Source organism: Comamonas sp. GW821-FHT11H03 (genome assembly GCF_058807955.1).
In genome coordinates, this window is sequence record NZ_JBXARF010000015.1 from 1 (window position 1) to 54,380 (window position 54,380).

The 54,380-nt window shown below is 59.4% G+C and carries 49 protein-coding genes, 3 tRNA genes, 1 other RNA gene and 3 pseudogenes; 20 read left to right on the forward strand and 36 right to left on the reverse strand.

Going from position 1 to position 54,380, the window contains the following annotated elements; genetic code table 11:
* Together AC1RTQ_RS23280 and AC1RTQ_RS23285 are read right to left on the reverse strand one after the other, a co-directional pair.
* Positions 1 to 1,885 (reverse strand): beta strand repeat-containing protein (locus AC1RTQ_RS23280; protein ID WP_492879308.1); only part of this gene is annotated, 1,885 nt, incomplete at its 3' end.
* A 42-nt stretch (positions 1,886 to 1,927) separates the two neighbouring features.
* Positions 1,928 to 2,047: pseudogene (locus tag AC1RTQ_RS23285) on the reverse strand (ESPR domain-containing protein); the annotation flags it as partial.
* Positions 2,048 to 2,692: 645 nt separating this feature from the next.
* Here AC1RTQ_RS23285 and AC1RTQ_RS23290 point away from each other — a divergent pair.
* Entirely contained in the window at positions 2,693 to 3,598 is a 906-nt protein-coding gene (locus AC1RTQ_RS23290) for a peptidylprolyl isomerase (protein WP_492879242.1), read from the forward strand.
* Positions 3,599 to 3,708: 110 nt separating this feature from the next.
* On the opposite strand, the gene AC1RTQ_RS23295 is transcribed toward AC1RTQ_RS23290, so the two are convergent.
* The 5 genes from AC1RTQ_RS23295 to AC1RTQ_RS23315 all read right to left on the reverse strand — a co-directional run bounded on the left by AC1RTQ_RS23295 (position 3,709) and on the right by AC1RTQ_RS23315 (position 8,315).
* Positions 3,709 to 3,900 (reverse strand): hypothetical protein, encoded by a 192-nt coding sequence (locus tag AC1RTQ_RS23295; RefSeq protein WP_492879244.1) that lies wholly within the window; start codon positions 3,898 to 3,900, stop codon positions 3,709 to 3,711.
* A gap of 290 nt (positions 3,901 to 4,190) precedes the next feature.
* Entirely contained in the window at positions 4,191 to 4,490 is a 300-nt protein-coding gene (locus tag AC1RTQ_RS23300) for a hypothetical protein (RefSeq protein ID WP_492879316.1), read from the reverse strand.
* 211 nt (positions 4,491 to 4,701) lie between these two features.
* Positions 4,702 to 4,917, reverse strand: a complete 216-nt coding sequence (locus tag AC1RTQ_RS23305; protein ID WP_492879246.1) for a DUF927 domain-containing protein — start codon at positions 4,915 to 4,917, stop codon at positions 4,702 to 4,704.
* 29 nt (positions 4,918 to 4,946) lie between these two features.
* Positions 4,947 to 5,321 carry an Arm DNA-binding domain-containing protein gene (locus AC1RTQ_RS23310; protein ID WP_492879248.1) on the reverse strand — a complete coding sequence of 125 codons (375 nt, stop codon included), beginning with the start codon at positions 5,319 to 5,321 and terminating at the stop codon, positions 4,947 to 4,949.
* A gap of 2,094 nt (positions 5,322 to 7,415) precedes the next feature.
* Complete coding sequence (locus AC1RTQ_RS23315) at positions 7,416 to 8,315, reverse strand: LysR family transcriptional regulator (protein ID WP_492879250.1); 900 nt, start codon at positions 8,313 to 8,315, stop codon at positions 7,416 to 7,418.
* Positions 8,316 to 8,412: 97 nt separating this feature from the next.
* On the opposite strand from AC1RTQ_RS23315, the gene AC1RTQ_RS23320 reads away from it, so the two are divergent.
* A complete protein-coding gene (locus tag AC1RTQ_RS23320; protein WP_492879253.1) occupies positions 8,413 to 9,381 on the forward strand; it encodes a Bug family tripartite tricarboxylate transporter substrate binding protein in 969 nt (322 codons plus the stop codon).
* A 1,012-nt stretch (positions 9,382 to 10,393) separates the two neighbouring features.
* On the opposite strand, the gene AC1RTQ_RS23325 is transcribed toward AC1RTQ_RS23320, so the two are convergent.
* The 4 genes from AC1RTQ_RS23325 to tnpA form a co-directional block, all read right to left on the reverse strand.
* Positions 10,394 to 10,975 carry a plasmid pRiA4b ORF-3 family protein gene (locus tag AC1RTQ_RS23325; RefSeq protein ID WP_492879255.1) on the reverse strand — a complete coding sequence of 194 codons (582 nt, stop codon included), beginning with the start codon at positions 10,973 to 10,975 and terminating at the stop codon, positions 10,394 to 10,396.
* Positions 10,972 to 12,492, reverse strand: a complete 1,521-nt coding sequence (tnpC, locus tag AC1RTQ_RS23330; RefSeq protein WP_492879310.1) for an IS66 family transposase — start codon at positions 12,490 to 12,492, stop codon at positions 10,972 to 10,974. The genes AC1RTQ_RS23325 and tnpC overlap by 4 nt, the downstream gene beginning before the upstream one ends.
* A 68-nt stretch (positions 12,493 to 12,560) precedes the next feature.
* Positions 12,561 to 12,893, reverse strand: a complete 333-nt coding sequence (gene tnpB / locus AC1RTQ_RS23335) for an IS66 family insertion sequence element accessory protein TnpB (RefSeq protein ID WP_492879257.1) — start codon at positions 12,891 to 12,893, stop codon at positions 12,561 to 12,563.
* On the reverse strand, positions 12,890 to 13,270 hold the full coding sequence (gene tnpA / locus AC1RTQ_RS23340) for an IS66-like element accessory protein TnpA (protein ID WP_492879259.1): 381 nt from the start codon (positions 13,268 to 13,270) through the stop codon (positions 12,890 to 12,892). Before tnpA ends, tnpB begins: the two co-directional genes overlap by 4 nt.
* A gap of 375 nt (positions 13,271 to 13,645) precedes the next feature.
* Here tnpA and AC1RTQ_RS23345 point away from each other — a divergent pair, with 375 nt between their 5' ends.
* From AC1RTQ_RS23345 to AC1RTQ_RS23365, 5 genes are all read left to right on the forward strand, one after another.
* Positions 13,646 to 14,221, forward strand: a complete 576-nt coding sequence (locus AC1RTQ_RS23345; RefSeq protein WP_492879261.1) for a DUF3455 domain-containing protein — start codon at positions 13,646 to 13,648, stop codon at positions 14,219 to 14,221.
* Positions 14,222 to 14,287: 66 nt separating this feature from the next.
* Positions 14,288 to 14,866, forward strand: a complete 579-nt coding sequence (locus AC1RTQ_RS23350) for a sigma-70 family RNA polymerase sigma factor (RefSeq protein ID WP_492879263.1) — start codon at positions 14,288 to 14,290, stop codon at positions 14,864 to 14,866.
* Entirely contained in the window at positions 14,863 to 15,603 is a 741-nt protein-coding gene (locus AC1RTQ_RS23355) for an anti-sigma factor (protein WP_492879265.1), read from the forward strand. The genes AC1RTQ_RS23350 and AC1RTQ_RS23355 overlap by 4 nt, the downstream gene beginning before the upstream one ends.
* A gap of 206 nt (positions 15,604 to 15,809) precedes the next feature.
* Complete coding sequence (locus AC1RTQ_RS23360; protein ID WP_492879267.1) at positions 15,810 to 16,373, forward strand: fasciclin domain-containing protein; 564 nt, start codon at positions 15,810 to 15,812, stop codon at positions 16,371 to 16,373.
* 326 nt (positions 16,374 to 16,699) lie between these two features.
* Positions 16,700 to 17,935 (forward strand): MgtC/SapB family protein, encoded by a 1,236-nt coding sequence (locus AC1RTQ_RS23365; protein ID WP_492879269.1) that lies wholly within the window; start codon positions 16,700 to 16,702, stop codon positions 17,933 to 17,935.
* Positions 17,936 to 18,053: 118 nt separating this feature from the next.
* On the opposite strand, the gene AC1RTQ_RS23370 is transcribed toward AC1RTQ_RS23365, so the two are convergent.
* The 4 genes from AC1RTQ_RS23370 to AC1RTQ_RS23385 form a co-directional block, all read right to left on the reverse strand.
* Positions 18,054 to 18,194, reverse strand: coding sequence for a crAss001_48 related protein (locus AC1RTQ_RS23370; RefSeq protein ID WP_492879312.1), 141 nt, complete (start codon positions 18,192 to 18,194; stop codon positions 18,054 to 18,056).
* Between the two features lie 650 nt (positions 18,195 to 18,844).
* Positions 18,845 to 19,096, reverse strand: coding sequence for an RNA recognition motif domain-containing protein (locus tag AC1RTQ_RS23375; protein ID WP_304351881.1), 252 nt, complete (start codon positions 19,094 to 19,096; stop codon positions 18,845 to 18,847).
* A 61-nt stretch (positions 19,097 to 19,157) separates the two neighbouring features.
* The gene (infA, locus tag AC1RTQ_RS23380) at positions 19,158 to 19,427 is read right to left on the reverse strand and encodes a translation initiation factor IF-1 (protein WP_302091579.1); all 270 of its coding nucleotides are present in this window, start codon (positions 19,425 to 19,427) and stop codon (positions 19,158 to 19,160) included.
* Positions 19,428 to 19,458: 31 nt separating this feature from the next.
* Positions 19,459 to 19,677: a hypothetical protein gene (locus AC1RTQ_RS23385; protein WP_302091580.1), complete on the reverse strand. Its 219-nt coding sequence runs from the start codon at positions 19,675 to 19,677 to the stop codon at positions 19,459 to 19,461.
* 401 nt (positions 19,678 to 20,078) lie between these two features.
* On the opposite strand from AC1RTQ_RS23385, the gene AC1RTQ_RS23390 reads away from it, so the two are divergent.
* Entirely contained in the window at positions 20,079 to 20,261 is a 183-nt protein-coding gene (locus tag AC1RTQ_RS23390) for a hypothetical protein (protein ID WP_302091581.1), read from the forward strand.
* 219 nt (positions 20,262 to 20,480) lie between these two features.
* Here the strand turns inward: AC1RTQ_RS23390 and AC1RTQ_RS23395 are convergent.
* Together AC1RTQ_RS23395 and AC1RTQ_RS23400 are read right to left on the reverse strand one after the other, a co-directional pair.
* Positions 20,481 to 20,732, reverse strand: a pseudogene (locus AC1RTQ_RS23395) (lipocalin family protein); the annotation flags it as partial.
* Between the two features lie 262 nt (positions 20,733 to 20,994).
* Positions 20,995 to 21,087 (reverse strand): annotated as a pseudogene (locus AC1RTQ_RS23400) (IS5/IS1182 family transposase); the annotation flags it as partial.
* Between the two features lie 33 nt (positions 21,088 to 21,120).
* Between AC1RTQ_RS23400 and AC1RTQ_RS23405 the strand changes: the two are divergent.
* Positions 21,121 to 21,633, forward strand: a complete 513-nt coding sequence (locus tag AC1RTQ_RS23405; protein ID WP_492879272.1) for a site-specific integrase — start codon at positions 21,121 to 21,123, stop codon at positions 21,631 to 21,633.
* A gap of 156 nt (positions 21,634 to 21,789) precedes the next feature.
* Here AC1RTQ_RS23405 and ssrA read toward each other — a convergent pair.
* The 4 genes from ssrA to ompA form a co-directional block, all read right to left on the reverse strand.
* Positions 21,790 to 22,166, reverse strand: a transfer-messenger RNA (tmRNA) gene (gene ssrA, locus AC1RTQ_RS23410).
* Between the two features lie 19 nt (positions 22,167 to 22,185).
* Positions 22,186 to 22,845 (reverse strand): HAD-IA family hydrolase, encoded by a 660-nt coding sequence (locus AC1RTQ_RS23415; protein WP_492879274.1) that lies wholly within the window; start codon positions 22,843 to 22,845, stop codon positions 22,186 to 22,188.
* Between the two features lie 5 nt (positions 22,846 to 22,850).
* Positions 22,851 to 23,564 (reverse strand): bifunctional 2-polyprenyl-6-hydroxyphenol methylase/3-demethylubiquinol 3-O-methyltransferase UbiG, encoded by a 714-nt coding sequence (ubiG, locus tag AC1RTQ_RS23420; protein WP_302091595.1) that lies wholly within the window; start codon positions 23,562 to 23,564, stop codon positions 22,851 to 22,853.
* 83 nt (positions 23,565 to 23,647) lie between these two features.
* Positions 23,648 to 24,292, reverse strand: coding sequence for an outer membrane protein OmpA (gene ompA, locus AC1RTQ_RS23425; RefSeq protein WP_492879276.1), 645 nt, complete (start codon positions 24,290 to 24,292; stop codon positions 23,648 to 23,650).
* A 229-nt stretch (positions 24,293 to 24,521) separates the two neighbouring features.
* Between ompA and gyrA the strand changes: the two genes are divergently transcribed.
* From gyrA to lapB, 9 genes are all read left to right on the forward strand, one after another.
* Positions 24,522 to 27,218, forward strand: coding sequence for a DNA gyrase subunit A (gyrA, locus tag AC1RTQ_RS23430; RefSeq protein ID WP_492879278.1), 2,697 nt, complete (start codon positions 24,522 to 24,524; stop codon positions 27,216 to 27,218).
* Positions 27,219 to 27,347: 129 nt separating this feature from the next.
* Entirely contained in the window at positions 27,348 to 28,457 is a 1,110-nt protein-coding gene (serC, locus tag AC1RTQ_RS23435; RefSeq protein WP_492879280.1) for a 3-phosphoserine/phosphohydroxythreonine transaminase, read from the forward strand.
* 122 nt (positions 28,458 to 28,579) lie between these two features.
* Entirely contained in the window at positions 28,580 to 29,680 is a 1,101-nt protein-coding gene (gene pheA / locus AC1RTQ_RS23440) for a prephenate dehydratase (protein WP_302091598.1), read from the forward strand.
* On the forward strand, positions 29,680 to 30,576 hold the full coding sequence (locus AC1RTQ_RS23445; RefSeq protein WP_492879282.1) for a prephenate dehydrogenase: 897 nt from the start codon (positions 29,680 to 29,682) through the stop codon (positions 30,574 to 30,576). Before pheA ends, AC1RTQ_RS23445 begins: the two co-directional genes overlap by 1 nt.
* A 107-nt stretch (positions 30,577 to 30,683) precedes the next feature.
* Positions 30,684 to 32,756 carry a bifunctional 3-phosphoshikimate 1-carboxyvinyltransferase/cytidylate kinase gene (locus AC1RTQ_RS23450; protein ID WP_492879284.1) on the forward strand — a complete coding sequence of 691 codons (2,073 nt, stop codon included), beginning with the start codon at positions 30,684 to 30,686 and terminating at the stop codon, positions 32,754 to 32,756.
* Positions 32,757 to 32,953: 197 nt separating this feature from the next.
* The gene (gene rpsA, locus AC1RTQ_RS23455) at positions 32,954 to 34,636 is read left to right on the forward strand and encodes a 30S ribosomal protein S1 (RefSeq protein WP_034371361.1); all 1,683 of its coding nucleotides are present in this window, start codon (positions 32,954 to 32,956) and stop codon (positions 34,634 to 34,636) included.
* Positions 34,637 to 34,745: 109 nt separating this feature from the next.
* Complete coding sequence (locus tag AC1RTQ_RS23460; RefSeq protein WP_003077008.1) at positions 34,746 to 35,066, forward strand: integration host factor subunit beta; 321 nt, start codon at positions 34,746 to 34,748, stop codon at positions 35,064 to 35,066.
* Positions 35,067 to 35,176: 110 nt separating this feature from the next.
* Positions 35,177 to 35,512, forward strand: a complete 336-nt coding sequence (locus tag AC1RTQ_RS23465; RefSeq protein WP_492879287.1) for a LapA family protein — start codon at positions 35,177 to 35,179, stop codon at positions 35,510 to 35,512.
* Entirely contained in the window at positions 35,502 to 36,659 is a 1,158-nt protein-coding gene (gene lapB, locus AC1RTQ_RS23470) for a lipopolysaccharide assembly protein LapB (protein ID WP_304352117.1), read from the forward strand. The genes AC1RTQ_RS23465 and lapB overlap by 11 nt, the downstream gene beginning before the upstream one ends.
* A gap of 50 nt (positions 36,660 to 36,709) precedes the next feature.
* On the opposite strand, the gene AC1RTQ_RS23475 is transcribed toward lapB, so the two are convergent.
* The 7 genes from AC1RTQ_RS23475 to AC1RTQ_RS23505 form a co-directional block, all read right to left on the reverse strand.
* On the reverse strand, positions 36,710 to 37,903 hold the full coding sequence (locus tag AC1RTQ_RS23475) for an MFS transporter (RefSeq protein WP_492879289.1): 1,194 nt from the start codon (positions 37,901 to 37,903) through the stop codon (positions 36,710 to 36,712).
* Positions 37,900 to 39,510 carry a DNA recombination protein RmuC gene (locus AC1RTQ_RS23480; protein WP_492879314.1) on the reverse strand — a complete coding sequence of 537 codons (1,611 nt, stop codon included), beginning with the start codon at positions 39,508 to 39,510 and terminating at the stop codon, positions 37,900 to 37,902. Before AC1RTQ_RS23480 ends, AC1RTQ_RS23475 begins: the two co-directional genes overlap by 4 nt.
* Positions 39,511 to 39,788: 278 nt before the next feature.
* Positions 39,789 to 40,196: a tautomerase family protein gene (locus AC1RTQ_RS23485; RefSeq protein WP_492879291.1), complete on the reverse strand. Its 408-nt coding sequence runs from the start codon at positions 40,194 to 40,196 to the stop codon at positions 39,789 to 39,791.
* A 139-nt stretch (positions 40,197 to 40,335) separates the two neighbouring features.
* Positions 40,336 to 41,313 (reverse strand): 2-hydroxyacid dehydrogenase, encoded by a 978-nt coding sequence (locus AC1RTQ_RS23490; protein WP_492879293.1) that lies wholly within the window; start codon positions 41,311 to 41,313, stop codon positions 40,336 to 40,338.
* Positions 41,314 to 41,377: 64 nt separating this feature from the next.
* Complete coding sequence (locus tag AC1RTQ_RS23495; RefSeq protein WP_492879295.1) at positions 41,378 to 42,796, reverse strand: sodium:proton antiporter; 1,419 nt, start codon at positions 42,794 to 42,796, stop codon at positions 41,378 to 41,380.
* 82 nt (positions 42,797 to 42,878) lie between these two features.
* Positions 42,879 to 44,114, reverse strand: coding sequence for a nicotinate phosphoribosyltransferase (pncB, locus tag AC1RTQ_RS23500; protein WP_302091607.1), 1,236 nt, complete (start codon positions 44,112 to 44,114; stop codon positions 42,879 to 42,881).
* Positions 44,115 to 44,342: 228 nt separating this feature from the next.
* The gene (locus tag AC1RTQ_RS23505) at positions 44,343 to 44,822 is read right to left on the reverse strand and encodes an acyl-CoA thioesterase (protein WP_304352112.1); all 480 of its coding nucleotides are present in this window, start codon (positions 44,820 to 44,822) and stop codon (positions 44,343 to 44,345) included.
* A 351-nt stretch (positions 44,823 to 45,173) separates the two neighbouring features.
* On the opposite strand from AC1RTQ_RS23505, the gene AC1RTQ_RS23510 reads away from it, so the two are divergent.
* Both AC1RTQ_RS23510 and AC1RTQ_RS23515 read left to right on the forward strand, forming a co-directional pair.
* Positions 45,174 to 45,722 (forward strand): phasin family protein, encoded by a 549-nt coding sequence (locus AC1RTQ_RS23510; RefSeq protein ID WP_492879298.1) that lies wholly within the window; start codon positions 45,174 to 45,176, stop codon positions 45,720 to 45,722.
* A 272-nt stretch (positions 45,723 to 45,994) separates the two neighbouring features.
* The gene (locus AC1RTQ_RS23515; protein WP_492879300.1) at positions 45,995 to 46,753 is read left to right on the forward strand and encodes a 3-hydroxyacyl-CoA dehydrogenase; all 759 of its coding nucleotides are present in this window, start codon (positions 45,995 to 45,997) and stop codon (positions 46,751 to 46,753) included.
* A gap of 81 nt (positions 46,754 to 46,834) precedes the next feature.
* On the opposite strand, the gene AC1RTQ_RS23520 is transcribed toward AC1RTQ_RS23515, so the two are convergent.
* The 8 genes from AC1RTQ_RS23520 to AC1RTQ_RS23555 form a co-directional block, all read right to left on the reverse strand.
* A tRNA-Asp gene (locus AC1RTQ_RS23520) sits at positions 46,835 to 46,911 on the reverse strand.
* A 48-nt stretch (positions 46,912 to 46,959) separates the two neighbouring features.
* Positions 46,960 to 47,035 (reverse strand) — tRNA-Glu (locus tag AC1RTQ_RS23525).
* 44 nt (positions 47,036 to 47,079) lie between these two features.
* Positions 47,080 to 47,155 (reverse strand) — tRNA-Ala (locus AC1RTQ_RS23530).
* A 149-nt stretch (positions 47,156 to 47,304) separates the two neighbouring features.
* Entirely contained in the window at positions 47,305 to 47,640 is a 336-nt protein-coding gene (locus tag AC1RTQ_RS23535; RefSeq protein ID WP_302091610.1) for a P-II family nitrogen regulator, read from the reverse strand.
* Between the two features lie 20 nt (positions 47,641 to 47,660).
* Positions 47,661 to 50,750 (reverse strand): efflux RND transporter permease subunit, encoded by a 3,090-nt coding sequence (locus AC1RTQ_RS23540; protein WP_492879302.1) that lies wholly within the window; start codon positions 50,748 to 50,750, stop codon positions 47,661 to 47,663.
* A 4-nt stretch (positions 50,751 to 50,754) separates the two neighbouring features.
* Positions 50,755 to 51,960, reverse strand: a complete 1,206-nt coding sequence (locus AC1RTQ_RS23545) for an efflux RND transporter periplasmic adaptor subunit (RefSeq protein WP_492879304.1) — start codon at positions 51,958 to 51,960, stop codon at positions 50,755 to 50,757.
* A gap of 46 nt (positions 51,961 to 52,006) precedes the next feature.
* Positions 52,007 to 53,296 carry a TolC family protein gene (locus tag AC1RTQ_RS23550; protein ID WP_492879306.1) on the reverse strand — a complete coding sequence of 430 codons (1,290 nt, stop codon included), beginning with the start codon at positions 53,294 to 53,296 and terminating at the stop codon, positions 52,007 to 52,009.
* Between the two features lie 333 nt (positions 53,297 to 53,629).
* Positions 53,630 to 54,028 carry a hypothetical protein gene (locus AC1RTQ_RS23555; protein ID WP_304349531.1) on the reverse strand — a complete coding sequence of 133 codons (399 nt, stop codon included), beginning with the start codon at positions 54,026 to 54,028 and terminating at the stop codon, positions 53,630 to 53,632.
* Between the last annotated feature and the right edge of the window lie 352 nt (positions 54,029 to 54,380).

Genomic DNA, 54,380 nt, shown 5'->3' on the forward strand with positions numbered 1-54,380 from the left:
CGATGGTCAGCCCGCCCGCCAGCGCAACCGCGTTGGCCAGGGTCACTGCCGTGGTTGCATCCAACGTGGTGCCGGCCGCTGCGTTCAATGCGCCCGTGCCGAGGGCGGTGTTGCTGCCGGCGAACAAGGTCCCGCCGTTGAGCGCGGTGGTGCCGCTGTTGGTGTTGTTGCCGGTCAGGGTCAGGCTGGCGCTGCCGCTCTTGGTGATCGCGCCGGTGCCGGAGACGATGCCGGCCAGGGTCAGGGCATTGCTGCCAAGCACGTTCAACGCACCGGTGATGCCGACGTTGTTGGCCAGGGTCACGTTGCCGGTGCTGTCGAGGCTAGTGCCGTTGCTGGTGTTGAGGACACCGGTGCCCAGTGCGTTGTTGTTGCCGACGCGCAAGGTCCCGGCGCTGAGGCTGGTGATCCCGGTGTAGGTGTTGATGCCGTTGAGGGTCAGGCTGCCGCTGCCGGTTTTGGTCAGGTTGGCGGCGCCGCTGATCACCCCGCCAAGGGTCAGCGCACCGGTGCCGGTTGCGGTCAGGGTGCTGTTGAGCATGATCGCGTTAGCCAGCGAAATCGGCGCCGTCGCCGAGATGCTCGAAGAGCCGCCAACGGTGATGCCGCCGGTGCTGAACGCCTGATTGTTGCCAACCAGCACCACACCGCCGTTGAGCACGGTACTGCCGGAGTAAGTGTTGATACCGCTGAGGTTGATCTGGCCGCTGCCGATCTTGGTCAGGCCGCCAGTGCCGGAAATCACTCCGTTCAGGGTCATGCCGTTGATGCCCTGCAGGGTCAGACCGCCGGCACCGAGGTTGATCTGGTTGGCTAGCGTCAAACCGGCATTGCTGGCCTGAAGTATCCCGCCATTGGATGTCAGCACACCGCTGCCGAACGCGGCGTTGTCGTTGAACTGCGCGACACCGCCATTGAGGGTGGTCGCACCGCTGACCAACGGCCCTTGCAAGGTCCAGGTGCCGCTGTTGAGGGTCAGGTTGTTGAAATTGACGTAGGTCGCGCTGGACGCCGTGCCGGTTCCGGTGGTGCCGCCACCGAGGCCTATCGGGTTTTGCAGGATCAGCATGTTGGTACCGGCCGCACCGCCATCGATCGTCCCGGTCGGTGCAAAGGTCAGGTTGACACCGATCAAGCCCCCGAGGCCGACGCTGGTTTGCGCGCCGTCACCGACGTTAACGCTGGAACCGGTGATCGCGTAGAAGGTGTTGGTGCTGCCGGCCCCCATCGACACGCCGCCAGTGATGTTACCGGCGTTGGTGAAGGTGTTGCCCGCCACCGACGTCTCGAACGCGACCCGGCCGTTGATCGTGCCGCTGGCGCTGTTGGTCATGTTGACTTGTGAACCGCCATACACCCCGACCACCGGGGTATCGGCCAAGGTGATCCCGCCGACCGACAGCCCGGTCGAGGTAATCGTGCCGTCGTTGGTGATGGTCGTGGTGCCCGACACCGAGTTGTTCACGGCAATCCCCAGCCCGTCGATGCTGGTCAGGTTGAGGCCGAGCAGCATGCCGGTGCCGCGAATGAGCCCGGTGGTGTTGTTGGCGATGCTCACCGTGCTGGTCGCGCCGGTGCCGATGAACGCGCCGCCACTGAGGATCGAGACCAGGCCCAGCAAGGCCGGGTCGAGGGTGCCGGAGTTGTTCAGGTTGATGTTGGCCCCGGTCAGGTTGATCACCTTGCCGCCCAGCGTCGCGTTCATCTGCGCGCCGTTGGTGACGTTGAGCGTCAGGCCGCTGGTGGCACTGCTGTAGTCATTGAGAAATAGCGGCAGGGTCGGGACTCCGCTGCAAGTGATCGTGCTTCCCGCAGCCGAGCAAGTTGCCCAGGCAGCGGGGCTCAGAGCGGCCCCGCCGCACAACATGGCTGCAGCCAGCGCCACTCTCCGAATCGGGCCCGCACGCCCACCAAAGCATGATGAACCTGTTACCAAAGAGGCCGCCCTCGAACTATTGACCGAGGCCGTGCCAGAGTGAGCTGTTTCAGGCGCTGCAACCCAGGCCCCCAAAGACTGATTCCAGATAGATCGATAGGATTTATTCATGATTGCCCTTTAATAGGATTTAGGGCAATACAGCTGTCCTTAGGTGCCCCTCCTTACCCCTTCCAGATAAATAATCTAATTGATGTAACAAAAACAAACAATCACTGAAATAAATTATTTAAATTTTCAACAAGCGCTTTTTATGCATAGACATAATAGATTAATGAAAGAAAGAACTTGTAAGAGGTGCTCTTTAGCTAAGACTCTCAGTTGATTGGCGTCAATTGACTGCGGGCTCGATGTGTAAATCGATGAACCCTAATGCTTTCATTTTTTCCGCTAGCAACAAGGCAGGTGGTTACATGCAGGACTTTTCGGATATCCCCTACCAAGGACTGCCACGATGCCAAATGGCACCGCTTTTTTGCGTAGCCCCAAGCGAGTCTCGCTGATCATCAAAGTGAGAAATCTGTGTAGTATCGGATCCGCAAAAATCCGATTCATTGCACTTTTGTGGCCTGCTGTATTTTTTTCGGATACAGCGTCATTGATTCTGTCTTTTTAAAGCCAAAGGCTTTTCTGCCTTGACATAAATGCTCATACTTTTTCATGTATGTGTTGGTGTTTCATACATGACCTATTCAACGTATACCTAGAAAGAGGTAGTTTGTGACATCTACAACGCGCCACCGTATGCATAGCGCAATGAGCTTGGCTTTGACAGTGTTCATGAGTTGCAGCACGCTAGCCCAGGCCGCGCAATCACCTGACAAGGACTCTGAGTCACCCGTTGCGAACCTGGGTTCTATCAATATCTCCGCTGCCGAGGTACAGCAACTATTACGGGCCATGCCCGAGGGCGAGCGTGCCAAAGTTAAGAGCAACCGTGAAGGCTTGGAAAACTGGCTACGCCAACGCCTTGCCAGCGAAGCACTGCTGAGTGATGCACAGCGAAAGAAGTGGGCCGAGCGCCCGGAGGTCAAGTCACGCATTGATGCAGCCGTCAAAGAGACCACAGCTCGCATCGTCACCGGCAGCTACCTGGAGTCATTGGTCAAGCTGCCTGCAGGCTTTCCTAGTGATGCCGAAGTCCGTGCTGCATATGAACGCAACCACTCACAACTCAATGTTGCTCCAACCTATCGGGTCGCTCAGATTTTCTTGCCCGTTGCGCCCGATGCGGATGGAGCGACGATCGCAGCGGTGCGCAGCAAAGCTGCAGAGTTGGCCAAGCAAGCACGCACAGGTGACTTTGCAGCACTTGCCAAGGAGCACTCCCAGGATGCTCGGAGTGCTAGCAAAGACGGAGAGGTTGGCAATTTGCCCTTGGCCCAGCTTCTGCCTGAGACTCGCGAGATCGTTTCCAGCATGCAGCCCAACCAAGTCAGCGAGCCGGTGCGCTCCGCTTCCGGCTTCCATGTGCTCAAGCTCCTCGCCAGCCAACCTACACGTCTGGCGACCTTGGAGGAGGTCAAGCCCACCTTGCAGGCAGCCTTGCGCGAGCAACGTCAGCAGGAGCTTGCAAATGAATATCTGAGCAAACTCGCACCTTCTTCTGAGGTGAAAATTGACAACGCTGCTCTGGAGACAGCGCTGCAAAGGGTCAACTGACAGCAGTTTTACGCCCCATTTTGCTGCCCATGGTCAGATCAGCATCCTGGCCACTTCATCGCCCGATGATGGCCAAGAAAGTCCGCTCCCGCACCAGCCTCAGCACCTGCCTAAATCTCCAGTTCCATGATGGCGGGCGTGAACTGGTAGCACCAGGCATGGCCCATGCCGGACAGCCGGTGCGTGGCGTCGTATTCATGGCCCTTGGTGGGTTTGAGGCAGCCGTGCTGCAGCAGCACCTTGCACACGGCCTTGTAGTCGAAGCCGCGGCAGATCTCGGTGCGGAACACTTCGGCCAGCACAAAAGTACTCCACCCGCGTTTCCTCGCCGTCAATGGCCGTCATGGCTTCGTAGATGTCCTTGGATGTGCCTGGCGTGTAACTGGTCTTCAGGATCTTCAGCGGCTTGCCGTCTTCAGCGATCAGGCACCTGAAGCCCGCGCGCTGCAGTGTCTTGGCGTTGTGGTCGTCGATCGCCGGGTGCCACCACGTCAAACGCCCTTCTCCATGCGCCTCCAAAAATCCGAGCACCTGCTGCAGCATGGCCGTGACCTAACCATTACCTGCACCGCCACAAGCCAGCAGCCACGCCTCATAGCATGCCTTGGTCGCCAGATCGCCGGCCACGCCCACCAGCGCAAAACATGCCGCCCTGCCCGCTGGCCTTGCCGGGCGTCCAGCTGGCCGCCAGGGCGCCCGATTGCTGGCGTACACGTTTGGCCAGCGTGTCGGCATGCCCGGTTGCCCACTGCAAAAACGCATATCCCACTGCACCATGGCAGAGCTGCGCCTCGCGTGCGAGATGTGAAGAGAATGCGGCCCCGTCGGCCAAGCCGTGCAGCTGCTCGAAAGCGCCCATGCCCTTGCCTGCATCTGCCGGAATATCGGCCATCGAACCTCTTGCCCGGCACGCGTGCGCTTGCCGTCTTCGGCCATGTGGCCGGCCAAGCCCAGCTCGCAGGCACTCAAGAACAGCAGCCGCCACGTCAGGCGCGTGCGGGCTGCACCATTGCATGTAGCACGTGCCTTGCTCTGCTCGTTGGCCAGCATGTAAGCGCATTCGCCTGCAACCTTGCCCTCCACCTGGACCAGTTCGTCCAAAATCAGCGGCTGTCGCAGTGCTGGGCTGCAATGGCTTCCAGTGCGTTGTCGGTAGTACGCCAGCGCTGCATGTAGTTCTGGCCGCCGTACACACTGGCCGCCAGCCGCAGCGCCGTGGTCTTGCTGCAAGAGCTATCGCCCCGCAGATGGAAGCCGCCGCTCTCCATGCCCGCAGGGCGTAGCAGCGGCCCGGCAAATGCACAGGTTACGGCGAACACCAGACGGCTGCTGCCTGCGCACAAGCGGCCTATGCGATCCGCCCAGTCCTAGGCCTCACGCCGAATGCGAAAGGTGTTCTCCATCTGGTTGTCGGACTGGAACACGATATCCCGCGATCAAGCCCGCCTTTGAGCTTTTCCAGCTTACGGGCCTCGATAGGGTCACTACCCTGCGCACGTTGCATCTTGGCAACATCACGCGCTTTACGGGCTGCCGTCAGCCCTACGGCGGGGTAACTGCCCAAAGCAAGCTGCTTTTCTTTTCCGTCGGTACAGTACTTGTAGAACCAGCGCTTGGAGCCGCTGGGACTGACTTGCAGGTACAGCCCGCCAACATCGGTGAAGCCCGCCTGCTTGCGATCAGGAGGGCAGATGGCGTTGCGATAGTGGGCATCGGTCAGCATGGGGTACATACTTTCCTAGCTGCGGGTACAGCGCATGGGCGCTGGGTTTGGGCTAAAAAAGTGGGGAATAACTTAGCCAAAGCATAGGCTTTTGGCAAGTTGCCCCCACTTGCACCCCACTTTGCCTCGGATGCCCATGAACCTCGGCGGATGACCAAGGAAGTCAAATTGTTGATTTACCAAATAAAAATGGCGTTCACTGGACTTCAGTGAACGCCATTGGACGCTGGCTGTCGGGAATTGAACCCGCGTCCGCACTTTGCTCCATCCGGCACTCAGGGCATCGGTGCGAAATCGGTGCGATTTTCCCCTTCACACGACACGGCAGGACACCGACAGCGCTTTGTGCAGCTCCAGCGCCGTGGCTTTATTGCCGGAAATTGAGCCTTCCGAGCATGTGATTGCGGGTTATTTGCATCATTTCGAAACACAGCAAACACCGTTCGAGCACCGCTAAATAGCTCATGCCGCACGAGACTCAAGATCCCCCGCGCAAGGCTTGCCAGTTCGATTCCGGCCCCGGACACCAGAGATGTAATGCTATAACCTTTGAAGACGTTCCGGGAACTGTTCCGGCATGTGTTCCGGTTTTTAGCAAAAAATTGCCTGCACGATGACGCATCTTGCAGGCAATTTTTTCAGCTTACAAAGTTCAAGGCTGTGGATATCCAGACACCATTGATCACACTTTGGTAAGCCACTGAGCTAAGTGCCGGAGCGGCTCTTTTGAGACACTCAAAAGTCACGCCGATACAAAGCCTGCCCCCTTACCTACTTGTTTTCAACCAGTGCCTCAGACGCCAAGACTGGCGCAGCTGTTTCGGACCCTGTAGCTTTGCGCTGAGCCTTCTCAGCCTTTTTTTTCTTTTTCTCGAGCTCCCGCTGCCTTTTTTCGAATTGGTAGTTGGGTTTTGGCATCAGGCGATTCCTTAGTGGTTTAAGTTACCCACCATAACCGATGTACCGTCCTGGGGAGTCTTAATTCGCCCGGAAGTGTTTTTTGTTTTGCGTCCAGCTCAACTCAACGGCCTAAAAGCCGTAGCTATGACCCCGCTCACTGGAACAAAAGCGCCCTCGAACTGAGGGCGCTTTTCTTGGGTCTGTCGCTAGATCAGTAGTCACTGCCATAGCCATCTTTGCCATATCAACACTTGGCCCTCTAATGGATTCCAGATCAGCTCCTCCTTCAAATATACTGTATAAATAAACAGTTTTTTGTATAGAAGGGCCTTGAGATGTCATCGAGCAATCGATGCCTCGGGCATGTGACCGGACCAAAGCTTGGGGCGGCGCTTAAGACTCTGCCCACCGCTGGCCACGAGTCGCCTTCATCGATCACCACCGACATTGACACCATGATGCTGGGGCCCGAGCGCCTGACCTACGCACTACACAAATCCAATATGCACCGGTGGGCCACCCAGTACCTCCGGGGCTATCCACGCCGAAGTGCTCTCAACGCTCAGCCCTGTCGAAGTGAAAGATGAAATGCTGGCGCGCTGATTGCGCTGGTCTGAAGATCGATTAAACGAGGGGGATGTTTCGACACTCGGCACCTCGGTTCGCGCGTTTTACGAATCGCTGCTCCACCTCTGCCCTCTGAAGGTTCGCGCGCTCTCCCCTCACCCCGTAGCACTCCTGAAGAAGTGGATCACCGAAGATGCGCAGCCCTGACCGGCCACTCATAGAGCAGACATATCCCACACTGCTGCGTACCCCGGACAGATATGGCTTTCCCAATGAACACATCCTGCCTGGCAGCGCAAGCGACTACATCACAGAAGTAGTTCATCCCGGATAGATGCTTGGGGTCACCACTGGCGACGAGATTGTGTATTTCGGGCCAAGCCTGGCAGGTGTTTTGCGCTCGCCTGCCCCCTTTTGAGTTCCGAGCGCAGGCCCGCTAACGCCCCTAACCCGTCGTTACTCTTCAGTGAGATCGATGACTGCTTACGAGCTGTTTTGTAGCTTTCATCTTTGCAGTCACGCTCAGGATTCATCGAACAGGTTGGATGGCGTGAAGTTCTACAGACCGCCCCTTTTCAATGGGGTGGCGTTCATCGGAGAAGCTGTTGTCGAGCGCTCTGTGCGTGATCAGCAGTTCACATGAAGGGCGAGCAAGCGGTTCTTCAGAGATTCGGCGGCAGGACTAAGCACACGCTCTCGCTTCTGTATCAAGCCTAAAGTCCGCCACAACTGAGGCTCGATGAGTGGTACACCGCAGACCTTAGGATTGCACTCAGGCAGGGCAAGCTGCGGGATGGCAGCCATTCCCAAACCTGCTTCGACAAGAGCCAGAGCCCCAGTTACGTGATTGCACTCGTACCAAGCCATTGGCTGCTCGAGCAGGCCTGCCATGACTTGGTCCAAAAGCAGTCGATTGCTACTCTGGTGTGATACGGATACGAGACGCACTCCGGCAAGCTCTGACCACGCCACCTCTGAGCGGCATGCCCAAACATGACTGCGCAGCATCGCCAACACATACCGCTCGCGTGCCAACGTCTCGAACTGAATTCCGGGTTCCTGACTTCCCGTGAAGCTGAGCCCAAAATCGGCTCGTCCCCGTACCACGGCATCCAGGACATGGCTAGCATTCTCGTCAATGACGTGAACTTGCACATCCGGGTACTCATCGGCGAAGGCGCGCAATGCGTTCGGCAAAAGATGGTTTGCCACTGACGGAATGCAAGCCACTGTCACCGATCCCCGGCGAGTCAGGGCCTGATCGCTGATGCGCTGCGCTGCGGTCTCGAGGCTCTCCAATGCGGCGCGCGCCTCAGTCAGAAATTCCTGGCCAATGGCGGTCAACTGGACATGCCTGGTGGTCCGCTCAAGCAGCTTGGCTCCAAGTGCTTCCTCCAGACGCTCCACCCTGCGACTCAACGCCGGCGCAGACAAAAAAAGACGCTCCGCAGCTACACGAAAGCTTGAATTCTCTGCCGTGGCGACAAACGCCTGCAGCTCGGCAATATCGAATTTAATGCACCTCATGCAATAGTTTAATCATATATTGCAATTTACAGAATAGTCCTGGAAATTTACCATCGCCGCTTGCATAGAGTTGATAACGACTCGATCAGGAGACAACATGCAACGACACCCTCTCGTACTGGCTGCCGCATTGGCCGCCTGCCTGCCGCTCGCCGGTGCCCATGCCCAGGACTTCCCCCCCAAAAGACCGGTCACCATGGTTGTCGGCTTTGCCGCAGGCGGTTCGGCCGATATCGCGGCACGCATCATTGCCAAGAAGCTCGGCGAAAACATAGGCCAGAGCGTGGTCGTGGATAACAAGCCTGGCGCCGGCGGCAATCTGGCGCATGCCCAGGTTGCCCATGGACCTACCGATGGCTCTGTCTTGCTGTTCGGCTCCATCGGCCCCTTGAGCATCTCGCCTCACTTCATGAAGGTGAGCTACGACCCGCTCAAGGATCTCGCACCCATCACTATGGGAGTGACCTTTCCCAACGTTCTGGTGGTGCCTGCAAGCAAAGGCATCAAAACCCTAAGCGAGTTTGTGGCTGCCGCCAAGCGTGAACCGGGCAAACTGGACTTTGCCTCTACGGGCCCTGGATCAGCTGCCCACTTGGCCGGCGAACTGCTTAACGACATTGCAAAGATCGACACGGTTCACATTCCCTATAAGGGCGGAGCCCCCGCTTTACAGGATGTCCTGGGCGGACGCGTCAGCTCTTTCTATGCAGCACCACCCACAGCGCTGCCGCATATCGAGTCGGGCAAGCTCATTCCGCTGGCAACCACCGGACTGACACGGCCAGCCTACCTGCCCAATGTGCCCACCGTCGCAGAGACCTATCCCGGCTTTAACGCCACTAACTGGTATGCGTTCGTTGCGCCAGGGAAAACACCCAAGCCGCTACTGGACAGATGGAATGTCGAGCTCGTGAAGGTGTTGAACGCACCTGACGTGCGAGCAAGCCTGCTTAAACACGGCCAAACTGCAGCTCCAACATCACGAGAAGAATTGGCCAAATTCATTTCCACAGAGAACGAAAAATGGAGTCGCATCATCCGTGAACGAAAAATCACGGCAGATTAACTGAGCGGCAAGTCGACACGGATTGCAAAAGATCGATGGAAACGATGGAGGCCTCAAGCCTGGCACCGCGCACAGAAGCGGTATTTTGGTCCCGTGGAACGTGGATCCATGCAGTTCGGCGCCTGGGCGCTCATTCAGCTCAATGACGGGTGTTGGCGCTTGCTGCAGTTTTGACACGGGGACGCGAAGGAATCCGATCATTCTGGAGCGTTCACAGTTGCCAGTGCAGCCCTTCACGTACTGTCGCCCTAGGTCCGGTTTGCAGAAGTTGCTGACAGTGCAGACGCGCAAGCCCTCTCGGTACCAGACAAGACGGATGGTTTTGGTAAATGCTTAAAAGAGCGGAAACTGGAAGCAAACTACAGCTTCCAGTTTCAAGATGCTTGATAGATCAGTTTGAAGAGTTGCTGGGCTGCTGAAGTCCAAGTTTCTTGGCTGCACTGGCTTCGAGGTTTGCGCGCTCTTAATCCAGTAACCGATTCCGCTCGGGCGGAACGCACGTCAACTATCAGCAAACCGATCGTTCTGATCTTCGCGTTCAGGTGCTGGGTGACACTGTCGTGATAACTGGTCGACAGATGCTGGTCGCAGTCAGAAAAGATGGAAGCGACACTGTTCGGATTGACTCGCAGGTTCTTCAAGCCTGGACCGAAAACGAGGGCCAGTGACATCAAACTGCCTTTGAGGCAACTCCCACGAAAATGAGCATTTCGTCGCAACTGTAGGGTTGCATGTTAACTGGACGCCGTCAGAAGCCGTTGTTCATTTCGTGACCCTATATGACCGCTTCTGGCGGCAGATTCAACCGTTCCCAGTCGTACGCCTAGGAGCTGCGTCCAGCTCTGAGAGAATCGCGCCATGACCGATGAATTCCGATCCACACCGTCCACAAGCGCGTTTGCCAAACCTTCCTGAGGCACTGGAAGGCCCACAAGAACGCCTATCTAAAGCTGATCAAGATGACGCAGGAAGGTAAGCGCCCGGCCATCCCATCTTGACGCGAGGGCGAGGGTCAGCGCAGCTTGTGGATGGCGAGGTTGGCTACGTTAATGCTGAAGGCCTTGGCATCGAAGGGCCCACCCCACCAGCGCCAATAGTCAGCGTGCTGCTCATGTGTGGGGTTGTGCATGGCTTCCAGGAAGTCCATGTAGCCGGGCGCACCACCCACATCTTCCGGCGGGCAAGCATTTTCGCCAGCCAGGCACATCGGCCAGTCGTTACGGTCTTCCTGCACTGGCAAGCACTCTTCGACGGTGATGATGTGTTCCCACCCATCGCCGAAGTCGTAGTTGTAGCCGAAGGTCTTGACCTGTTCTCCCAGGACGGCACCAACGGTGAACTTTCTCTCATCGAGCATGTCGTCGCTGTCGCCCCATTCCTTGTCCAGGACACCGTAGCGTCGCTGCTCTATGTTCCAGTCATGGAGGTGGCTGTTGGTCCAGCCCATGGCTGCCTGCACGATGCGGTCAAGCTTCGACAGCTTGACGCAGTCAGGTATGAGGATGCGCCGCCACACAGGAGGGGCGATGTGCTGAAGCTCAACGCGTAGCTGGTAAACGCGCTTGGGTTGGGTACGTTGGTACTTGGTGCTCATCCACCAAGTATCGCAGCGCCGCTGTGCCAACGATGCGGCAGCAATTCCTCGACCCGACTGGCCCGGTGCGTGGGCAGTCGCGTGAGCACATCCTTCAAATACGCATATGGGTCATGCCCGTTCATGCGCGCCGACTGGACCAGACTCATTACCGCTGCCGCGCGCAGACTGCCGGCGAACAGCCAATTGTTGCGTCCAATCGCAATCGGCCGGATCTGGTTCTCGATCCAGTTGTTGTCCACGGGCAATTGCCCATCAGCTGCGAAGCGCGTCAGCGCGGTCCAGCGTCGCAGGCTGTAGTCAAGGGCCTTGGCAGTTGCCGAGCTGTCCGGCAGTTGTTGCCGCTGCAACAGCATCCAAGCGTGCAGTGCATCGAGCACCGGCTTGGCGTGCTGCTGCCGGATGGCCTGGCGTTGATCGGCGCTCAGGTCTTTTACCTCGCGCTCGATGTCGTAGACCTTGGCGAACTGCTCCAACGCGAAGCCCGCAATCTGGCTTTTGCTCGTCGCATGCAGGTCAAAGAATTTTCGCCGGGCGTGCGCCAGGCAGCCCACCTCGGTCACGCCACTGGCGATCAAGGCTTTGTAGCCGGCGAAGTCGTCGCAGGTCAGCGCCCCTCTCCAGTCACCGAGGAAGTTGCGCGCATGCTCACCCGCCCTGGACTCGCAGAAGTCGTACACCACGGCCTTCATGTCTTCGAAGGCGCCTGGCGCGTAGGCCCACAGGTAGGCGCGGTGCGTAGCCCCCTTGCCGGGCTTGAGCATCGCTACCGGCGTTTCGTCGGCGTGCAGCACACGGCGGCGGAGTATCTCGGCCTTGAGCGCATCGACCAGCGGCTGCAGCCGCACGCCGCAGTTGCCGACCCACTGCGCCAGTGTCGAGCGGGGAATGGCCAGACCGGCGCGTGCAAAGATGCTTTCCTGGCGGTACAGCGGCAGGTGGTCGGCGTATTTGGCCACCAGCACCTGGGCCAGCAGGCCCGTGGTGAGGATGCCCTTGTCGATCACATGCGCTTCAACCGGCGCCTGGGTGATGGTCTCGCACTGCGCGCAGGCCCATTTGCCGCGTATGTGGCGCTCCACCGTGGACACGCTGGGAACATAGTCGAGCTTCTCGGCCACGTCTTCGCCGATGCGTTTCATCTGGCAACCACAGGCGCAGGTACTCGACTCTGGCTCGTGGCGGATCTCGCGCCGGGGCAGGTTGGCCGGCAGCGACTGGCGTTTGGGTTGCTGCTTGGTTTCGGGGGCCGCCGCAGGCGGCTGTAATTGCTCGATCTCGTCTTCAAGCAGGCTGCGCTGCTCGGGGTTGAAGCGCTCGGACTGTGTGGCGAACTTCATGCGCTTCAGGAGCGCGTTCTCGTGGGTGAGCTTGGCGTTCAGGGCCTGGCTATGCTTGAGCTCGGTTTGGTGGCAGGCGATTTGCGCGTCCTTGTCGGTCACGCGGCCCATGAGGCTGGCGACCATCTCGCGCAGTTGCTCGGCGCTGAGATCGTTCAAGGATTGTTGCTGCTCCACCATGGCCACCAGTGTGCCAAGGAAGGCACTGCGCTGTCATGCGCAGATCCACGGATTGTGCGCCGGCTTCAGACCACAGTGATGATGCCGGCGTCTCCCATGCGTTGCCACGGCAGGCCCAGCACCAAGGCATCGAGCTGGGAACGCCCCAACTGCCAGTGTGCATCGGTCGGCGCAGGCCAGACGAACTTGCCCTGGTGCAGGCGGCGAGCGGCCAGCCAGATGCCGATGCCGTCGTGCACCAGCACCTTCATGCGGTTGGCGCGCTTGTTGGCGAACAGGTAGGCATGGTGAGGGTAGGCGGCACCGAACACGGCAATCACACGGGCCAGCGCCGTGTCGGTGCCGGCGCGCATGTCCAGCGGGGCCGTGGCCAGCCAGGCGGCATCGATGCGGATCATCGCAAGAGCTCGCGTAGGAGTGCTCCGCACTGCGAAAGCGGGCATTGCAAGCGCACCAGCAATTCGCCGCGCTGGATCTGTAGATGAACTTCAGGCAAGAGCGGCTCCTCAGCAGGCGCAGCCAACCTGGCCGGCAGCGCGGCTGGAATGCATGGGGCAGTTGGCATCGGCAAAGGCACGAATGCGGGCACTACCGCTGCTTGCCGCTCTCGCTGTTCACGGATCCAGCGATGCACCATATTCGAGTCCAGGCCATGCGCCAGGGCCACGCCGCCTACGCTGGCGCCAGGCTGGGCGCAGCGGTCCAGCACCTGGGCCTTGAATTGCTTGCTGTACTCACGCCGCCGTGGGCGGTCTTGATTCAAAGAGTTTTCCATCGTCTCCACGATCCTCCATCGTGAGGACGATGCCCGCTTCAAGCGGTGCTTTCAAGATGGGATCGCCGTGCGCATACGCAGGAAGAGTTGCGCCAGTTCAACATCGTCAACTCCTTTGGTAGGCCCAATGAGATGCGGGGCGTGCCAATTGAAATCGACCCCAGCACCACATGAGTGATGATTGCGGTCGATGGGACAGAAATGCCTTGGGATGAGGGCTACTAAAGCGGCCACGAGTTATAGCGTCACGGAACATTTTCAAAAAAATTTGCACCGGGTGCATCCAAACATCGATCTCGTGGGTAGTACCTGCAGCAACACAAGCAACGTGCTGCTTCAGTGAATCCTTCCAACCGATCTAATTGGAGAATCTCGATGTCGACCACTCGCTTCACATACCGCCTCGCCGCCTTTGCTGCCATCACTTCCGCAGCAGCCCTGCTCGCTGCATGCGGCTCGATGAAGTCACCAGCCAGCAGCTTCTCTCAGGCTTCGCTGCCTGCCCCCATACAGGTTCCCGCAGGTCACAAGGTAGCCTGGGAAATGGTTGGCAGTGGTGACATCACCTATGAGTGCCGGGACAAGGCCAATGCACCTGGCCAAACCGAATGGGTCTTCGTCGGTCCCGATGCGGTGTTGAAAGATCGCTCCGGCAAGACCGTGGGCCGCTACTACGGACCTCCCGCAACCTGGGAAGCCAATGACGGCTCCAAGCTCACAGCTACGCAATTTGCAGTCGCACCATCTAGCCCTGGCAGCTTGCCCTATCAGTTGGTAAAGGCCAATCCCGCCATGGGTGCCGGCGCGCTGGTAGACGTTAGCTACATCCAGCGCGTCGCGCTCCAAGGGGGTGTTGCTCCTGCAGACAAACCCTGTACCACAGCCACCAAAGGCCAGAAGACCATGGTCAAGTACCAGGCCGATTACATTTTTTGGAAACCCACGATGTAAGGTTTTGCAACGGCATGACTAGAATGGCTGAAGGATTTATCTCTATTTCCCTCTCATCTTCTATTTGTGCCGCCTGCTGCCGCCCTCCAAGACGACGCTTTCGACCACGACGCTGCGCTGCAAGCCTGTGCGCGAGGTGATCTCCAAGCTCTGCGCAGCATCTATGAGCGCGAAACCCGCTATCTGCTAGGTGTTGCTCTCAGAATAGTTCGTGACCGCGCTACGGCAGAGGATGTGCTTCACGACGCTTTTGTGTCCATCTGGGAACGTGCATCAAGCTTCGACGCCAGCCGTGGTGCTGGCCGAGGCTGGATTTACAGCATTGTCAGACATGCTGCCCTGAATCGAGTGCGCAATAGCGCGCGAGAGACCGTGCTGGATGAACCGGCTACAGCGCACATGGATGCACAGGCGGCTTTTGCGGCCTGGCAGGGAAGTGGCGATGAGCTTGCGCGACAGGCAGCGCTTGGCCGTCTCGGGCATTGCCTGGACGGTTTGGAGCCTGCACGCCGCGCCTGCTTGCTGCACGCTTATGTTGACGGCTGCACACACAGTGAAATTGCCGAGAGGCTGCAAGCCCCTTTGGGCACAGTAAAAGCCTGGATTCAGCGCGCACTGCGCGCACTGCGGGAATGCATGCAATGAGCGGCGAAACCCAACAATCACTGCCTCCAGACGACCTGCATACCCAGGCCGGAGAGTATGTATTAGGCACGCTCAACGCAAACCAGCGTCGCTCCATTGAATCCCGCCTGACATATGAGCCGGCCCTGCGTGCAGCAGTGGATGAGTGGGAGCAGCGCCTGTTGCCGCTCACATCCCTGGCCGAGCCGATTGAACCGGCAGCCGGCCTGTGGCAGCGCATCGTCGCAAGCATTGCACAACCCAAGGCTACTCAAGCTACAGCGGCAAAGATTCGCTGGTGGCAGTGGGACAGCCTTTCTCTATGGCGTGGACTGACAGGCACTGGCTTCGCGGCGGCAGCAGTGTTAGCAGCAGTGTTAGCAGCAGTCCTTGTAGCGCGCGAGGCTCCTCCTCCCGCCGCACCACGCTACTTTGTGGTACTGACTGCGCCTCAAAGTCAGTCTCCTGGCTGGCTGGTGCAGGCCCAGACCGAAGGCAGGCTTCGTCTGGTGCCGTTGGGTACCGATAACGTTCCTTCAGAAAAATCCCTCCAGTTCTGGACCAAGGGTGATGGCTGGAGCGCTCCAGTATCGCTTGGCCTGGTAAAGCCAGGCGAGGCCATAGAGGTTCCGGTGGACAAGCTCCCCCCTCTGCAGCCCAATCAATTGTTTGAACTGACCCTGGAACCCTATGGCGGCTCACCGATTGGACGACCCACTGGCCCCATCCAGTTCATTGGTCGAGCCGTCAAGATCTAGGACCTCTGCCAGTCAGGGCTTGATGAGCCACCTGCCAGCATCTTCAAAAGCAAGCATTGCAGCCGTCAAAGGCAACCTTGCCTTACACCCGTGCACCCGACTAATCGCCAGTAAAAACAAATAACGAAATTCAATGAATCCAGATAAGGAGTGGCTGCGTATTCCTTTCAGCCGGCATTTTTCGGCTTGAACATTAAGGAGCATCCATGTTCTCGATTCAATCTGCACGTAAGTTGGCCTCGTTCAGCCTGGCTATCTCTATGTCTGCTGTATCCGTCTCGGCAATGGCTAATGTGATGGTAGGTGGAGCCCCCATGCTGCCCTCCAAGGACATCATCGACAACGCAGTCAATTCCAAGGATCACACTACGCTGGTCGCTGCGGTCAAAGCTGCTGGCCTCGTCGATACGCTTAAGAGCCCCGGTCCATTTACCGTCTTTGCGCCCACCAATGCCGCATTTGATGCTCTTCCCGCTGGTACCGTTGATACATTGCTCAAGCCTGAAAACAAAGAGACGCTGACAAACATCCTCACATACCACGTCGTCCTGGGTAAGTTGGACGCCACAGCACTCAGCAAGATGATCAAGGACGGCAAAGGCAAGGCCATGATCAAAACAGTCAGTGGCGGCACCCTGACGGCCAAGGCCAGCGGAAAGAAAATCATGCTGGCAGGTGAAAAAGGCGGCACGGCCACAGTGACCATTCCTAACGTCTATCAATCCAATGGCGTGATTCACGTGATCGACAAGGTATTGCTTCCCAAATAAGCAAACCTGCAGTTAGAGGTTCTAAACAAGCCTCAGCTGAAATATGGAACGTCCCTTGAAATCGACCGCAACACCACTGGAGTGATGATTGCGGCCGATGGGACGGAAATGCCTTTGGTCGAAGTCTATTGAGGGAGCGCGCAGCATTGACTCCTCTTCTGTCACGCTCCTTCACACAGGAGGCCTTAGATAGAGATTTGAACGTTTTACGATCCAGCTCTTGTTGCTTGCGGCGTCATCTCGTACTCAACTATGCTGCGTAGCAGTAGCTAAGGCGCAGTCCCATCAATCGGACGAGCCTTATTCACATCGAGAGGTTGAGACTTATGCAGCTGAGTTGGGCCGGTGTCGATCATTGGGTAGTCTCCTTAGGCTGCGGTCTGCTTATCGGTCTCGTTAGCGAGCGTCGCGGGAGTGAACAAGAAAGTATCGCTGGAACTCGTACCCATGCCATAGCAGCGTTGCTTGGCTGCGCGGCCTGGTGGTTAGGCGTGCTGCCCTTTGCCGTCGTACTTCTGTTGGTCGGTGCACTGACCGTTGCGGCCTACTGGCACTCAGCCTCTAAAGACCCAGGCTTGACCAGTGAAGTGACTCTACTTTTCTCATTAACTCTGGGTGCCCTATCGCACAAGAGTCCTACCTTGACTGCAGCTCTGGGCATCCTTTGCGCATTACTGGTGCATTCCAAAGGCCCCATACAACGCTGGAGTCGTGAGTTACTCAGAGAGAATGAATTGAGGGATGGCCTTCTGCTGGGCGCTGCGGCGCTGGTCGTGATGCCACTTCTGCCGCAAGCACCTGTAGATCCATGGGGCGTACTAAGCCTCGCAGCCCTTTGGAAAGTGGTTGTGCTGTTCATGGCTGTGGGTATGCTGGGCCACATACTTACTCGAGTGCTGGGCCCGCACTGGGGCCTACCTGTGACCGGATTCTTTTCTGGATTTGTGTCATCTACTGCGGCTATAGCCAGCCTTGGCAACTTGGCCAAGGCAGACGAACATCAGCAAGCACAAGCCTTCGGCAGCGCAATGCTGGCTCAGTTGGCCTCGCTATGCCTATTCATAGCGATTCTCTCGACAACATCCATAGCTCTGATGCTATCTATGGCACTCCCTCTACTCGTTGCAGCTCTCTGCCTTGTGTTGGCTGCAGCCACAGGATTGCTGAATCGACAAAAAACTGCCACGCAAACTGAATTTGAGACCGAACGGGTATTTAAGCTTTCAACTGCATTGCTGATTGCCGGAACCATTGCGCTGATGTTAGTTTTAGGCGCCTGGCTCCAACATGTCGTTGGCAGCACTGGCGTACTGGTCGCGGCGGCATTTGCAGCTTTGGCCGAACTGCATGCCGCTGCTGCTAGCTTAGGGCAGCTTTTTGCGTCAGGTAGTTTGCCCCTGTCCACCGCTCAGTGGGGGTTGGTTGTGATTCTTGCTTCTAGCGCAATCGCCAAATCCGTACTGGCGTTCGCCGTCGGGGGAGCCAAATATGGAGCACGAGTCAGTCTGGGACTAGCCTCTATGGTGACAGGAGCAGGTCTGTCACTGCTATGGATTGGCTAATACGGACTGCTCATCAGCGATGTGGTGCGTGATGATTGCGGTCGATAGGACGGAATTGCCTTTGGTCGAAGGCTATTGAGGAAGCAGCAAGCTCATTGCCCGGAGCAGGCCAGTAGGCTTAGAAAGCAGAGATGCGCTCGCCCAGGATCACGGCGTACTCGCGCATTACGTCGAACTGGCGGCGCATGCGGGACTGCTCATCGCTCCCCAGTTGGCGAAACAGGGCATTGCGCTGAATGAACTCGTCCAGCTTGGTGATGCGGACGTCCGCTCTTGCTTTTCATCCAGCACGCGCTGATGGGGGGCCGAGACCGTGCAGCCCACCACACCCCAGCACCGGCCAGGCAGGCATTGACGCTCGGCACCCAGGCACTGACAAGTCTCGTATACGTTCTTGATAGCGAGATAGGCGTTGTAGGGCACCATCGCGCCAGCGCCGAAATGCTCCTTGGCCGCGCCGGTCTGCACCGGGTAGTCGGCGGCAGGCACCAGATAGACAAACAGGCCTTTGCCGTTCCAGCCCGTACGCTACAGGCTCTTGCCCAGCGTCAATTCCTTGATGGCGTCACTGAAATTCATTGAGGGTTCTCCTTGGTCTGAGGGATCACTGGCCACGCTGTGCGGCAGGTTGCTGCATCAGCTGCGTAGCCAAGGCTTTGCAGGCTGCGGCAAACTCCTTGGACCGGAAGACTGCACCGTTGTCAGTCAGCAGGCGTTTTACGCGGCACGCCCATCCTTCAAGAAGCTGCCCTGCAGTGCAAGGAGATGGCCATCAAGACTGGCTGGCGCGAGGTTCAACTCCAGTAAATAAAGAAGGTAGTCGCCTAAGTAGGCGCAACTAAAAAACATGCACAAAAGAAAAAAGCTCACGCTTTTGGCGTGAGCCTTCTTCCTACAAATCAAAGAAGTTTATTTGCGTGGACGGGCCAAAGCCACACCCAGAGCGCGACCACCCAATGGCTGGTCGTTCAGTTGCTCGATGGCTTTTTGCGCCTGCTCTGCGGTGCTCATTTCAACAAAGCCAAAGCCGCGCGAACGGCCGGTTTCGCGATCCATGATGATGTCAGCGGCGACGACATCGCCGCAGCCGCCGAAATGTGCACGAAGAGCATCAGCGTCAATCGTGTAGCTGAGATTGGTCACATAGAGATTGGATTGCATAGTGTTCTTTCAAAGTTTGCTCAGGCATTGATGCAATGAGCGGACAAGAGGTTGAGAGGAGTTAGCGGCGCTTGAAGGCCGGCTTGGCCCCAGGAGCAGCGCCAGTACGTGGAGCAAGATGGCGAAAAGTCACTCGTCCTTTGTTCAGGTCGTAGGGCGACATTTCAACGGTCACTTTGTCGCCAGCCAGAACGCGAATACGGTGCTTGCGCATCTTTCCGCCGCTGTATGCGATGAGCTGATGGCCGTTCTCCAGAGTCACGCGAAATCGCGCGTCCGGCAGCACTTCATCAACTCGTCCTGACATCTCGATTAGTTCTTCTTTTGCCAAAGTAGCTCCTGTGAGTGAAGGATTCAGCCGCTCAATTCAGACTGCGGTTCAGCACCATGTTGCGCCCCTCGGTCAGGGCATAGTCAGAGGCGAGCGACTCGTTAGAAAACTGAGGGACAAATCGAATGACGCGGTCATAAGCGCCGCGGCGAATGGAAACGGCAGCCAGGAATTGGCCGCTGGTGCTCGGCTGTGGCAGAGGTGTGACCACGTAGCGGCCAATCTGCTCTGTAATGTTTTTATGCAGCATGAAAACGGACGGCCGCACGCATGATTACGCAGACCGTCAAATGAGATAGGGAAGGCCCACTGTGAATGCAGGGGGCAACGCAGATCCATAAGGATGTTCAGGATCTGGGGAGTTCGCCTAGAGGGGAGTGACCACCGCGTACTTTGCTAGAAGAGCGGCTACCTGCGGCCAAGGGGCGGCAATGGTGTCAGACAAGCACTGTTGGGGCGAACGGCCTAAACAGCGAGTGAAACCAGTATAGGCCAAGTGAAAGACCTTTGGTTTACAACATTCAACGTCAACTGCGGGGCGGTGCTTGAGCCGTATTCCCCTGCTCTTTCGAACACGAAATCGATAGACCTGTCCGCAGTAACGCGGTACCGTGGGACGAACTGTTCGGAAATTTACTGAGGGCCTTAGCAATGAGCAAAACTACAAAGTCCGCTGTCCACCATACCGTGGAAGCCAAGCGATGGGAGCTCAGTCGGGAAAAAGAACGCATCACCTATCCCGCCGACCATGCCGGCCCCATCCAGATGGACTGGCGCAAGCGCGAGAACTACTCTGCCACCGACCTCAACTATCGAGGCCGAAACAAGACCTAGAAGTCCTTCCACTCCATTGCCATTGCCCGCCTTCGTGCGGGCTTTTTTGTAAAGAGCACCGATATGACAAATACCAATACCAACAAGCATTGCGGAAGCTGCGGCGCGCCCAACTTTCAAGAAGGCCAGGGATAAGTACTGCCTTGCGGCCATTGACTACCAACACTCCAGCCTGCCGCCACGAGCTTTTCTAATTCTCTGGAGCTGAGACTCGTCTCCCTACTGCGGGACAACCTGGACTTGGCTCAGGTCCACACCCTGCGATTGAGCCTTGTCCAGCAATCGCCTAAATTGCTGCTCAGGGATGCTCTTGCTTCGGGAAAGCAGCCAGAAGTAGTCGAGGCTGTTGCCAATCACCAAAGACGTCTGATACTGATCATCCAGACTCACCACGTGGTAGCCACCGTAGAACGGACCGAAGAAAGACACCTTGAGCGCCGCGACGCTGGGATCGCTCAAGAATCGCGCCTTCCTGAGGTTGAAAGCGTCATTCAACCATCCACCAACCAGCCCGCCTTGAAGAGCGGGCTTTTTGCTTTCTGGAGCCATGAAGCCGGCGTACTACAACGAAATAGACCCGTTGCCGGACCAGACGCTGCGCAATCTCATTGCAGCCAGGCACATAGCGCCCGGTGACGTTGACGAAAAGAGCATTGAAGATGCGCACGGCAACGCTTGTAGTCATAGCCCTTGTCGGCGTGCAGCTTCGATGGTCTTTTGCGAGGGCATGTTCACGCAAGCGAGTCAGCATGGCTTGGTACAACTGCTCCCAGACACCAGCGGCATTCCAGTCGCGCAGGCGCCGCCAGCAAGTCATGCCGCTGCCATCCTCAAGGCCTGCCACCCCGACGAAAGGCCCATGCTCCAATTTTGGTTCGAGACGAGCCTGTGCCCAGGCGAGCTGCAAGCGTTGCAGTGGAGCTACATCGATTGGGAGCGAGCCATTGCCTGGATAGAGCTCAATCAGGTCGCTGGCGTGATCAAAGGGCCCAAGACAGCCGCCGGCATCCGTGATGTGGAGCTGTCCGCCGAGGCACTCGCTGCGCTGCGAGCCCAGCGCCCTATTTCCGAGCTCAAGGGAGAGCGCATCTGGCTCAACCCTCGCACGGGCGAGCCATGGAGCACCGACGCCCAGATCCGCAAGACGCTCTGGCAGCCGGTCTGCAAGCGAGCCGAGGTGGAGTACCGCAACCCGTACCAAGTCCGCCACACCTATGCCTCGGCCCTGCTGACGGCCGGCGCCAATCCCTGGTACGTGGCCAGCCAGCTGGGGCATGAGGATGTGGAGATGGTTTTCCGCACATACGGCAAGTTCATCAGGGACGACTACCAGAAGCCCAAGCCTGAATTTCGCATTGTGGGAGAAAAATGATCGGTGCGATTTCGGTGCGATTTCGGTGCGATTTCGGTGCGATTTCGGTGCGATTTCGGTGCGAAATCGGTGCGATTTGGTGGACACCACAGGACACCAAAAGGCAAAGAAAAACCGCCACACACTAGGCTTTCCAGTGTGTGGCGGTGTCTTGAATGGTGGAGCTGGCGGGAATTGAACCCGCGTCCGTAAGCCTTCGCCGGACAGATCTACATGTTTAGTGCTCTGTTTTAAATCTCGCCACCCAAACCCCGCAGGCACACGCTGCTTGGGTAGCCAGCTTCCTAAAATCTCGCCAAATACCAAGAAGCCCGGTATCCAGCCAGCTAATGTAAATTCCCTTGCAGCCGGGAGGTATTGCTACCCCCTTGCCCAGCCCACTAGCGTGCTGTTGCAAGGCTCACCGGATTAAGCGGCGAGTGCGAAACGTTCGTCGTTTGCAGTTAGTTTTTTGAATGGAGATTTACGAGCATCACTCAAGCTCGACATGCACCGCACCGGTCCCGAACCCACGTCGAAACCAGGACAGCCCCTTAGTTGCCTATTCTAGCCTCATCCCAGCAACTTCAACAACTCAAGTGGTGAATTGATATGTGCATCAGCACCCCAATGAACCGTATCTGCTGCCGCACCCAGGTAGCCATAGCGTGCAGCTACCGTTTTCATACCCGCTGCTGCACCCGCCTGAATATCGCGCTCGTCATCTCCGACATAAATGCAATGCTCGGGAGCAATCTGCATGCGTCGTGCGGCTTCAAACAGAGGTTCGGGGTGAGGCTTGGCATGCGGCGTCGTATCCCCGCTCACCACAGCTGCAGCCTGAGCAAACAAGGGCATTTGCCGTGTCAACGGGTCAGTGAAGCGCATGGACTTGTTGGTCACCACGCCCCATAGAAGCGGGCCGGCTTCCAATGCCCGGATCAACTCAGGCACGCCATCAAAAGCATAGGTACGCTCGGTCATGCATTGCTCGTAGTTGCGAAAGAACTCCTCCCGCATTTCTTCGAAGCCGGCAGACTCAGGTGTCATACCGAACGCAATACCCAGCATTCCACGCGCCCCAGCCCCGGCCATATGGCGGTAGGCATGGAGCGGCAGCGACGGCATGCCGCGATCCACACGCATTTTGTCCGCTGCAGCACCCAGATCAGGAGCGCTGTCAATCAAAGTGCCATCCAGATCAAAAAGAACGGCTCTAACGTGCTTCCACATGGCCTTCACTCCTGCGGGCGGCGTGTTGCCAGCATGTAATTGACCGAGGTGTCATTGCTGAGCCAATAGCGGCCCGAGATCGGGTTGTGCTCCATGCCTTTGCTGCCTTGCACATCCAGGCCGGCTTCGCGCGCAAAGCGAGCCAACTCGCTTGGGCGCAGCAACTTGGCGTACTCATGAGTCCCTTTAGGAATCATCTTGAGCATGTATTCGGCAGCCACGATCGCCAGTGCAAAAGCCTTGGCATTGCGATTGATGGTGGAAAAAAACACCCAGCCACCAGGCTTGACCAGCTGGGCACATGCCCGCACGATGGACGACGGATCGGGCACATGCTCCAGCATTTCCATACAGGTCACCACATCAAAACTGGCCGGCTGCTCCTGCGCCAGCTGCTCGACGCTGACCTCATGGTATTGAATATTGGGCGTTCCCGCCTCCAGAGCATGCAACTGCGCGACGCGCAAAGCCTTGGTTGCCAGATCGATACCCACCACCTTGGCCCCTTTGCGCGCCATGGAGTCCGCCAAAATGCCTCCGCCACAGCCCACATCCAGAACACGCTGGTTCGCCAATGGCGCCTGGGCGTTGATCCAGTCCAGTCTCAGAGGGTTGATCTGATGCAGTGGCTTGAATTCACTCTCGGGATCCCACCAGCGATGGGCCAGGCTGGAGAATTTTTCCAGTTCTGCCGGGTCGGCATTGATAGTGTTGCTCATGATGCAATTGTCCGCGATTACCGCAATGGATCAGGCATAAAAAAAGCCCCGTTACCGGGGCTTTTTGTGTAGCAATCGAAAGATTACTGAGCAGCCTTGGTGCCCACAACTTCGATTTCCACGCGACGGTTTTGAGCGCGACCAGCAGCAGTCTTGTTGTCTGCCACGGGTTGCTTCTTGCCCTTGCCTTCGGTGTACACGCGGCTCTTTTCGATGCCCTTGGACACCAGATAAGCCTTCACAGCTTCAGCGCGACGCACCGACAGCTTCTGGTTGTAAGCATCGGAGCCGATGGAGTCAGTGTGACCCACGGCGATGATGACTTCCAGGTTGATGTCCTTGATCTTGCCGGTCAGGTCATCCAGCTTAGCCTTGCCTGCGGGCTTCAGCACGGACTTGTCGAAGTCGAAGAAAGCGTCAGCAGAGTAGGTAACCTTAGATGCCACTGCAGGCTGGGGAGCCACAGGAGCGGGAGGCACAGCGGCGGGAGCGGGAGCAGCAACCTGGGCCTTCAGAGCACCGTCGCAATCAACAGCGGCAGTAGCAGGAGTCCAGTTGGCATCGCGCCAGCACAGTTCGTTCGTGCCGTTCTTCCACACCAGTTCGCTGGTGCCGTTTTGCCAGTTGTCGATAGTCTTGCCACCGTCAGCAGCCTTCACTTGTGCGCCAGCGGCTGTCACGAGGGCAGCAGAGGCAAACAACATCGCCACTTTGTTCAGTTTCTTCATGGTTCTCCTCTTGGGGAAAAAGCCGCAGCAGGGCTGCGAATCTGTGGACGTCATCAGTGACCATCACCAAAAACGTTGAAATGATTGTGCCATACGTAACATGCAAGAGTGTTGTCAACTAGGCACCAACAAGTAGGACAGCTATGTAATTCCTCAGTTATGTTGCTCTGCTGCCACACGGCATTCGACCTAAAATGGCTGTTTTCCAGCCGTCAAAGTATCACTAGACATGACCCAGTTTGCTAAAGAAACTCTGCCCATCAGCCTTGAAGAGGAGATGCGTCGCAGTTATCTCGATTACGCCATGAGCGTGATCGTGGGCCGGGCGCTTCCTGATGCGCGTGATGGCCTCAAGCCCGTGCACCGCCGCGTTCTGTACGCCATGCACGAACTCAATAACGACTGGAACCGTCCTTACAAGAAGTCGGCGCGTATCGTCGGTGACGTGATCGGTAAATACCACCCTCACGGCGACAGCGCGGTCTACGACACCATCGTGCGTATGGCGCAGGACTTCTCGCTGCGCCACATGCTGGTTGATGGTCAGGGCAACTTCGGCTCGGTGGACGGCGACAGCGCCGCCGCCATGCGTTACACGGAAATCCGACTCTCCAAGATCGCCCATGAAATGCTGGGCGACATCGACAAGGAGACCGTGGACTTCGGCCCTAACTACGACGGCTCCGAGAGCGAACCACTGGTGCTGCCAAGCCGCCTGCCCAACCTGCTGGTCAACGGCTCCTCGGGTATTGCCGTGGGTATGGCCACGAATATCCCGCCGCACAACCTCAATGAGGTAGTGGACGGCTGCCTGCATTTGCTGCACAACCCCGAAGCCTCCATCGACGAACTGATGGAGATCATTCCTGCGCCCGACTTCCCCACGGCCGGCATCATCTACGGCATCAACGGCGTCAAGGAAGGCTATCGCACCGGCCGTGGCCGCGTGGTGATGCGTGCCAAGTGCCACTTCGAGGACATCGACAAGGGCCAGCGCCAGTCCATCATCGTTGACGAGCTGCCCTACCAGGTCAACAAGAAGACGCTGCAGGAGCGCATGGCCGAGTTGGTGCACGAGAAGAAGATCGAGGGCATCAGCCATATCCAGGACGAGTCGGACAAGTCCGGCATGCGCCTGGTGATCGAATTGAAGCGCGGCGAAGTGCCCGAGGTGGTGCTCAACAACCTCTACAAGCTGACCCAGCTGCAAGACACCTTCGGCATGAACATGGTGGCGCTGGTCAACGGCCAGCCCAAGCTGTGCAACCTGAAGGATCTGATCCAGGTCTTCCTGGAGCACCGCCGCGAAGTGGTGACCCGCCGCACCGTGTTTGAGCTGCGCAAGGCGCGCGACCGCGGCCATGTGCTGGAAGGTCTGGCCGTCGCACTGGCCAATATCGACGACTTCATCGCCATCATCCGCAACGCTCCCACACCTCCCGTGGCCAAGGCCGCGCTGATGGAAAAATCCTGGGACAGCACGCTGGTGCGCGAGATGCTCACCCGCACGCGCACCGATGGCGGCGTGGTCAATGCCGACGACTATCGCCCCGAGGGCCTGGAAGTCGAATTCGGCATGCAGCAAAACGGCCAGTACCGCCTGTCCGAAACCCAGGCCCAGGAAATTTTGCAGATGCGTCTGCAACGCCTGACGGGCCTTGAGCAAGACAAGATCGTGGCCGAGTACAAGGACGTCATGTCGGTCATCGAAGACCTGCTGGACATCCTGGCCAAGCCCGAGCGCGTCTCCATCATCATTGGTGAAGAACTCAACGCCGTGAAGGCCGAGTTCGGTCAGTCCAAGAAGGGCGAGCGTCGCTCCACCGTGGAGTACAGCGCGCAAGACCTGTCCACCGAAGATCTGATCACGCCCACCGACATGGTGGTGACGCTCTCGCATACCGGCTACATCAAGAGCCAGCCCCTGTCCGAGTACCGCTCGCAAAAGCGCGGCGGCCGCGGCAAGCAGGCCACGGCCACCAAAGAAGACGACTGGATCGACCAGCTCTTCATTGCCAACACGCACGACTACCTGCTGTGCTTCTCCAACCGTGGCCGCATGTACTGGCTCAAGGTCTGGGAAGTGCCCTCGGGCTCGCGCGGTTCGCGTGGTCGCCCCATCGTCAACATGTTCCCGCTGCAGGACGGCGAGAAGATCAACGTGGTGCTGCCGCTCACGGGCGAAAACCGCAGCTTCCCCGAAGATCACTTCGTCTTCATGGCCACCAGCATGGGCACCGTCAAGAAGACGGCGCTGACCGAGTTCAGCAACCCGCGCAAGGCCGGCATCATTGCCGTGGGCCTGGACGAAGGCGACTACCTGATCGGCGCCGCGCTGACCGACGGCAAGCATGATGTGATGCTGTTCAGCGACGGCGGCAAGGCCGTGCGCTTTGACGAGAACGATGTGCGCCCCATGGGCCGCAATGCGCGCGGCGTGCGCGGCATGAACATCGAGGAGCATCAGAACGTGATCGCCATGCTGGTTGCCGAGGCCGATGACGGCACGGGCAATGTGGTGGCGGGTTCGCAAAGCGTGCTGACCGCCACCGAAAACGGCTACGGCAAGCGCACGGCCATCAGCGAATACACGCGCCACGGCCGCGGCACCAAGGGCATGATTGCGATTCAGCAATCCGAGCGCAACGGCAAGGTCGTGGCCGCCACCCTGGTGGCGCCCGAGGATGAGATCATGCTGATTACCGACACCGGCGTGCTGGTGCGTACCCGGGTGGCGGAAATCCGCGAGCTGGGCCGCGCCACGCAGGGCGTGACGCTGATCAATCTGGACGAAGGCGCCAAGCTCATCGGCCTGCAGCGCATCGTGGAAAATGATGCCAATGACGGTGCCGGCGAGGACGGCGAAGCCGATGACTCCGGCAGCGCCGGCGCCGAAGGCACAGCCGAGTCCGGCGACGCCTCCTGATCGACCAGCCCCAGGCTGACCCGGTCCGCACCGGATGCCACGGGCATGGCCCCATGCCCGTGGCCCAATTTTTGATCGCTGAAAGCGCAGGCTAGACAAGCGCTTTCACATGTTTTGAGCGTAAATCTGATGAACCGCCCTTTTAACTTCTCCGCAGGCCCCGCCGCCATCCCTGAAGAAGTGCTGCAGACCGCAGCCGCCGAAATGCTGGACTGGCACGGATCCGGCATGGGGGTGATGGAAATGAGCCACCGCGGCAAGGAATTCATCAGCATCTACGAAGCCGCCGAAGCCGATCTGCGCGAGCTGCTGGCCGTGCCCGCCCACTTCAAGATCCTGTTCATGCAGGGCGGCGGCATTGCCGAAAACGCCATCGTGCCCATGAACCTGTCGCGCGCCGGCGTGGTGGACTTTGTGGTCACCGGCAGCTGGAGCCAGAAGTCGGCCAAGGAAGCCGCCAAGTACGCCAGCGATGCCAATGTGGCCGCCAGCGCCAAGGACAGCAACTACACCACGATTCCCGCTGCCAGCAGCTGGAATCTGAGCCGCGGCGCCAGCTATGTGCACATCTGCAGCAACGAGACCATTCACGGCGTGGAGTTCCATGAGCTGCCCGACCTCCAGGCCCTGGGCTCGGATGCACCGCTGGTCATCGACTTTTCCTCGCACGTGGCCTCGCGCTCCATCGACTGGAGCCGCGTGGGCCTGGCCTTTGGCGGCGCGCAAAAGAACATCGGCCCCGCAGGCCTGACCATCGTCATCGTGCGCGAAGACCTGCTGGGCCATGCCCTGCCCGTCTGCCCCTCGGCGTTTGATTACAAAACCGTGGCCGACAACGGCAGCATGTACAACACGCCTCCCACCTGGGGCATCTACATGGCCGGCCTGACCTTCCAGTGGCTCAAGCGCCAGACCGAAGGCAATCTGAGCGGCGTGGCAGCCATGGAAGCGCGCAACATCGCCAAGGCCAAGCTGTTCTATGACTATGTGGACCAGTCCTCGTTCTATGTGAACAAGGTGGCCGCGAACTGCCGCTCGCGCATGAACATTCCGTTCTTCCTTCATGATGAGTCGCGCAACGACGCCTTCCTGGCCGGCGCCAAGCAAGCCGGCCTGCTGCAGCTCAAGGGCCACAAGTCCGTGGGCGGCATGCGTGCCAGCATCTACAACGCCATGCCCATCGAAGGCGTGCAGGCGCTGGTCGACTACATGCGGGACTTCGAGCAACGTCAGGCCTGAGCCCCACCCTTAGCCTTGTAAAAAGATGAGCTGCCAGCGCTTTATCTGCAAGTACTTCACCAAGGTTTTGGTCTGAAATCCTTGTGCAACTTGCGCCAGCAGCTATGAAATTTGAGAGATTCATGAGCCAAGAACCCCAAGCCAGCCCCGAGCTGTTGTCGCTGCGCAACCAGATCGATTCCCTGGACCGCCAGTTGCTGGAGCTGGTCAACCAGCGCGCCCATGTGGCCGAGCAGGTGGGCGAGCTCAAGAAGAAGGAAGGCTCGGCCTACTTCCGCCCGGACCGGGTGGCCCAGGTGATCGAGAAGATCAAGTCCAACAACCCCGGCCCGCTCAAGGGCGCGCATGTGGCCGCCATCTGGCGCGAGATCATGTCGGCCTGCCTGGCACTGGAATCTCCCCAGCGCGTGGCCGTGCTCGGCCCGGCCGGCACCTTCTGCGAAGAAGCCGCGATCCAGTACTTCGGCGGCGCGGCCGACCTGATGTACTGCAACAGCTTCGAGGAAGTCTTTCATGCCACGGCCGCCGGCAGCGCCCAGTACGGCGTGGTGGGCGTGGAGAACTCCAACGAGGGCGTGGTCACGCGATCACTGGACATGTTTTTGCACACGCCCTGCCATGTGGTGGGCGAGGTCAGCATGCTGATCCGCCACAATCTGATGCGCACCAGCAACACGCTGGACGGCATCGAGGTCGTGGCCGCCCACCCCCAGGCTCTGGCCCAGTGCCAGGGCTGGCTGTCCAAGCATCTGCCCCATGCCGAACGTCGCCCCGTGGAGAGCAATGCCGAAGGCGCACGCCTGGCGGCCCTGCACCCCAACTGGGCCGGCATTGCAGGTGAGCGAGCCGCCCAGCAGTTCGGCCTGCACATCGTCAGCCACGCGATTCAGGACGATGCCTACAACCGTACCCGTTTTGCCGTCATCTGCCTGCCGCACACGCTGGCCACGGCCGCGCCCAGCGGCAGCGACTGCACCAGCCTGGTGATCTCGGTGCCCAACACGGCCGGCGCCGTGCATGACCTGCTGGTGCCGCTGAAGAAGCATGGCGTCTCGATGACGCGCTTCGAGTCGCGCCCGGCCCGCACCGGCCAATGGGAGTATTACTTCTACATCGACATCGAAGGCCACCCGGCCCAGGCCAATGTGGCCGCCGCCCTGCAGGAGCTGCAGGGCCTGTGTGCTTTCTACAAGGTGCTGGGCACCTACCCGGTGAGCAAGTGATGGCGACTCAGGAATTGCAGCCGTTCGAGCAGCTCGGCTTGATCGGCTGCGGATTGATGGGTGGCTCCTTCGCCCTAGCACTCAAGAAGGCCGGCCTGGTCAAGCGCGTGGTGGGCTACAGCAAATCGCCCTCGACCACCGAGCGCGCCCGCCAGATGGGCGTGATCGATGTGGAAGCTCCCTCCGCCCTGCTGGCGGCGGCCGGCGCCGACCTGGTGCTGCTGGCCGTGCCCGTGGCGGCCACCGAGGCCACGCTCAAGTCCATCAAGCATCTGGTCACGCCCCAGATGATGATCATGGACGTGGGCTCCACCAAGGTCGATGTGGTGCAGGCCGCTCGTTCGGCGCTGCGCGACCAGATGGGCAGCTTTGTGCCCGCCCACCCCATCACCGGTAAGGAAGTGGCCGGCGTGGAGCACGCCGACGTCAAGCTCTACCAGGGCGCCCAGGTCGTGCTCACCCCTACGGAGCGCACGCTGACCGCGCATCTGACCAAGGCCCAGGCGCTGTGGCAGGCCCTGGGCTGCAAGGTCACGGCCATGTCGCCCGAGGCCCATGACTGCGCACTCGCCACCGTCAGCCACCTGCCCCATCTGCTGGCATTCGCCATGATGCAAAGCGTGCTGAACCAGCCCGGCGCCGACGATATGCTGTCGCTGGCCGGGCCCGGCTTTCGCGATTTCACCCGCATCGGCGCCGGCGACCCCAAGCTCTGGCGCGACGTGCTGCTGGCCAACCGCGATCAGGTGCTGGCCCAGTCGCGCCAGTTCCGCCAGGCACTGGAGCAGCTCGAAGGGCTGATGCAGGCCAACGACGGACAGGGCCTGCAGGACCGTCTGACCCTGGCCAGCGCCGCTCGCGCCGAATGGAGCTTGGGCGGCAAGCGAGGCTCTTAAACTAGCGGCGTCGATCTATTCACCCAACCGCCACAGACACCGGGCAAAGCCCGCCGCGCAGCCCCGGTGTCCAAGCAGCCAGACTGCGCAGGGGTTACGAGAGTTTTATGTTCACCACCGAATTTCTGGATCTGCCCGCACTGGACTCCGCCAACGGCAGCGTCAGCCTGCCAGGCTCCAAAAGCATCTCCAATCGCGTGCTGCTGCTGGCCGCGCTGAGCCAGGGCACCACCACCATCCACGACCTGCTGGATTCGGATGACACCCGCGTCATGCTGGCCGCACTCAAGCAACTGGGCTGCAGCATCAGCCCCGATGCCGTCACGCCCGGCCAGGCCATTGACGTCACCGGCATCGGCGGCCAGTTGCCCGCCGGCACCAAGGCGACACTGTTCCTGGGCAATGCCGGCACGGCCATGCGCCCGCTGACTGCGGCGCTGTCGGTACTGGGCGGCGACTTCGAGATGACGGGCGTTCCCCGCATGTACGAGCGCCCTATCGGCGACCTGGTCGATGCGCTGCGCCAGTTGGGCTGCAGGATCGACTATCTGAAGGACGAAGGCTTTCCGCCCCTGAAGATCGGCCAGCCCGACTTCAGCCAGCTGGGCAGCGAATCCATCAAGGTGCGCGGCGATGTCTCCAGCCAGTTCCTGACCTCGTTGCTGATGGCCCTGCCCCTGCTGGCCAATGTCCCCGGGGCACAGCGCGACATCACCATCGAGGTGGTGGGCGAGCTGATCTCCAAGCCCTATATCCACATCACGCTGGAGCTGCTGGCGCGCTTCGGCATTGCCGTGAAAAACGACAACTGGCAACGTTTCGTGATCCCTGCAGGCTGCCGCTTCCAGTCGCCCGGTGCCATCCATGTGGAGGCTGATGCCTCTTCCGCCAGTTACTTCATCGCACTGGGGGCAATTGCCACCGGAACGACCGATGACGCCGATGCAGACAACGCGCCGCAGCCCAAGAGCATCCGCATTCTGGGCGTGGGCCAGGACTCGATCCAGGGCGATATCCGCTTCATCGAGGCCGCCCAGGCCATGGGTGCACAGATCGAAAGCGGCCCCAACTGGCTGCAGGTCAGCCGCGGCAGCTGGCCTCTGAAGGCCATTGACCTCGATTGCAACCATATCCCCGACGCGGCCATGACGCTGGGCACCATGGCGCTGTATGCCGACGGCGTGACCACGCTGCGCAATATCGCCAGCTGGCGCGTCAAGGAAACCGACCGCATTGCCGCCATGGCGATCGAGCTGCGCAAACTGGGTGCTTCCGTGGAAGAAGGCGCGGACTACATCCGCATCACCCCCCCGGCCGGCAAGACCGCCTGGAAAGCAGCCAGCATCCACACCTATGACGACCACCGCGTCGCCATGTGCTTCTCCCTGGCGGCCTTCAACCCGGCCAAGCTGCCCGTGCGCATCGAAGACCCAAAATGCGTGGCCAAGACCTTCCCCGACTATTTCGAGGCGCTGTTCTCCGTCAGCGAAGCCGAGCGCGAGCATATTCCCGTGATCTGCATTGACGGGCCCACAGCCTCCGGCAAGGGCACGATTGCCGCAGAAGTCGCCAGGGCACTGGGCTACCAGTTGCTGGACTCCGGCGCGCTCTATCGCATCACCGGCCTGGCCGCATCGCGTGCCGGCATGACGCTTGATGAATCGAACGAGGAAACCATTGCCGAGATGGCGCTGGACCTGCCCGTGCGCTTCGATGCGCAGCAGCGTGTCTGGCTCGGCGAGGAGGACATCAGCCAGGCCATTCGCAGCGAAGAAGCCGGCATGAATGCCTCGCGCGTATCGGCCCTGCCCGCCGTGCGCACCGCGCTGGTGGATCTGCAACTGTCCTTCCAGGCCCCGCCCGGGCTGGTTGCCGATGGCCGCGACATGGGTACGGTCATCTTCCCTCGCGCCCCGCTGAAGGTCTATTTGTGGGCCTCTGCCCAGTGCCGCGCCGAGCGCCGATATAAACAGTTGATTTCCAAAGGAATTTCAGCTAATATGTCCACCCTTTTGGCAGACCTTGAGGCGCGCGACGCCCGCGACATGAATCGCGCCACCGCTCCCCTCAAGCCCGCCGAGGATTCTTTGCAGCTCGACAGCTCCGAGATGACCATTGAAGAAGTGGTTGCCCAGGTGCTGTCGTGGTGGCAGGAACGCCAGCCGTTCGGCCGTCCTTGAAATTTCAGCTTGAAGTTTCAAGGGCAGCCCTGCATCTGGCTTGTTGGCCCTTGATGCCAGGTTCTCGCAGACCGCGAGCCGGCAGCAAGGTTGTTAACCTTTAACCCCGTGGGTCTCGAACCCACAACCTCCGCAATCAGTCTTAGAAACGCTTGGCAATGGTGCCGACGGAAACCTGATTGCGGCCAAGGAACTACATGTCTGAATCTTTTGCCGCCCTTTTTGAAGAGTCGTTGACACGCACCGAAATGCGTCCTGGCGAAGTTATCACCGCTGAAGTCGTGCGCGTTGAGCACAACTTCGTGGTGGTGAACGCCGGCCTGAAGTCGGAAGCCTACGTGCCCCTCGACGAGTTCAAGAACGACCAGGGCGAAGTCGAAGTCCAAGTGGGTGACTTCGTGTCCGTGGCCATCGGCTCGATCGAAAACGGCTACGGCGACACCATCCTGTCCCGTGACACCGCCAAGCGTCTGGCTTCCTGGCTGTCGCTGGAAAAGGCTCTGGAATCCGGCGAATTCGTGACCGGCACCACTTCCGGCAAGGTCAAGGGCGGCCTGACCGTTCTGGTCAACGGCATCCGCGCTTTCCTGCCCGGTTCGCTGATCGACACACGTCCCATCAAGGACCTGACCCCCTACGAAAACAAGACCCTGGAATTCAAGGTCATCAAGCTGGATCGCAAGCGCAACAACGTGGTGCTGTCGCGCCGCGCTGTGGTGGAAGCCTCCATGGGCGAAGAGCGCGCCAAGCTGATGGAAACCCTGAAGGAAGGCGCTATCGTTCAGGGCGTGGTCAAGAACATCACCGAATACGGTGCGTTCGTGGACCTGGGCGGCATCGACGGCCTGCTGCACATCACCGACATGGCATGGCGCCGTGTGCGTCACCCCTCCGAAGTGGTGACTGCCGGCCAGGAAATCACTGCCAAGATCCTGAAGTTCGACACCGAAAAGAACCGCGTGTCCCTGGGTCTGAAGCAAATGGGCGACGATCCCTGGATGGGCGTGGCTCGCCGCTACCCCTCCGCCACCCGTCTGTTCGGCAAGGTCACCAACATTGCCGACTACGGTGCATTCGTGGAACTGGAACCCGGCATCGAAGGCCTGGTGCACGTTTCCGAAATGGACTGGACCAACAAGAACATCGCTCCCACCAAGCTCGTGTCCCTGGGCGACGAAGTGGAAGTCATGGTTCTGGAAATCGACGAAGACAAGCGTCGCATCTCCCTGGGCATGAAGCAGTGCAAGGCTAACCCCTGGCAAGAATTCGCCCAGAACACCAAGCGCGGCGACCGCGTGAAGGGCCCCATCAAGTCCATCACCGACTTCGGCGTGTTCGTGGGTCTGGCTGCCGGTATCGACGGCCTGGTGCACCTGTCTGACCTGTCGTGGAACGAAGCCGGCGAAGCCGCTGTTCGTAACTACAAGAAGGGTCAAGAAGTCGAAGCCATCGTGCTGGCCGTGGACGTTGAGCGCGAGCGCATCTCCCTGGGCATCAAGCAACTGGACAGCGATCCCTTCACGACCTTCGTGACCGTGAACGACAAGGGCCAGATTGTGACCGGCAAGGTCAAGACCGTGGACGCCAAGGGCGCTGAAATCGACCTGGGTGAAGACATCATCGGCTACCTGCGCGCTTCCGAAATCTCGCAAGACCGCGTGGAAGATGCTCGCTCCGTTCTGAAGGAAGGCGACGAAGTGACTGCCGTGGTGGTGAACGTGGATCGCAAGAGCCGCAACATCCAGCTGTCCATCAAGCAAAAGGATCACGCTGAACAGCAAGTCGCCATGGCTTCCCTGTCGGCTCAGTCCTCCAAGGAAAACGCTGGTACCACCAGCCTGGGCGCTCTGCTGCGCGCCAAGCTGGACGCTGACAAGTAAATCTTGCATCAGCCGGTCAGCCAGCTCGTCTGACTGACCGCTAAGCGTCAAAGACAACGGGCGCCCTGTGCGCCCGTTGTTGTTTTCAACCTAGAGCCTCCGCCACCCGATGACCCGATCCGATCTCGTCGAAGAACTTGCCGCCCAATTTGGCCAACTCAACCAACGTGATGCCGAGCAGGCCGTCAAAACCATTCTGGATGCCGTCAGTGATGCCCTGGTGCGCGGTCACCGTATTGAAATTCGCGGCTTTGGCAGCTTTGCCATCAATCACCGCCAGCCCCGCATAGGCCGCAACCCCCGCTCTGGCGAGTCCGTTCAGGTTCCCTCCAAGCGCGTTCCTCATTTCAAGCCCGGCAAGGCCCTGCGCGAAGCCGTGGACAATCTCAAGGCCGAAGACTCCGCTGCCCAGCAGCCGCAGACCGCCTGAAGTCCATGGGCACCGTCAGCCACCTCAGGACTGACCATGCCGTCCGTTTGCCAGTCCGCGCATAGGCTGGCCTAAAATCTTCCCGTCACACAAGGCGCATAAAGGGAAGCATGAAATACCTGCTGTGGCTGCTCAAGGCAGCCATTTTTTTCACTCTGTTCGCATTCGCGCTCAACAACCAGCAAGACGCCACCGTGCATTTCTTCTTTGGCACGGCCTGGACCGCACCTCTGGTACTGGTGGTTCTGGCGGCTTTTGCGCTGGGTCTTTTTGTCGGAGTGCTGGGCATGGTGCCGCGCTGGCTCAAGCATCGCAGCGCAGCGCGCGAGGCACAGGCCACGCAACAGGCACCGAACACCGCAGACAACACCACCAGTGCAGCACCTGCGGTGAAGGAACAGAACTCTTCTTCGATCATTGCGCCGGGCGACGTGCATGGAATTTAATCTGACTTGGATTTTGCTGGGCCTGCCTGCGGCCTTTGTGCTGGGCTGGCTGGCTTCCCGCTGGGATTTGCGCCAGGTGCGTGCCGACAACCGCCAGGCTCCCAAGGCGTACTTCAAAGGCCTGAACTTTCTGCTCAACGAGCAGCAGGACAAGGCCATCGATGCCTTTATCGAGGCCGTACAGAACGACCCCGACACGACCGAGCTGCACTTTGCCCTGGGCAATCTGTTTCGCCGGCGCGGTGAATACAACCGCGCGGTACGCGTCCACGAACATCTGCTCAGCCGCGCCGACCTCACCCGCCCCGACCGGGACCGTGCCCAGCATGCACTGGCACAGGACTTTCTCAAGGCCGGCCTGCTGGACCGCGCAGAAGAGGCGCTGAACCGCCTGGAAGGCACGCAGTACGAGGGCGAGGCGCGCCTGGCACTGCTGGCCATTTACGAGCGCTCGCGCGACTGGGCCCAGGCAGCGGCCATCGTGCGCAAAATGCAGGCCGCCGGCCAGGGGGACTTCAGCACCCGGCTGGCCCATTACCTCTGTGAAGACGCTCAATCTCAGGTGGCCCAAGGCCAGCTCGACAAGGCTTTTGCGCAGCTCAGGCAGGCTCTGGAGACTGCGCCGCAAGCTCCGCGCCCCAGGCTGGAGCTGGCCCAGCTCCAGCATCGACAGGGCCAGTCTGCACAGGCTTTGTCAAGCCTTCAGGCTCTGGCACAGAACAGCCCCGCAGCCCTGCCTCTGGCGGCCAGCCTGCTGGTGGAAGTGGCCGAGGCAACGGGTGCGCTGAGCGAGGCACACAATCTGTTGCTCAAGCACTATGAACAAGCTCCATCACTGGACCTGCTGCAAGCACTGGTCGCAGTCGATCAGAAAAGCGGGGATGCTGAAGCCCCCGGCCGCCAGCGCCTGGTGCAACATCTGGAGCATGAGTCTTCCCTGGTGGCTGCAGCCCAATGGCTGGAAGGCGAGACACTGACCGAAGAGCAGTACCATGCCACCGTGCAGAAGGCACTGAACCATGCCACCAAGCCCCTGACCCGCTACCGCTGTGCAGCCTGCGGCTTTGAAGCTCGCACCCATTTCTGGCACTGCCCCGGCTGCCAGAGCTGGGACAGCTACCCGGCACGCAGGGTCGAAGAGCTGTAAGACAAAAAGAGCGCCCAGGGCGCTCTTTTTCATGCATGCAGCCGGGCAGGCTAATATGCCTCCCACTCATCCGTGGGCATATCCTGCTTGCCGATCAGCCAGGGCAGGCGCGAGGACACGCCGACCAGCGCACCCACCGCCCAGAACAGGGCCGAGACTCCGACCACCGTGCCCAGCGAGCCGAACAGCACCGGCATCAGCACGCTGGAGCCGTTGATGGCCATCATGCGCAATCCCAGCGCCTCGCCATGGCGCTCGGGTGGCGTGATCTGATGAATCATGCTCATCACCATGGGCTGCACCGATCCCAGTACCACGCCCAGCAAGACCGAACAGGCACCCATGCTCCAGGCACCAGGCATGAAGGGATAGGCGATGAACAAGGCGCAGGCGGCAACCATGGCACCCAGCACCACTTGCGATTCGGTCAGATGGCGCGTGATGATAGGCATCAGCATGCGGATCACGGCCGCAGCAATCGCAAAAGCACCCAGGATGCTGCCGATCACCGAGGCAGGCAGCCCGCGCTCATGCCCCAGAATGGGCACGACAAAGGTGTGCACGTCCCAGCAAGAGGAAAGCGCCCAGTTCAACAGCAGCAAGCGCCTGAAGCCCCGGTTCTGAACCAGATCCCAGGCCGCGGCTTTCTGACTCGCACCCTCGGTCTGCTGAGCCGGTAGCTCCTGCACCGTTCTTGCCCAGAACCAGGCCGCCAGAGGCATCAGGGTCAGCAGCAGGAAGGCGGCCCTGAAGCCTGTGGTACTGGCCGCTTCACCGCCTGCGTAGTCGATCAGCAACCCGGCCGCAAACGGCCCCAGAAAGTTGGAAATGGCCGGGCCAATCGCCAGCCAGCTGAAGACCTTGCGCAGCTCGTCCTTGTTGTGCGCCATGCGCCCCACATGGCGCTGCAAGGCGATCAGTGCCATGCCGGCTGCACCGCCCGTCAGCAGCGCGCTCAGGCACAGCACCGGATAAAGCGGGAACAACACAGCCACTCCTGCTCCGGAACATGCGGCCGCCACACTGATGATGAGCGGACGCTTGAGCCCGTGACGATCCGCATAGCGCCCCGCAGGCAGCGACAGAAACACCTGGGTCAGTGCAAACAGTGCCAGCAGCATGCCGACCGCGGCCGCGCTGTACCCCTGCTTGAGCGCCAGCAGCGGCGTGGCCATGCGCATTCCGGTCATGGTGCCATGAATACAGATTTGCGCGAGGATCAGGCGCAGCAGGGCCGCATTCATTCGTCGTCCTCGCTGGCCGTCTGATCACCACCAGGCGATGCGACCGGAAACAGGGGCTGCTCCTGCCCCGCCCCATTCGGCAGCTCCTGCACATTGCGCAAATGACGCTGAATGGCGCGCGTGCGCACACCCACCTGATCAAACTTGCGCGCAGCGGCATCGATGGACTTGCGCGTGGCCTCCACCACCTCGCCGAACTTGCCGAACTCGGTCTTGACCTGACCGAGAACGCCCCAGACTTCAGAGGAGCGCTTCTCGATTGCCAGCGTCTTGAAGCCCATCTGCAGGCTGCTGAGCATGGCGGCCAGATTCGCGGGACCGGTAACCACGATGCGATGCTCGTTCTGCAGCGCCTCGACCAGCCCCGGGCGGCGCAGCACCTCGGCAAACAGGCCTTCGCTGGGCAGATACATGACGGCAAAGTCCGTGGTGTGGGGCGGCGCGAGGTACTTGCTCGCAATCTTTCTGGCTTCGCCGCGAATCGAGCTCTCGAAGGCATTACCCGCCGCGACAATGCCCACACGATCTGCGCTGTCCTGCGCATCCTGCAGACGCTGGTAATGCTCGACCGGATATTTAGCGTCGATAGGCAACCATACGGGCTGCTCGTCGTTGCGCCCCGGCAGCCGGATGGCGAACTCGACCAGCTCATCGCTGTCAGGCACGGTCTTGACGTTTCTGGCGTACTGCTCGGGCGTGAGCACATTGTCGATGATGCTGCCCAGTTGCAGCTCACCCCAGGTGCCGCGTGACTTCACATTGGTCATCACACGCTTGAGGTCGCCCACGCTGCCCGCCAGAGTCTGCATCTCGCCCAGCCCCTTGTGCACCTGCTCCAGCCGGTCGCTGACCAGCTTGAAGGACTCGCCCAGACGCTGCTCCAGCGTGGCATGCAACTTTTCATCGACGGTTCGGCGCATCTCGTCGAGCTTGAGGGCGTTGTCGCTCTGAATCGTGGCCAGTCGTTCGTTGAGCGTTGCGCGCAGTTGCTCCGCCGTGGTCTGCTGACCCTGTGCCAGGGCACCCAGCTGCTGGCTCACCGCATCCTGCAGCACGGCAAACTGATGGCGCAGTTGCTCGCCATTGCTGCCCAGCTGATCCTTGAGCGCAGCCCCCATATTGGTACTCATATGCGTGAGCTGCTGCTGGATATCGCCCTTGAGCGAGTCCAGCGTGCCGCGCGTCGTCTCGGCCAGGGCCTCGAAGCGCTGCTGGACATGGACTGCCTGCTCTGCACTGCTTTGGGCCAGTGCCGCGCGGGCTTGCTGGCTGTCGCCCGTCAGCCGCTGCGCAAGCTGGGCAACTTCTTCACGAAAGGACGCCAGCGCCGCCGCCTGCTCGCGTCTGGCGGACAGTGCATCTTGCTGGGCCTGGGTCAACTGGGTCTGCACATGCTGGGTGACACGATCCAGGGCGCCATCGCTCTTGGCCACCGTCATCTGCGTACTCTGGCTGCTGCGCTCGAGCTGCTGCAGCCTGACATCCAGCGCCTGCAATCCCTGCTGCAGCTGGGCTTGCAGCCTCAAAGCATCAGGGCCAAGAGCAAGCTCCGTCTGACGGCGCAACCCCTGCAGCCGCCACAGCAGCACCAGGAGCAGGGCCACCATCAATACGGCCACTGCCGCCAACCCAAGCCACCACGTAGTCACTGTCTTGCCACGCCTTTCGCACTCTTGTTTTCATAGCTAGGAGCGCTTTTCAGTAAAGCACTACAGGCTGTTTTGCATTGAAATTTCGCGAATGGCATTGCAGACTGAAGTTTGCAAGCACTAGCGCGCAGGCAAATTATCAGCCCTCAGAGCCACGAAAAATTCAATGCAGTCAAAAGTGCAGCTTCCGGTTGCAGCCTTGGCGACAGCGAGACTGCAACCGGTTGACGCAAGAATCAGGCGTCGGGGCCGACCTGCTGGGCAATGGCCATGGCGAACTTGCCGCCGCCCACCGACCAGTCGGAGTAGTCGTTTTCGTGCGTGAAGATGAACACATCGCTGGGTGCCACGCCCGCCTCTTTTTCCAGATTGGCGGCAATATTGGCGTAGAGGGCACGCTTCATGGCGTCGCTGCGGCCACGGCGCATAGTGATCTCCACCACCACCACACGGCCCGAGCGCTGGTAGCCGTTGAAGGTGCGGCTGAAGAAGAACTTCTGCTCGTCATAGTCATCAACCATGTTGAACAACTCGTCGGCAGGCATGCCGATGCCATCGATCAAGGCCTGATGAATCCCGTTGACGATGGCCTGACGCTGGGCGGGCGTGGTGTCCTTGTGGACGCTGGTGCGGATAAAAGGCATTGCTGTCTCGATTGAAATAAGAAAAGCCCGCTGAGCGCCAAAGCGTCAGACGGGCAGAAATTATCAAAGCCGAAAAAGCGCTCAGATCACACATCCGCCCTCAAACTGATGTGACGAGAGCCGACCTAATGGAGGCGCATCAAACAAGCTGATTGACGGGTGTCAGCGGCCCCTTGCCTGCAAAGAAGGAGATCAGATTGTCTGCCGCCAGCGCCGCCATGGCCGTGCGCGTGCCCTTGGTGGCGCTGGCTATATGGGGGGTCAGCACCACATTCGGCACGGTCAGCAGATCGGGATGCACGGCTGGCTCGCCCTCGAACACATCCAGCCCCGCTGCGGCAATGCGCCGGTCTTTCAGCGCCTGGGCCAGAGCCGCATCATCCACGATGCCGCCGCGTGCAATATTGATCAGCGTGGCCGTGGGCTTCATCCGGGCAATTTCTGCCGCGCCGATGGTGTGGCGGTTCTCGGGGGTAAATGGCAGCACCAGCATCAGGTGGTCTGCACGTTCGAGCAACTCCTGCTTGCCGACATAGCTGGCCTTGCACTCGGCTTCCAGCGTCGCATCCAGACGCGAGCGGTTGTGATAGATCACCTCCATGCCAAAGCCGTAAGCCGCACGACGCGCAATCGCCTGACCGATGCGGCCCATGCCCAGGATGCCAAGCGTGCTGCCATGCACCTCGGCACCGGCAAACAGGTCGTAATGCCAGTCCTTCCAGAGCCCGGCACGCAGATAGTGCTCGCTCTCGGTAATGCGGCGCGCCGTGGCCATCAGCAGGGCAAAGCCGAAATCGGCCGTGGTCTCGGTCAGCACATCGGGGGCATTCGTGCCCTGCACGCCTGCGGCCGTCATCGCATGCACGTCGAAGTTGTTGTAGCCCACCGCCATATTGGCCACGATCTTGAGCTGCGGACAGGCGGCCAGCAACTCGGCATCGATGCGCTGCGAACCCGTGGTCAGCACGCCATCCTTGCCCTGCAACTGCTGCGCCAGCTCCATCGGAGACCAGACCACATCGTCCTGATTGGACTGCACTTCAAAGTGCTGCTGCAGCCGTTGCACCACCTCGGGTGAAATGGCACGGGCGATCAGAATGCGAGGCTTGATGCTCATCGTAGTTTCCTCTTCAAGTTATGCATGATGGCGGCGCACCGCAGTCCGGACAGCCATGCGCGGCTTACAGGAACCAAATCCAGGTAATCAAAACCAGCAGCGGCACCAGCACGCAGACCGACCAGATCATGTAGCCAAAAAAGCCCGGCATCTTCACGCCACGATCTTCGGCAATCGCCTTCACCATGAGGTTAGGCGCATTGCCAATATATGTGTTCGCCCCCATGAACACGGCACCGGCAGAAATGGCGGTCAGCGTCAGCGCCATATCGGTCATCAGATGCCCGGGGTCGCCACCAGCGGTATTGAAGAACACCAAATAGGTCGGCGCGTTGTCCAGGAAGGAGGACAGCAGACCCGTAGCCCAGAAATACATGGCCGGGTTGGGCGTGCCATCGGCATTGGTAACTGCTCGCACCACGGCACCGAACGGGCCATCGACACCGGCCTTGAGCATGGCGATGACGGGAATGATGGTCAGGAAAATACCTGCAAACAGCTTGGCCACTTCCTGCATGGGCCCCCAGCCGAACTCATTGGCCTGATGCACACGGGCGGGTGTGAGCTTGAGCGAAAGCACAACCACGGCAAGCAAACCCAGATCGCGCACAAGACCAGGCAGGCCCACATGCGTCCCGGCGATCTCGATACCCACAGGAGTGCGCCAGATGCCGCTGACCAGCACTAGCGCCACCACCACTGCCAACAGAGCAAAATTCACACGGCCATCAAAGCCCAGACGACTTGGTGCTCCGGTCACGTCCATGCTGGGCGTCGGATCGGGCAGATCGGTCTCACCCTTTTCCCCCATCAGCTTGCGGTCTATCGCATAAAAAACGGCCAGCAGCGCCAGCGTGAGAAACAGCATGGAGCCCCAGATATGGCGCACGGTCCAGAAGAAATCCACCCCCCTCAGAAAGCCCAGAAACAGCGGCGGATCGCCTAGTGGCGTCAGTGCGCCCCCGGCGTTGGAGACGATAAAGATGAAGAACACCACCACATGGGCCTGATGACGACGGTTGTCGTTGGCGCGCAGCAGCGGGCGGATCAGCAGCATGGAAGCCCCTGTCGTGCCCATGAAGCTGGCCAGCACCGCACCGATGGCCAGGATGGCGGTGTTCAGCCCCGGCGAGCCGCGCAGATTGCCACGCACATAGATGCCGCCAGCCACCGTGTACAAGGCGGTCAGCAGGACCACGAACGGCAGATACTCGGCCAGCAAGGCATGCACCAGATTCACACCCGCCGCGCCCAAGCCGTAGATCAGCGCAAAAGGCAGCAGGAAGGCCAGCGCCCAGCCGGCGGTGACCTTGCCGAAATGGTGATGCCAGAATTGCGGCGACAGCAACGGCATCAGCGCAATCGACAGCAGCATGCCCACAAACGGCAGGCCCCAGGCCACGGACATGGCTGCACCGTCAATGTCTGCGGCCTGCGCGGTGGCCGCTGCCAGCGTCAGCAGCGTGGCAGCTGCGACTTTCATACAAGATTTGCTGTTCAAACGCCCATCCTCTCTGCTCTATGCCCTGCAATAGGCACAACTCCCGCCAATGATTCTTTGATTTCTATGCCAGCGAAACCGGCTCCGGCGGTGCAATGCTGAACACTTGGCGCAGATAGGCCAGGTATTTTTCATCGTCACACATGCTCTTGCCCGGTGTGTCCGATAGCTTTGCCACGGGCTGGCCGTTGCAGCGCGTCATCTTGATCACGATCTGCAAGGGCACATGCTCGGGGGGATTGCCCAGATCGTTGGTCAAATTGGTGCCGATGCCAAAAGCCAACTGGCAGCGACCGTTGAAGCGTTCGAACAACCCGATGGTTTTAGGGATGGTCAGCCCATCGCTGAAGATCAGCACCTTGCTCAACGGATCGATCTTGTTGGCCTTGTAATGCGCAATCAGGCGCTCACCCCAGTCAAACGGGTCGCCGCTGTCATGGCGCGCACCGTCAAACAGCTTGCAGAAGTACAGATCGAAATCACGCAGAAAAGCCGACATGCCATATACGTCGGACAGCGCAATACCCAGATCGCCCCGGTACTCGCGCGCCCAGGACTCGAAGCCGAAGATCTGGCTGTCGCGCAGGCGCGGGCCCAGGGACTGGCAGGCCTGCAGATATTCATGGGCCAAGGTTCCCAGCGGGATCAGACCCAGCTTCATCGCATACAGCACATTGCTGGTGCCCGCCAACTGTCCCTTGCGCTGACCGTTGACGCGCGCCGCCCCCGAGTGACCCAGCCTGGCGCAAAGCACCCGCAGCACCTCTTCATGCCATGCCCTGGAAAAGCGCCTGCGGGTGCCGTAATCGGCAATCTTGAGCGACTCAAGGCCGGGCGCCTGCAGCAGCTCGATCTTCTCGTCCAGGCGCTTGCGTCCTTCCAGGAAGTTGGGCACCGGCTGGGTATTGCGGAAATACACCTCGTTGACGATGGCCAGCACCGGGATCTCGAACAAGATGGTGTGCAGCCAAGGACCCTGGATGGTGATGTCGATCTCGCCGCTGGCCAGGGGCGTGACCGTGATGTATTTGTCGTTGAGCTGGAACAGGCTCAGGAAATCGACAAAATCGCTCTTGATGAAACGCAGCGAACTCAGATAAGCCAGCTCGGCATCCTGAAAGCGCAGCTTGCACAGAGAACGGATCTCTTCGCGGATTTCATTGACGTACGGAGCCAGCTGCACGCCGGGGTTGCGGCATTTGAAGCGGTACTCGACCTGCGCGCCCGGAAACTGATGCAGCACCACCTGCATCATCGTGAATTTGTACAGGTCGGTGTCTAGCAGACTGGTGATGATCATGGACGACGGTGGGCCTGGCGGTCCGTTCAGTCATGGAACAAGGCTGGCTCAAAACACAGACTAAGCCGGCCTCAACAGAGACTGACGAGTGTAGGCGATTCCACACCCTGCACCGTACTCACTGCCTCTAAGCGCTTATTGCAAATGCCGGCTTCGGAATTGCCACTATGTTTAACACTGAAATCAGCGTTAAACCCTTGATATGCATAAGCAATAAGCTATCAATTTTTATTGATCAGCCAGCTCTGCGCGCAGCAGTGGCTGCAGTGCCATACGTAAGGGCTCTGGCAAAGGCACAGGCCGACGCGTCTGTCTGTCGACATAGACGTGCACAAAATGCCCTGCTGCAGCCGACTGGCTCGCGCCCTTGGCAAACAGACCCACTTCGTAGCGCACGCTGGAGCTGCCCAGATGGGCCACACGAATACCCGCTTCCACGGTTTGCGGGAAAGCCAGCGAGGCGAAGTAATTGCAATGGGTCTCTATCACCAGGCCAATCGTCTGCCCTGCATGGATATCCAACGCGCCCTGCTCTATCAGATACGCATTGACCGCGGTATCAAACCAGCTGTAGTAGATGACGTTGTTCACATGGCCGTAGACATCGTTGTCTGACCAGCGGGTGCTGATTTCACGAAACACGGGATAGGAGTCACGCGCCTGTGGCTGGGCGCGCAGAGGTTTGCCATGAGATAACGATGCGGTCATGCAGCCATTGTGCAGAGCTGCCCAGGCGCCGCCAGCACCACCGCGACAGGGCCTGGAAGTCACCGCTCGCCAACGCATGACGCAGCGCAGCAAAAAGCACAGCCATGCATTTTTTGTCAGTTATCAGACATAACAAAGTTTTTAAAAATCAGATACTTATCAAAAACAAGGAGTCATTAATTTTTTTGCTGCAACGCAACAAATTAATGCTTGCATTGCTGCAAATTCTCTTCCACAATGCACCCATGCTGCACTGCAACATAAAACTAGCTCAGAGCTAGCGGCCATGTCAGGGCAGAAGTTTCCTCCGGTCCGATCCCTTTGTTAGATCCGTAATTTTGGAGAATTGCCATGAGCCTGACCCCTGACCAAATCCTGAGCGCACAAAAAGCCCACTTCGAGACGCTGTTCGGCCTGACCAGCAAAGCCTTCGAAGGCGTGGAAAAGCTGGTTGAACTGAACGTCACCGCTTCGCGCGCCGCCTTGACCGAAGCTGCCCAGCACACCCAAGCCGTGCTCAGCGTCAAGGACGCCCAGGAACTGCTGACTCTGCAAGCCGGCCTGTTCCAGCCTCTGGCCGAGAAGACCGCTTCCTACAGCCGCCATCTGTATGACATCGCCAGCAACACTGCCGGCGAATTCAACAAGGCTCTGGAAGTGCAATCCACCGAAGCTCGCAAGAGTTTCAACGCCCTGCTGGACAACTCCACCAAGAATGCGCCTGCCGGCTCCGAATCCGCTGTGGCCATGGTCAAGAGCGCAGTCTCTGCCGCCAACAACGCTTTTGAGTCCGTGCAAAAGGCGGTGAAGCAAGCCTCCGACATGGCCGAAGCCAATTTCAACGCGGCCACCAAGACAGCAACCGAAGCTGTCAAGGCTACAACCACTACCAAGCGTTAAGCACATGGTTATTGACATGCTTGGCAAAGACTAGGTGTTTACCCTATAATTGCCAGCATGTCAGGTCAGCATGCATTGATGTGGATGCCGACCTTGCGCAAGTTGTCTCCTTGGATCCTCCTGAAACCCCCGTTTCATGGATCCCTTCAAAGCCCAATCTTTCCGATTGGGCTTTTTTTTATGCGCGCTTTCCTCAGGTCTCCAACTCCTCCGCCCTGTGCATAATTGACGTTTACGTCAACGTCAATAGACATCGAACAAGGAGATAGTTCATGCAGATTCAGGATCGCGTATTCATCGTGACCGGCGGCGCTTCGGGCTTGGGTGAAGGCACGGCGCGCATGCTGGCCGCCAACGGCGGAAAGGTCGTAATTGCCGACATGAATGCAGAGCGCGGCGAGGCCGTGGCCAGCGAAATCGGCGGAGTCTATCTGCGCTGCGACGTCAGCAATGAGGCCGACGGTCAAGCCGTGGTCGCCAAAGCAACCACTCTGGGCAAACTCGTCGGCCTGATCAACTGCGCCGGCATTGCACCGGCCGAGAAAACCGTAGGCAAGAACGGCCCGCACAGCCTGGCCATCTATACCAAGACCATCATGGTCAACCTGGTCGGCACTTTCAACATGATTCGCCTGGCGGCGGACGCCATGAGCAAGAATGAACCAGAGCCCACCGGCGAGCGCGGCGTTCTGATTTCCACCGCCAGCGTCGCTGCCTATGACGGCCAGATCGGACAGGCAGCCTACTCTGCATCCAAGGGCGGCGTGGTCGGCATGACGCTGCCCATTGCTCGCGACCTGGCTCGCAGCGGCATTCGCAATATGACGATTGCTCCCGGCATCTTCGGCACTCCCATGCTTTTCACCATGCCGCAGGAAGTTCAGGATGCACTGGCCGCCAGCGTCCCCTTCCCCAGTCGCCTGGGCAAGCCCGAGGACTACGCCAAGCTGGTCAAGCAGATCCTGGAAAACGACATGCTCAATGGTGAAGTCATCCGCCTGGACGGCGCCATTCGCATGGCCCCGAAATAACGGATAAATCAAAGGCCTTTTCTCCGGATCCCGGGCAAAGAAAAAGCCGCAATCAATTGCTTGATTGCGGCTTTTTGAATCTGGCGGAGTGGACGGGACTCGAACCCGCGACCCCCGGCGTGACAGGCCGGTATTCTAACCAACTGAACTACCACTCCTGGCAGGAAGCTTCGCTACACATTGTATAGCTGCAAGCGCTTCAAACTTGGCGACCCTACGGGGATTCGAACCCCGGTACTCACCGTGAAAGGGTGATGTCCTAGGCCTCTAGACGATAGGGTCAATCCTAGAACGATTCAAGTCTTGCGACTTGCCGTCAAAAATTTTGGTGGAGGTAAACGGGATCGAACCGATGACCTCTTGCATGCCATGCAAGCGCTCTCCCAGCTGAGCTATACCCCCTTGAAGCAATGAAACAGTGTCTCTCTGCTGCAATGCAAAAATTGTAGCACAGGGTTTTCGCCAGTTTTTCCAAACTTCCAAGATTTTGTCGACAGCATGAGAAAAGGGATGCAGAACGCATCCCTTTTTCTTTCAGTACCAAGCCTGCATCAGCTCACGGCGCCGCCATCACGGATGCGATGCATCTCGCCGATATCCACCGTCCAGACCAGACCGTCGCCAATCTGCCCGGTGCGGCAGGCCGCGACGATTGCTGCACGAATCGGCTCCACCATGGACTCTTCCACGATCACGCAGACCATGAGCTTGTCCGAAAAGTCGGTCAGCTCATCCTTGACCGTACGCTTGTCCACTGCCGCGGGGGCCGTAAAGCCCTCGGCCTTGAAAATCGTCACGCCGGGAAAATTCGGAATCGCACGCAGCTCGGTTCGTAGACGCTCCAGACGGCTGGGACGCACGATGGCGCGGATTTCTTTCATCGTCATCGGATCACTCCTTTCTCAAATCAAGCTTCGGTCGGCTTATCGTCAAACCAGCGGTACAGCGTGGGCAACACCACCAGCGTCAACAAAGTCGAGGTAATCAAACCACCGATCACCACAATAGCCAAGGGACGCTGAACCTCGGAGCCGGGACCTGTCGCAAACAGGAATGGCACCAAGCCCAGCAAAGCCACGGTTGCGGTCATCATCACAGGGCGGAAGCGCTGAGTACAGCCTTCGCGCACGGCTTCGGCCACGTCCATCCCATCCTGGCGCAGTTGGCGAATGCTAGATACAAGCACCACGCCGTTCAGCACAGCAATACCCCACAGGGCAATAAAGCCCACCGATGCCGGCACGCTCACATATTCACCCGTGACAAACAGACCGATCAGGCCGCCAATCGAAGCAAAGGGCAGCACCAGAATGATCAGGCTTGCCAGCTTGATGGAGTTGAACAGCAGGAACAGCAGGAAGAAGATGGCCACGATAGTCAGCGGCACGATCACCTGCAACGTGCCCATGGCGCGCTCCATGTTTTCGAACTGACCACCGAACTTGAAGTAATAGCCGTCGGGCAGTTTCACCTCCTTGTCCAGGCGCTGCTCGACCTCAGCCACAAAGCCAGCCAGGTCACGCCCTTCCACGTTCGCGCCCACAACCACGCGGCGCTTGCCACCTTCGCGGCTGATCTGCGCAGGGCCATCAACCAGCTCGATCTTGGCCAGGCTGCTCAGAGGCACTTGCGCGCCAGCCGCCGTGGTCAGCAGAGTTGCGCCAATGGCTTCGGGCGATCCACGATAGGACTCGGGGAAGCGCACGACGACCGAGTAACGACGCTCGCCCTCATACAAGGTCGTCACGTCCCTGCCGCCAATAGCGGACTCCAGAAGACTTTGCACATCGGCAACGTTCAGACCGTGACGGGCAATCGCCTTACGGTCGATATCCACCGTCAGAGCCTGCTGACCCGAGAGTCGCTCGATACGGATGTCCGTACTGCCGGAGACGCTCTTTAGGATGCGCGCCACCTGCTCGGAGACTTCCTTGAGCTCTTCCAGCTCGTCCCCGAACACCTTCACAGCCAGTTGCGAGCGCACGCCGGTCACCATTTCATCCACACGTTCGGAGATAGGCTGGGACAGCACAATCTGCACGCCGGGAATCTTGGACAGGCGCTGACGAATCTCTTCGTCGATCTCATCCTGGGTACGCTCGGATTCGGGGTCCAGCAGCACGATGGGGTCAGACTCATTGGGACCAGCAGGATCGGCCGGCGATTCGCCACGCCCCAGCTTGGAGACCACGGACTTCACGCCAGGCACCTGTGCCACTTCCTTCATGGCAGACATTTCCATGCGAATGGATTCATCCAGGGAAATGCTGGGCACACGGTTGATCTGCGGTGTCAGCGCACCTTCCTTCATGGTCGGCATGAAAGACTTACCCAGGAACGGGAACAGGCCCAGCGATCCGATCAGCAAAGCCACGGCCACGGCCAGTGTCAGGCGGTTGCGCGCAGTCGCACCGTCAAGCAAACGCAGATAGTGGCGCTTGAGAAAACCAATCAGCTTGGTATCGTGATCGGCGCCGCCCTTGAGGAAGTAGGAGCACAGCACGGGCGACAGGAACAGCGACACGGCCAGCGAGATCGCCAGAGCCATGGCGATGGTCAGCGCCAGCGGGCCGAACATCTTGCCTTCAATGCCTTGCAACGTCATCAACGGCAGGAACACCAGAATGATGATGGCAATGCCGAAGATGGTGGGTGTAGCCACTTCCACAGTGGCAGACAACACGGTTCGAATACGTTCGCCACGCGAATTGCCCGCCTGCCCCAGTTTGTGGAAAACGTTTTCCACCACCACCACGGTCGCGTCCACCATCAGGCCGATGGCAATGGCCAGCCCCCCCAAAGACATCAGGTTGGCCGAAATGCCATATTTGTTCATCAGTATGAAGGTACTCAGCGGCGTGATGATCAGCGTCGCCACGACGATCAGACTGGATCGCACATCCCCCAGGAAGATGAACAGCACCACCACCACCAGGAAGATGCCTTCAATCAGCACCTTGCCCACGGTCCACAGGGCCGAATCCACCAGGTCGGTTCGGTCATAGTAGGGAACGATCTGCAGGCCGCCAGGCAGCATGCCCTTGGAGTTGATTTCCTCGACACGCTCCTTCACGCGGGTCACCACCTCCTTGGCATTGCCGCCACGCATCATCAGCACGATGCCGGACACGCCCTCGGTATAGCCGCCCTTGATGATGGCGCCCTGTCGCACCTCGGCATCGATCTGCACCTTGGCCACATCACGCACATAGACCGGCACTCCTCCCTGCTCCTTGAGCACGATGTTGCCGATATCGTCCAGCGTGCGAATCATGCCTACGCCGCGAATCAGATACTGCTCGGTCACCTGCGGCAGGATGCCGCCGCTGGCATTGGCATTGTTGTCCGCCACAGCTTGCACCACCTGACGCACACTCAGGTTGTAGTGACGCAGACGGGCAGGATCGACCAGCACCTGGTACTGCTTGACATATCCGCCCTGGGAGTTGATTTCCGCCACACCGGGAATGGAGCGCAGCAACGGGCGCGCCACCCAGTCCTGAATGGTGCGACGCTCCGTCAACTCGGCCTGGGTCAGCTCGCGCTTGCCATCATCGGGGTGATCCAGCGTGTACTGATAGACCTCCCCCAGGCCAGTGGATACCGGCCCCAGTACCGGCACGATGCCTTCAGGCATGCGCGGCGTGACTTCGATCAGACGCTCCGTCACCAGTTGCCGGGCAAAGTACACATCGGTCGCATCGGTAAACACCAGCGTGATGATGGACAGACCGCTCTTGTTGAGCGAGCGCATCTCTGCCAGCCCGGGCAATCCTGTCATGGCGATTTCGAGAGGCACGGTCACAAAACGCTCGATCTCCTCGGGCGAACGACCAGGGGCTTCGGTGGCAACCTGAACCTGCACATTGGTCACATCGGGGAAGGCATCCACCGACAGATTCATGGCGGCACGCAGGCCAAAGCCACACATCACCAGCGCCAGCACGACCACCACCAGCCGCTGCGATAGTGCGGCACGAATCATGGAGGCAATCATGGGCTTACTCCAGTTCTGCGCGCTTGCGCTCATTGTTCAGGTGGAATGCACCTTCGACCACGATCTGCGTGCCTTCGCTCACCCCCTTGACCACAGGTCGCAGACCACCGCTGGTCGCCCCCAGCTCCACCGGAGTCAGGCGGTAGTGGTTTTCGGCCTTCTTGACGTAGACGTAGTCCTTGTCGTTCTCGCGGACCACTGCCAGTGCAGGGATCGCCAGAGTCTTCTCCATGGCCCCCTGGATCTTCATGGTGGCCAGCATCTGGGGCTTGAGCGCCAGATCCTTGTTGTCCACCTGAGTGCGAATCGTCACGGTGCGGGTTTCGGGGGACACTGTGTCACCCACGTAGATGATCTTGCCCGAGATGGGTGTCTCCTCGACGCTCAGCCCCAGCGCCGGCACATCGATCTGGACGTTCTGGCCAGTCTGCACACTGCGTGCAATTTGCTCAGGCAAGGCGCCTACCACCCAGACATTGGAGAGATCCGCCACAGTGAACAGAGGGTCCCCAGGCTGCGCAACCTGACCCTGGCTGACTTGGCGCTCGATCACGATACCGGCAGCAGAAGCCGTGATGGCGGCATTCGGTGCAACATTGCCCTTGGCGCGCAAACTGCTCAGCGCATCGGCGGACAAGCCCATCAGCTTGAGCTGATCGCCTGCCGCCCTCAACTCTGCGCGCGCAATCTGCACTTCTGATTCGCGACGCAGCAGTTCTGCAGAGCCGATCACATCGGCAGCAATCAGCTGACGTGCCCGCTCTACGGAGCGCTCGGCCAGAGTCGCCGTGGCGCTGGCACGCATATAGGCCAGTTGAGCCGTGGTCAACTCGGGGCTGGCGACGCGAGCCAGGGTCTGACCCGCTTTGACTCGATCGCCGGTTTCGGCCAGCACCTCGGTCACACGTCCTGTCACGGCCGCACCGATGCGGGTGACCTTGCGTTCGTTGGCCTCAATGCGACCAGCAACTTCCTGCACCGATGCAACTTCGGCCTGCGTTACCGCAGCGGTCTTGAAGTTACTTGCCATTTCGGCAGAGACAACCACTTCCATGGGGTCAAGCTCGGCCTTGATATCTGCTGCAGCAACTGCAGCTGCCGGCCCCTCCTTGCCGCAGCCAGTCAGGGTCAATGTTGTCAGCCCGGCCAACGCCAGTGCCAGAACCAGTGAGGCGGGACGCGCAGTCCAGGAGTGATGATGAGAAGACATAAAGCGAATTCAAAAAATACGAAAACGTGGTCTTGACTTTGAAAGCTCAAAGCGAGGAAGGCTGCGCATAGCGACCAGCCAGAAAATCCAGTTCAATCCGGGCGGATTGCAGCTGGTAACGGGCTTCAAGCAAATCGGCGCGCACCGTGCGCAGCACGCGCTGGGCATCCAGCACATCCAGAATGCCGCGCTCGCCGAAGCGGTAAGCCGCCTCTGCTACGCGCAAGGCCGACTCGGCCTCGCGCACCGCTCCCTCGCTCAGAGCCTTGGTGCGTACCTGCGCCATTTCCATGACCTTCCAAGCCTGCAACATTTGCTGCTCCAACTCGGCCTTGCGACCTTCCATGCGCAGGCGAGCACGCTCGGCCTCCGAAGCGGCCTCATCAATGGGGCCGCGGCGCTGGTCGAACAGCGGAATCTGAATGCTCACGCCGACGGTGTTATTGCGGATGTCGGGTTCACGCGTCTGCGCGTAACGCAGCTCAAGACCCGGCCAACGGCTGGCTTTGGCGCTGTTCTTCTGCGCTTCGGCCTTATCCACCTCGGACTGCAGCTGCAGCAGCTCCGGATGGGACTGCCAGTTGATGTTCTGCAACTGAGCCTGGGCCACTGGATCCTGCAAAGACAGGGCCAGGTCAAAGCGGCTGGGCAACTGGCCAGCGGCCAGGCGATTGAGCGTGAGCTGGGATTGCTCAGCCAGCAAACGGGCAGACTGCTCCTGCTGACGAGCGTTGATCAGTTCGGCATCGGCCTTGATGATTTCGTAACGCGCTGCCTCACCGCTGGAAACACGTATGCGTACACGCTCATGAGCCTGCTCCAGCAGCGTGACCGCGTCATAGGCGGCCTGGGCCTGCGCCTGTCGCAGGACCACTTCGTAGGCCTTGAGCTTGACCTGGGCCACAAGTGCATTGCGCGATGCAGCGATCTGGTGCACGGATGCTCGCTGCCCGGCTTGCGCCGCCTCGATACGCGCAGCGCGCACCGAAGGCATTTCGATGGGGACCGAAATCGCCATGGTCTGCACATTGCCAGGGGTTGCCGATGCCAGGCGCGCCTTGTTGTCGCCGCGGCTCCACTCCAGCTTGGGGTTGGGCAAAGCACCGGCGCTGACCACAGCCGCCTGAGCCGTGACGCTCGACTGCTGAACGGAACGCAGTTCAGGGTTGTTGTCCAGCACGGTCTGCACCAGTTGCGTCAGGGTCAGCTTGGGCTGTACCGGATCTGAAATGGTGCCGCTGACTTGTTGTGTGCCATAGGCATTGGTCTGAGCATTCGCAGCCAGAGCTGCCGCGAGACACAGGCAGAGCACAGCCGCGCGTTTGGGGCTCCGCAATGGAATATGGCCAGAAGAATTCTTACTGGCCTTGGCCGGTAAAGAAGCCGGCACTATCGATCTGTTGAACATAGAACACAGCTGCCTTCTTGAGGGCAGATAAAGTGAGGAAGGGGTCGGAAAACTGTCATGCACATGCGGCAGCTGCCACATGCGATGCAGAATCAGTTACACCTGAGCAGGCGAAGCCGCCCCAGACCTGTCTCAGAGCCATGCTCTAGCAGACAAGCACTTTCCAGTGCCAGCAGGCGCCGGAATGACGGGCGGCAGGTAACGGAGGTCTAAAAAGCCCAGCGCAAACGTTCTGACGTGATGACGTCAGCTGAACTGGAGCTAGCCTGCCAGCGGCAGGCCGAGACTTGGCGGACGCAACATGCTTTCCGGCCAGGGATAAGTCGGGTGCACCACATGCCCCTGAGGAGGCACCCGGACATCGGCCACACCTACAGCTACCGCTTCGGGAGGGCCAAACAATTCATTGCGATCATCTTGCGCCGGATTGAGTTCGGCAGTGCGATGCGGACGGTGAATGGAGAACTCCACCGTATCTTCTTCCACATCGTCCTCGAACTCCTGCAGCACATCGACACCGTATTCGTGCGGCTGCGCGTCGAGCACATGAGCCATTGCCACTACATCTTGCGAACCTGCGGGCAGCATGGCGATGAGTTGCACTCCGATGATGGAGGCAAACATCAGCAGCGACAGCAGAAAGGAAGACGCCGGGCGCATGGATCGAAGGAGCTGTGGTTAAACGAACAACAATGAAGGGATGAGACAGTCACTGGGGAGCAGACCCAATGGTGACAAGATGGTGTACCGATTGGCAGCAAAAGTTCCCGCATGAAAAACTTTTGTCAACATCTGTAAGGGTGAACGATAGCGTATCGCCATAGCACTTGCATGGCAAGGGTATCTTGCTAGAAAGTCAGGAGCACATCAGTTCTGCCAGAGTGCGCAGACAAGAAAAAAGCCGCAACCAATTGCTTGATTGCGGCTTTTTGAATCTGGCGGAGTGGACGGGACTCGAACCCGCGACCCCCGGCGTGACAGGCCGGTATTCTAACCAACTGAACTACCACTC

Coding starts and splice junctions, on each gene's coding strand:
- AC1RTQ_RS23385 (WP_302091580.1), bottom strand. CDS start 19,677: ATGCTGCATAAAAACATTACAGAGCAGATTGGCCGCTACGTGGTCACA.
- AC1RTQ_RS23510 (WP_492879298.1), top strand. CDS start 45,174: ATGAGCCTGACCCCTGACCAAATCCTGAGCGCACAAAAAGCCCACTTC.
- ompA (WP_492879276.1), bottom strand. CDS start 24,292: ATGAAGAAACTGAACAAAGTGGCGATGTTGTTTGCCTCTGCTGCCCTC.
- AC1RTQ_RS23450 (WP_492879284.1), top strand. CDS start 30,684: ATGTTCACCACCGAATTTCTGGATCTGCCCGCACTGGACTCCGCCAAC.
- AC1RTQ_RS23485 (WP_492879291.1), bottom strand. CDS start 40,196: ATGCCTTTTATCCGCACCAGCGTCCACAAGGACACCACGCCCGCCCAG.
- tnpA (WP_492879259.1), bottom strand. CDS start 13,270: ATGGAAAACTCTTTGAATCAAGACCGCCCACGGCGGCGTGAGTACAGC.
- AC1RTQ_RS23360 (WP_492879267.1), top strand. CDS start 15,810: ATGTTCTCGATTCAATCTGCACGTAAGTTGGCCTCGTTCAGCCTGGCT.
- AC1RTQ_RS23495 (WP_492879295.1), bottom strand. CDS start 42,796: ATGAAAGTCGCAGCTGCCACGCTGCTGACGCTGGCAGCGGCCACCGCG.
- lapB (WP_304352117.1), top strand. CDS start 35,502: ATGGAATTTAATCTGACTTGGATTTTGCTGGGCCTGCCTGCGGCCTTT.
- AC1RTQ_RS23460 (WP_003077008.1), top strand. CDS start 34,746: ATGACCCGATCCGATCTCGTCGAAGAACTTGCCGCCCAATTTGGCCAA.
- AC1RTQ_RS23505 (WP_304352112.1), bottom strand. CDS start 44,822: ATGACCGCATCGTTATCTCATGGCAAACCTCTGCGCGCCCAGCCACAG.
- AC1RTQ_RS23345 (WP_492879261.1), top strand. CDS start 13,646: ATGTCGACCACTCGCTTCACATACCGCCTCGCCGCCTTTGCTGCCATC.
- AC1RTQ_RS23465 (WP_492879287.1), top strand. CDS start 35,177: ATGAAATACCTGCTGTGGCTGCTCAAGGCAGCCATTTTTTTCACTCTG.
- AC1RTQ_RS23415 (WP_492879274.1), bottom strand. CDS start 22,845: ATGTGGAAGCACGTTAGAGCCGTTCTTTTTGATCTGGATGGCACTTTG.
- AC1RTQ_RS23545 (WP_492879304.1), bottom strand. CDS start 51,960: ATGTCTTCTCATCATCACTCCTGGACTGCGCGTCCCGCCTCACTGGTT.
- serC (WP_492879280.1), top strand. CDS start 27,348: ATGAACCGCCCTTTTAACTTCTCCGCAGGCCCCGCCGCCATCCCTGAA.
- AC1RTQ_RS23555 (WP_304349531.1), bottom strand. CDS start 54,028: ATGCGCCCGGCGTCTTCCTTTCTGCTGTCGCTGCTGATGTTTGCCTCC.
- AC1RTQ_RS23355 (WP_492879265.1), top strand. CDS start 14,863: ATGAGCGGCGAAACCCAACAATCACTGCCTCCAGACGACCTGCATACC.
- AC1RTQ_RS23315 (WP_492879250.1), bottom strand. CDS start 8,315: ATGAGGTGCATTAAATTCGATATTGCCGAGCTGCAGGCGTTTGTCGCC.
- AC1RTQ_RS23390 (WP_302091581.1), top strand. CDS start 20,079: ATGAGCAAAACTACAAAGTCCGCTGTCCACCATACCGTGGAAGCCAAG.
- AC1RTQ_RS23290 (WP_492879242.1), top strand. CDS start 2,693: ATGAGCTTGGCTTTGACAGTGTTCATGAGTTGCAGCACGCTAGCCCAG.
- AC1RTQ_RS23475 (WP_492879289.1), bottom strand. CDS start 37,903: ATGAATGCGGCCCTGCTGCGCCTGATCCTCGCGCAAATCTGTATTCAT.
- pncB (WP_302091607.1), bottom strand. CDS start 44,114: ATGATCATCACCAGTCTGCTAGACACCGACCTGTACAAATTCACGATG.
- AC1RTQ_RS23445 (WP_492879282.1), top strand. CDS start 29,680: ATGGCGACTCAGGAATTGCAGCCGTTCGAGCAGCTCGGCTTGATCGGC.
- AC1RTQ_RS23480 (WP_492879314.1), bottom strand. CDS start 39,510: ATGGTGGCCCTGCTCCTGGTGCTGCTGTGGCGGCTGCAGGGGTTGCGC.
- AC1RTQ_RS23535 (WP_302091610.1), bottom strand. CDS start 47,640: ATGACGATGAAAGAAATCCGCGCCATCGTGCGTCCCAGCCGTCTGGAG.
- AC1RTQ_RS23405 (WP_492879272.1), top strand. CDS start 21,121: ATGCTCCAATTTTGGTTCGAGACGAGCCTGTGCCCAGGCGAGCTGCAA.
- AC1RTQ_RS23515 (WP_492879300.1), top strand. CDS start 45,995: ATGCAGATTCAGGATCGCGTATTCATCGTGACCGGCGGCGCTTCGGGC.
- AC1RTQ_RS23325 (WP_492879255.1), bottom strand. CDS start 10,975: ATGAGCACCAAGTACCAACGTACCCAACCCAAGCGCGTTTACCAGCTA.
- AC1RTQ_RS23490 (WP_492879293.1), bottom strand. CDS start 41,313: ATGAGCATCAAGCCTCGCATTCTGATCGCCCGTGCCATTTCACCCGAG.
- pheA (WP_302091598.1), top strand. CDS start 28,580: ATGAGCCAAGAACCCCAAGCCAGCCCCGAGCTGTTGTCGCTGCGCAAC.
- rpsA (WP_034371361.1), top strand. CDS start 32,954: ATGTCTGAATCTTTTGCCGCCCTTTTTGAAGAGTCGTTGACACGCACC.
- AC1RTQ_RS23310 (WP_492879248.1), bottom strand. CDS start 5,321: ATGCTGACCGATGCCCACTATCGCAACGCCATCTGCCCTCCTGATCGC.
- AC1RTQ_RS23375 (WP_304351881.1), bottom strand. CDS start 19,096: ATGCAATCCAATCTCTATGTGACCAATCTCAGCTACACGATTGACGCT.
- tnpB (WP_492879257.1), bottom strand. CDS start 12,893: ATGATCCGCATCGATGCCGCCTGGCTGGCCACGGCCCCGCTGGACATG.
- AC1RTQ_RS23540 (WP_492879302.1), bottom strand. CDS start 50,750: ATGATTGCCTCCATGATTCGTGCCGCACTATCGCAGCGGCTGGTGGTG.
- AC1RTQ_RS23365 (WP_492879269.1), top strand. CDS start 16,700: ATGCAGCTGAGTTGGGCCGGTGTCGATCATTGGGTAGTCTCCTTAGGC.
- AC1RTQ_RS23300 (WP_492879316.1), bottom strand. CDS start 4,490: ATGGCCGATATTCCGGCAGATGCAGGCAAGGGCATGGGCGCTTTCGAG.
- ubiG (WP_302091595.1), bottom strand. CDS start 23,564: ATGAGCAACACTATCAATGCCGACCCGGCAGAACTGGAAAAATTCTCC.
- AC1RTQ_RS23320 (WP_492879253.1), top strand. CDS start 8,413: ATGCAACGACACCCTCTCGTACTGGCTGCCGCATTGGCCGCCTGCCTG.
- gyrA (WP_492879278.1), top strand. CDS start 24,522: ATGACCCAGTTTGCTAAAGAAACTCTGCCCATCAGCCTTGAAGAGGAG.